We start from the raw sequence: 57671 nt of genomic DNA, 5'->3' as shown, positions 1-57671 counted from the left end.
GGCTTTAGGGTAGGAGCAGGGGATTTATATACGCTTAACGCTGCCTTAGAACCAAATTCTGGATTTATTACAGGGACAATTTTTGATATTCAATCTGGTACTACTTTAGCAGGGGCAGCAGTGCAAGTTTTCCCTTCACAAAGTTTGATTCCAATTGCAAGTGCAGTGACAGACCAAAGTGGTTCTTACAACGTACTTGGCTTGGAACCAGGAGAGTACACTGTCGTTGCTAATGCCCAAAATTACGCAAGAGCAGTCGTAGGTGCTACCGTATTTTCAAATGAAACAACAGTCGCAAATCTTCTTCTGCTGCCTAATCCGGCAACAGTAAGTGGAACTATTAGTACACCTGATGGAATTCCTATCCCTGGAGCTATAATTCGAATTGTTGATCAAAGTGAAAATCTACTTGGGACCGGTATTACTGATCAAAATGGCCTTTTCACAATTGGCAACATCCCTCCAGGATTCCAAAATGTTATTATCTCTGCTGATGGATTCAGCAATCAATTAATTGGCATTACTCTTGGTCCAGGTGAACTAATAACGGATTTCAGCTCGCAACTTACACCAAATCCAGGATCCCTTGATGGAATAGTTGTTAATGAACAGACAGGAGAAGCAATTGCGGGTGCCAATGTTATCATTCGTCGTGCAGGTGCTACCTCTATTATCGTTGCTAACACAACGACGGATTTGCAAGGAAACTATCGGTTAGATAACCTTTCACCCGGATCCTATCTAGTAACAGCTACTGAGCCAGGCTTTGGAACAAACACAGTGGGAGTAATAATTATTAGCGATACTGTAGCTACTGCAAATGTTTTATTAACTCCACTCACTGGTTCCGTTACCGGTACAGTGGTTGATCCACAAGGCAATCCAATTACGGGTAACAATATTCAAATTCAAGTATTTGATCAAAATGGAACACTTCTTAAATCTCTAACAGCGAATAATACCGGTTCGTTTACAATATTAGATCTGGCGCCAGGGTCGTATGGATTAACGGTTACTGCACCTAACTTTGCAACTAATACATTAAGTGCAAATATAGTGTCTGAACAAACTACAGATGTGACTGCTGTTTTACAACCAAATCCAGCTTCAATATTTGGGCAAATTATTAACCAAACTACAGGAGAGCCTGTCGGCGGAGCCATGGTAACAGTTACTTTGCCGAATGGAATTGTTGTTGGAGGCACAGTTACGGATCAAAATGGTTCATTTGTTGTGAATAATTTACCATCTCAAACGCTTGTTATTTCAATTACGGCTGATAATTATGGCAGCAGTTCTCAATCTATTATTCTTACTCCCGGTCAATCAACCGAAACAAATATTGGTTTATTACCTTCTGTAGGAGTACTAAGAGGAACTGTATTTAACGAACAGACAGAACAACCTATTGCCGGAGTAACCCTTGAAGTCTTTGATTTTACAAGAGGGATGATCGCTACAGTTGTGACTGATACGTTTGGATTCTATGAAGTTCCTAATCTTTTTCCAGGTTTATATCGTTTGATTGCAACAGCTAAGGGTTATGGTGCTATTGTTCAAGAGGTAACTATAAGTGTAAATCAAGAAACAGTTTTAAACTTCTTCTTGCCACCTGACCCAGGTACAATTCAAGGAACAATTACCAACCGTCAAACAGGAGAACCACTTTTAGGCGTCTCTATCATTATTCGCCAGTTTTCACCTACTGGACCAATTATTGCGTCCCTGTCAACAGATCAAAACGGGCAATTTGTTATAAATAACTTAGCACACGGATCATACGCGGTAGTTGCTCTCGATCCTGATTTTGGAAGTCAAGCTGCTTCCGTTTTTGTGGAGTCAGATGCTGTTTCAGCGGTTTCTGTTTCTTTAGTTCCCAATCCCGGTATTGTTCAAGGAATAATTAGCAATGAGCAAACGGGTGAGTCTTTAACTAATGCATTTGTACGGGTTTTAGATAATAACAGAGTGATTATACAGGAGGTTCAAACTGATACAACAGGAGCCTATAGAGTAGAAGGGTTATCACCGGGAGAATATTTATTAATTGCTGTCTCGCCTAATTTTCAAAGGGAAAGTGTAGGATTTATCATTGCGTCAGGAGATATTAATGAAGTTAATGTAGCCCTCCAACCAAATCCTGGTTTTATCAGTGGAAGAGTTACTGATAATCAAACAGCATTACCATTAGACGGAGCTACAGTTCAGGTTTTCCCTGCTCAAAGTCTTATTCCTATTGCCAATGCAGTTACCAATCAGATTGGTACGTATCAAATTCCTGGTCTTGCACCAGGCGAATATATCGTAGTTGCCACTGCACGTGACTATACGCGTGCTGCCACGGGAGCAATTGTGCCCGCTGATCAAACGACGAGGGCAGACCTTCAACTATCATTGAACCCTGCCACTATTAGTGGAACAATAACGGATTCACAGGGAAATCCCATTGAAAATGCCACTGTAAGAGTCATTGACCAAAATGAAACAGTATTAGGAACAGCCTTGACGGATCAAAATGGAAATTACGTAATTAGTAATTTACCACCTGGTTCTCAAACTATTATTGTCACTGCTCCCACCTTTTCAAGTCAAGTTAGTGGAGTCACTCTTGGCGCTGGTGGTTTAGAAAATGTAAGCCTTGGACTCACTGAAAATCCAGGAATTATAACAGGCCAAATTACTAACGGACAAACGGGAGATCCTATAGTAGGTTCGATTGTTCTCCTTCGTACTAGTGGAGGGATTGGCTTAATTGTCGGATTTGATATTACCGATGAAAATGGTACGTATTTTATTACCGGTGTAGCTCCTGGAATATATACCGTATTGGCAACTGCAAATGGATTTGGTATTTCAAACGTTGGAGCAATTGTCCAAAGTGATATCACAACTAATACCGATGTTGCTCTAGTACCAAATGTGGGGGCAATCACAGGTGTCATTACAGACTTACAGGGTAGTCCTATTCTCGGAACAGACACGCAAATTGAGGTATTTGATCAGGGAGGGACTTTATTAAAGACATTACTTGCCCAGTCGGATGGGACATTTGCAGTACTGGATTTACCTCCAGGCAGCTATAACTTATTAGTGACAGCCCCTAATTTTGCAGCTCAAACTACTAGTATAGTGATTGTTTCCGATCAAACAAATGAGTTAAATATTTTACTAACACCTAACCCAGCATCTATTAAGGGGCAAGTCCTTAATGTTGCGACAGGCTTGCCAATCAACGGTGCGATTTTAACAGTAACGGACTCTAATGGCATCGTTGTTGGATCTGGAACAAGTGGCTTAGATGGCAATTTTACAATTAATAATTTGCCTCCCAATACTTTAATTATTTCAGCAGTAGCCCAAACCTTTGGAAGTGATTCAAAAGCCGTCATCCTTACACCAGGAGGAGAAGGAACAACGACACTTACTTTAACGCCAAATCCCGGAATCCTTCAGGGAACAGTTATCAATCAAAGAACCGGGCAAGTAATACCTGGAACTACTTTACAAATTTTTGATTCAACAAGAGCTCTTGTTGTTACCGTACAAACAGATCAGAATGGATTTTATCAAATTCAGACTTTATCACCAGGTTCATATCGAGTGATTGCAACTATACAAAATTTTGGTTCAGTATCAGGAGACACTCAAGTAAATCCAGAGGCTGTAACGGAGTTAAATTTCACACTTCTTCCTAATCCTGGAACAATTACAGGGGTAATCTATAATGAGCAAACTGGTTCGCCTATTGCAGGGGCAAGTATTGCAGTACGCCAATTCTCTCCGGTAGGCCCTATTATAGCTACCACTACAACTGATTCTCGAGGCCAATTCACTGTTCTTAACCTCACGCCAGGGGCTTATACTATTGTTGTCTCTGAACCAAACTTTGGATCGCAGGCCTCCTCAACCTTAGTGCAGTCAGATCAGGTATCCACTGTCTTAGTAAATTTACCTCCAAATCCCGGAATCATTCAAGGTGTCATTACGAGTGAGCAAACGGGGCAACCTATAGTAAATACACTTATACGAGTAGTTGATGTTAATGGGATTACGATTGCTGTTACCCAGACGGACATTAGCGGAAATTTCCAAGCGCAAGGATTAGCGCCTGGAACATATAGCCTTATAGCTACAAATCCTGAATTTCAAGGCGAAACAGTTGGCTTCTCAATTGAACCGAATCAGACCATTACTCAAAATATTTCATTAGCCCCTAACCCTGGAATACTTACTGGAACAGTAAGTGATTTACAAACAGGTGTGGCTTTGTCTGGAGCAGTTGTACAACTATTCTCTACAGGAAATCTTATTCCTATTGAGAATGCAATTACCAATCAAAATGGAAGTTTCATTGTAAGAGGTCTAGAACCTGGAGAATATAACGTGTTAGCCAGAGCTACAAACTTTGGTTCTGTAGTCGTAGGAGCTACAATAACACCTGGAGATACTACAAATATTACAATATCATTAGCTCCTCTATCTGGGTCTATTTCTGGGCAAGTTACTGATTTTTCAGGAAATCCCCTCTCCAATGCTACATTACGCTTACTTGACAGAAACCAGAATGTTGTTGGAATTGGAGCAACGGATATCAGTGGTGCTTATACAATTAGTAATATTGCGCCTGGAACGTATATCCTTGTGGCATCAGCACCTGGATTTGGAACAAGTAACCAGGGAATTACCGTTGGACCGGAACAATTTTTAACAGGTGTAAATATTCCTCTTGAAGCAAACCCAGGTAACATTACGGGGCAAGTTGTCAGTGGCGCTACTGGTAATCCTGTTATTGGAGCCACTGTAACAGTTCGTAGTCTTCAAGCTGTTGGTGGAATAGCGGTGCAAGTCGCAAATACAGACCAACAAGGGAACTATGTGGTTTCAAATCTTAGTCCAGGATCTTACTCTGTCACAATTAACCAACTAGGATTTGGACTACAAACAAAAGTAGTTACAGTATTTAGTAACCAAACAACAAATGCAGATTTCACCCTTATTTTAGATACAGGAAATATTTCAGGTTTGGTAAGCGATACGAGTGGAAATCCGATTACAGGATCGAATATCTTTGTCCGTTTATTTGACGAGAATCAACTCCTGATACAATCAATAACAGCGTTACCTAACGGTACATTTACCATTTCAAATTTAGCACCAGGAGCTTATTTCGTCAGTGCAGAAGCTCCTAACTTTGGAGTGAACACTGTTTCTACCGTAGTTGTAGCTAATCAAACTGCCAATGTTACCATTCTATTAACACCAAATCCTGCTACAGTAACAGGGCAGGTATCAAACCAGCAAACAAGTACGTCACTTAAAGGTGTTTCAGTTACAGCAGTAGTAAATGGGCAGATCGCGGCAAATACTGTAACAGACCTTAATGGAAACTTTCAACTTACCAACCTACCATCAGGGGAAGTTACTATTATAATATCGACACCAAACTTCGCAACAGAGACACAAACGTTAACTCTTACACCAGGCGAAACAGTATCTACTGATGTGTCTCTTACTCCTCTTCCAGGCACAATTACAGGTATTATTACTAATGAGCAAACAGGTGCCCCAGTTCAAGGTGCCATCATTACAGTTCGCCAATTCTCACCAGCTGGACCTATAGTGACAAATACAACAACTAATACTCAAGGACAATTTTCAACAATTAATTTACCACCTGGAACCTATACAATAATTGCCGAAGCAACTAGTTTAGGCACTACATCAGCTACAACTGTTGTCGTTCCTAATACATCTTCAACAGTGAATATTGGGCTTGCACCTAACCCAGGAACTATTCAAGGTACAATAACGGCTGCGGGCACTGGATCGCCAATTCCAGAGTCCAGAGTACAAGTGATTCGAAAAGATGGAACAATTGTTAATGAGGTAATAACAAACGAAGCTGGTTCCTTTAATATCACAGGTCTCACACCGGGTTTTTATACGTTAGTAGTTACAAAGTCTATTTTTCAAGGAAAGACTGTAGGATTTCAAATTTTCTCTGATCAACTTACCACTGTTAACGTTATTCTTCAACCAAACCCTGGTACATTGACAGGAAGTGTTACCGACTCATTTACAGGTAGACCAATTTCCAATGCATCTATTCTTGTCTTTCCGTCCCAGAGCCTAACACCTATTGCGCAAGCAGTAACCGACCAAGCTGGTTTATATACAATCGCAGGGGTAGCTCCGGGCGAGTACGAAGTTGTAGCTGCAGCTACGAATTTTGCTAGACGCGGCACTGGGGCTTTAATTCTTTCAAATGAGTCAACAATCGCAAATATTCAATTGTTCCCAAATCCTGCTACAGTTTCAGGAACAGTCTCAACTCCCGAAGGTGCACCAATTTCTAATGTATCTATTCAAATTCTGGATCAAAATGAAACAGTCTTAGGAACCGGTATTACTGATCAGAATGGAAATTATGCTATTTCAAATCTACCTGAAGGTACACTAACAATCATTGCCTCATCCTCAGGTTTCGCAACTCAACTTACGGCAGCAACAGTAACAGCTGGACAGATATTATCAAATGTAAACATACAACTTAATCCTCTTTCTGGAAATCTTTCTGGAAAAATAATTAATAGTGTGACAGGGGAACCAATCATCGGAGCAATTGCTATAGTACGTACGATTGGTGGAACAAATATCGTAGTCTCAACTGATACTACTGACACAGATGGAAATTACTTTATTGCTGGCCTTTCTCCTGGAACCTATTCTGTGGTTGGATCAAGTACAGGTTTTGGAACAGTGACGATAGGAGCAATTGTTCAAGCAAATCAAACGGCTACTGCAAATCTAAGCCTTCCTCCTCTAACAGGAACAGTAAGTGGAACTATAACGGATTTAAGAGGCAACGCTATTACGGGTTCAAATACTCAGATTCAAGTATTTGATATAAGCGGTATTTTACTAAAAACACTTCTTGCGAATGCAGATGGGACTTTTAATGTTATTGATTTAATTCCTGGAACGTATTTAATTCAAGTAACAGCCCTAAATTTTGCCACAGCCATTGCCAGTGCCAGTGTAGCAGCTGAACAAACTACAAATATTATCGTGCCACTCACTCCCAATCCTGCAACCGTTACGGGGCAAATTATTAACAAACAAACTGGGGCATCTTTGTCTGGTGTAATTGTAACTATAACAGATCTTAACGGTCTTATTCTTGGTAATGCTGTAAGTGATATTAACGGCCAATTCATCATCCGGAACCTCCCTCCAAATACAGCAGTAATTACAGCTACCGCAACGCAGCCTGGTTTAGGCTCTGCTTCTACATCTGTCCAACTTGGCCCTGGTTCTACTAATAATGTGACACTTTTCTTAACTCCAGAAGTAGGCAGTTTAACAGGTACCATTCGGAACATCCAAACCAGCGAAACAATTGCAGGGGCTACTGTCCAAGTATTTGATTTCACAAGAGCTCTTGTAGCTACACTCGTAACAGATCAAAATGGCCAGTATCTTTTAGAAAATATTACGCCTGGAACTTACAGAGTTCTTGTATCTAATCAAGGTTTTGGAACACTTGCCCAAGAAGCAGTCGTTATCGTTAACCAAGAAATCATTTTAAACTTCAGTTTAACACCTAACCCTGGTACCATATTGGGAACAGTCCTCAATCAACAAAACGGCCAGCCACTCGGTGGAGTAGGTGTCGTTGTACGACAATTCTCTCCAGCAGGACCAGTGGTCGCTAATTCAGCAACAGATGGAAATGGAGTATTTACAATCCCTAACCTTGCTCCTGGCACTTATACTGTAATTGCAACACTTCCTAATTTTGGAACTAGCGCAGCATCAGTTGAGGTAATTACTAACTCTTCATCAACCGTTAAGCTTGCATTAACGCCTAATCCGGGTGCTGTTCAGGGAGTAGTAACAAATGCAGCATCAGGTGCGCCTTTACCAAATACGTTTGTTCGTGTAATTAATAACAATGGAGTTATTGTAGCGGTTATGCAGACCGATCCTAATGGCCAATATAGAGTACAAAATCTTGAGTCAGGAACTTATGCAATGATTGTTATTAACTCATCCTTTCAAAGACAAACAATAGGATTTATGGTAGCTGCGGGGCAAACAAATATAATTAATGTACCGTTAGAGCTAAATCCCGGATCAATAAATGGTACTATTACAAATGCACAAACAGGACTCCCTCTCGCTGGTGCTACTGTTCAATTATTCCTTTCTCAGAGTTTAATACCAGTAGCAAATACCGTAGCGGATGAAGACGGTGTGTATGGCTTTAATGGTCTTGAACCTGGTGACTATATTGTGACAGCTAACTCCACAAGTTTTGCGCGCGGCGTGCTTGGTGCAACAGTCTTGCCAAACGTTCAAACAACAGCAAATATCTCGTTACAGCCTAATCCGGCCTCAGTTTCAGGAACAGTTACGGATCAAAATGGTAATCCTCTATCGAACGCGACAATAAGAGTCGTAGATGAAAATGAAACAGTCTTAGGCACAGGTGTTTCGGGTTTAGATGGAGCTTATGCAGTAGGTGGATTGCCACCTGGAACGTATGGAATTATTGCTACAAAAACTGGATTTTCAACTACTACAAGCGGTTTAACGTTGATTGCAGGGGAGATTCAAACAGGAGTTAATTTTATTCTTTTAGCTAATTCAGGCACACTAACTGGAATTGTCACTGATTCGTCAACTGGAACCCCTCTACCTGGCGTAACAGTTACTATCCGAAATATTCTAGGATTAGTAGTAGCTACCGCCTTTACCAATGTAGACGGCCGTTATATGATTCAAAACCTTGCTCCAGGGGAGTATAACGTTTCCTTTTTTGAAAATGGATTTGGCAACTTTGTGTTAGGAGCACAAATCACTACTAATATAACAACAGTCCTAAATACTGCTCTTTCACCTCTAGTAGGAACCATCCAGGGTCAGATATTAAGTGAACAAGGAATACCAGTTACAGGAGAAAGCATTCAAGTAAAAATCTATAACGAAAATTTAGTATTGATCCGAACAATTCTTTCTAATTCTGATGGAACATTTAATGCCCTTGACTTATCACCGGGAACCTATTTAGTAAATGTAACGGCCCCTGGGTTTGCTTCTAATACTGTGTCTGCTATTGTCCGTGCCAATGAACAAACATTAACTACAATTAGATTGGGGGCTCTACCGGCAACATTAACAGGTAAAGTCGTTAATGCAGAAAATAGAGAAGGAATAGCTGGATCCCTGATTGTGATTACACGTTCAAATGGTGTGGTTATAGGAACTGCCATAAGCGGAGAAAATGGAAGCTTTTTAATTTCGAACCTACCAGCTGGCTCATTTATTGTCACAGCTCAAAATCAAAAATTTGGAACTTCCTCTATCGGAGTTACTTTAGTTGCTGGGGATACAACTACAACACTTTTATCATTGTCACCTAACCCTGGACGCCTATTAGGGCAAGTCACAAATGAATCAACTACAGTACCAATTCCAGGTGCTATTATTCAAATTTTTGATCAAAACCGTTCTTTTGTCACTTCCGTTGTAACAGATGCTCAAGGGGCTTTTACTGTGTCAAACCTTTCTCCTGGACAGTATACAGCTGTTATAAATGCTGTTGATTTTGGAAGTGAGTTTAGAGAATTTATGATTAATGCTGGAGAAGTTACAGTCATTTCAGCAAATCTTTCACCAAATCCTGGAATAATCCAAGGAACGGTAACTTCCGTAGAAAGCAGCCAACCAATTTCGGGTGTCAGTGTTGTGATACGCGCTTTAAGTCCTGCAGGTCCAATTGTTGCTACTACGGTAACTGATCAAAATGGGTTTTACCAGCTAACAGGTATCGCGCCTGGTTCATATACAGTTATTATTAGTGGACCTCCTACATTTGGTTCTGAAACCATTTCAATACTGCTTGATTCAGGAGAGGTTGAAACTGTGAACCTTACACTCAAGGCTCTTCCAGGGTCCGTTCGAGGTAAAATTACCGATGAAGCAGGTATTAGTCTTACTAACGCTCTAGTACAGTTATTCGATGAACAAGGTTCGCTAGTACGTCGAGTCCAAACAGATAATAACGGAAACTACTTTATTAGAGGCTTTACACCAGGAACTTATAAAATTACAGCAAGCCAACAAAACTTCCAAAATGCATTCACTAATTTTAACGTTGAGCCTGACGAGTTAGCTACTGTGAACCTTGTACTAGTATCAAAACCAGGCAACATTAACGGCACTATACGCAATGCTGTTACAAATCAATCCATTCCTGGTGCAATTGCTCAACTTTTTCCAAATCAAAGTTTAACCCCTATTGCAACCACAGTAGCTGATCAACAAGGAAACTATCAATTTGTTGGATTGCAGCCAGGGAACTATACAATCGTAAGCTCGGAATTTAATTTTGCAAGTGCTTCATCTGGAAGCACCGTTATTTCAGATCAAACAACTACTACAAATCTATTTTTACAACCAAATCCTTCCTCTATTTCAGGTATTGTTACAACCACTGAAGGCACACCAATTAATGATGCTTCTGTTCGCATCTTAGATCAAAATGAGACTATTATTGGGTTTGGTGTAACGGGTCCCGATGGACGGTATGCAATTAGCAATATTCCAGCAGGAACGTTTACAATTATTATTTCTGCTCAACTATTCCAATCACAGTTGTCCAGCATTACCTTAAATCAAGGGGAATCTCGACAAGATGTTAATTTCACTTTACTTTCAAACCCTGGATCAATAACAGGTACAGTCACAAATATAAATGGAAATCCTTTAGCTGGTGCCGTCATTACCGTCCGAATTTTAGAATCTACAGGTATTATTATAGGATCAACTGTAACTGATCAAGGAGGCCATTACCAGGTTAATAGCTTAGCTCCAGGCTCATACGCTGTAACAGTGAATTTGCCAGGACTTGAAACAAAAACGGCAGGAGCCCTGGTACAATCTAATACAACAACTATTACAGATTTTGTATTAACAGGCCTCACAGGTTCAATAAGTGGCGTTGTTTTAAATAATTTGTCACAACCTATTATTGGATCTAATGTTTCAGTTTCATTGCTTAATCAAAATGGTATTCTAATTTTCACAACAACTGCAAGTTCTGATGGAACTTTCTCCTTCTTAAATGTTGAACCTGGAGACTATATTATCGTTGCTTCTGCTTCCGGTTTCATTAATGGTACAGTTGGAATTAATGTAGAAGCTGATAGAAACGTGTTTACTACCCTTTTATTGCAATCAAGTCCAGCTAGAGTTACTGGTCGAGTAATTAACTCAGTTACAGGTGAAGGAATACAAGGAGCATCTGTTACTGCTACTTCCAATGATGGGGAAGTTATTGCTGTGACAACCACTAGCGAGGATGGCTTCTTTACTATTCAGAACCTTCCTCCGGGATCTATAGTTATTACAGCTAACTCAGTAGGCTTTGGCGCTGATTCTAAAGGAATTATTTTAGAATCAAATATTACGAGTACTACTACATTGTCCTTAAACCCATCGCCTGGTTCTCTAATAGGTTCCGCCATTGGTGAAAATGGGCAGCCCATTGTAAGAGCAACAGTTCAAGTATTTGACATCACAAACGGCCTTGTTAGTACAGTAATAACAAACAATTTTGGTCAATATGCTATCTCCGGACTTACTCCAGGAAATTATCGAGTCGTATTTAGTGCTCTTGGATTTGAACGTTTAGCTGCTGGTTCTACAATCATTGCAAATGAGACGACTATATTAGATGTTCAATTGGATTCATTATTTGCAACGATTTCAGGAACAGTTATAAATGCTCAAACTAGCACACCTATTGCTGGAGCCTCCGTAACGATTCGCTATCAAAGTGCTTCTGGTCCTTTAGTGGTGACCGCACTTACTAACTCATTAGGGCAATTTGTGATCCAAGGTATTACTGAAGGTGAAGTTTCTGCAGTGGCTACCGCATCGGGTTTTGGAGCACAAGGTCTAAGTGGAGTTGTAGTTGCTGGTCAAACACTCACATTTAACTTTCAGCTTCTACAGCAATCTGCAATAATTCAAGGAAATGTAACAAATAACACTACAGGGGAAGACTTAACTAATACTAGAATCCGCGTTATTAATAACTTAGGTGTAGTCATTGCCACAACACAAACGGATATTAACGGTAATTATTTCATTCCAGATCTTTCACCTGGATTCTATCAAGTGGTTGCACTCAACGTGAGTTTTGAAGCACAAACACAAGGTATCACTCTTGTACCAAATCAAGTAGGAATTGTAAATTTCTCATTATTAGGAAACCCAGCAACATTGAGTGGAAGAGTTATAGATGCCGAAACAGGGTCACCTATTGTCGGGGCACTTGTTGAAGTATTTGATGCTTTTGGAGTACCAATTGCATTTGGATTAACGAATCAAAACGGTCAATATATTATTGAAGGGTTACCTCAAGGCTTATTAACAGTTACTGCATCAGCACCTGGATATACTTCAATAACTGAACAGATTGAATTTGCGCCTAATCAAAAAGTCGAAAAAGATTTCTCCTTAACACGTCCTTCTCCAGTTTTAGGTACGATCGCAGGTCAAGTCGTAGACGCTTTAACAAATACACCTATTTCAAATGCCCGTATTGACATTGTAAATAGCCAAGGCCAACTTGTTACTTTCGTATTTACAAACGAAAATGGCCAGTATGTGGTTCAGGGGTTACCGTCAGACACTTATACAGTATTTGCTAGTGCTACTAATTATGTAGATCAGCAGCAAACAGCGCTCATTAGAGAGGGTGAATTTGTATTTGTTCCTATGAATTTCCAACTTGTTCGCGTTAATCAGTTTGGAACAATTACCGGCCAGGTAACCAACTCGGAGACTCAGCAACCAATACAAGGAGCCTTAGTGGAAGTTTTGAATACTCAAGGAAAAGTGATTGCCACCATCCGGACCGATAAAGATGGGAACTTTACCATTAGAGGGTTGTCACCAGGCAATTACGCACTCCGTGTATCTGCTGAAGGATTTGCTCCATCTATTAAGCAAGTAGTTGTAATGGCAGGAGATATAACTTCAGTCTCAGTTTTACTAACCCCTACTTCAAATGTTGGCAGTATTTTTGGGAGAGTAATTAATAAAGAAACCGAGCAATCAATACAAGGAGCTCTAGTCGAAGTTTTAAACGGTCAAGGAGATGTAGTTGCAACTGATCGTACAGACAGTTTTGGTAATTTTACTATTAGAGGATTGCTGCCAGGCACTTATCCACTCCGTATATCCTCTAAAGGCTTCATACCACAGACTCAACAAATAACTATAGTAGCAAATAAAACTACAGAAGTTAATGTATATTTAACTTCAAACCTAATTAGTATTATTGGAACTGTTCTGGATAAAAAACTTGGAATACCGCTAGCTAATATTCTTATTGAAGTGTTTAATGATCAAGGAAATCTTATTGCTAGTGCCCTAACTGATGCTAAAGGTAAATACACAATATTTAACTTACCAGCAGGTGTATTTACGGTGAAGGCTAGTTCTAATAATTACGTTTCAGAATCGAAGGTTGTCAACCTAACATCAGGAGAGACTGCAGTAGTCAATTTTACTCTTATCAGAAAACAAAGATTTCCTTGGCCAATACCCATTGATCCTCAACTAGAAAATCCGATTCAAAAAACACCTCAACAAAGAAATGTGGTTCAAGAAATATTAGATCAATTATTTGAGATAAGTACAAATATAACTTCAATCTGGATAAAAGATTCCTACAGAGTTAAAATTCAATTAACAGAGACGCAAACTGCTACTTCACTCCACCTAAGCTTGCAATTAGTAATTTCATTCGTGATCAACTCCATATTTGATGATATAAATGTTAATGACTATTCTAGAGAAAACAGCGACAGTAAAAGATCTAATATAGAGCAAATAACTAATAAAGAGATTACTATCGACAACTCTAAGGACGTTACAATACTAATTACAGACACAGAATTTATATTAAGTATTGAAATTTTGCTACAAATACTTTTAGTGTTGCTAGTACAACTTGATGTTATCTAATCTATAGGGAAATATTTTTAAAATTCCAGTTTTAAACACAAGTAAAAAAGCTAACGAATTTAGTTAGCTTTTTTACTTTTTTTTATTAGATAGGGACATTTAAGATAATCTTTAAACAACTAGTTGCTTTGCCCAGTTAGAACCAACCATTTTATCATTATGGAGATTTGATTCAAGAATTTGAACAAAAAAATTAAGTCTGAATTTACTTTTCTCATTTGACTCTTAATTTCTTGAGGGGGTTAACAGCCGAGATTACTATAATTTTCTTAAACTCATGATTGTATCTTTCACCCGCACATCTACGTTCCATTTCAGACAAATACCCTCAAAAAAATTATAAGGATTTAATTAAATAGCGTCTATGCAACTATAACAACTCCACAAAATAATGGCAATTATTATTTTATTACATATGAAGGTTAAATTTATTAATAATATCTTAACTTTTTCATAAATTATCTAGATGAAATATTTATTAATTGAATAGGAGTATTATTATGAACACTCAAATAGAAAAAAACAGAAGAGAATTTGAAAATTCAATGAATAGAATCCAAAAATCACCACAAGACTTGAATACCCAAATGTCAATTGCAAGGGAAGCAGCTACCAAAGCATGGCTTGCGCATCCAGGATTTTACTTTCACAATCAATTAGAAGAAGAGTTACTTTCCTTAGGACAAAAATTTAAATATGTACCTAATAAAAATGTAACTCTAAAAAAAAACACCACAAAGACTTGCTATTTACATGTATTAACTACAGCTTATCCAACAGGTGGACACACACGTTTAGTGGAACGTTGGATTAGAGCACGAGCTCATTACAATGAAGTTCACTCTATTATTATAACTGACCAAGGGCTCGGAATACCCTCTTGGCTTTCAGAAGCTGTTCAATTAACTGGTGGTAATTTAATTATTATTCCTTTAGGTTTAAGTGTAAGTGAACGATCCCAGTTTTTGAGAACTGTTGCATATCGTTGGGCAGATAGAATAATATTGCATATACATCCTAATGATTCAATTCCTCTTATAGCTTTTGGAAATACAGAAGGGCCCCCAGTTATATTTTTAAATCATGCCGATCATGTATTTTGGTTAGGTGTAGGTATTTCAGACCTAATAGCGGACCCCAGAGTTCCGGGCCAAGAAATTTCGCTATCTAGAAGACAAGTTAAACAATCAGAGATATTACCTTTACCATTGAACAGTAAACAATTACTTTCAACTAGCCAATACAAAAAAAAATTCGGAATTAACGAGGACACGGTTGTTTTGCTTACAATTGCCTCTGCATTTAAATTTATTCCATTTGGTATATTGAATTACATGAAGGTGATGACTAATATTATAAACCAATGTCCAGATGTAATTCTATATGTGATAGGAGCTGATAAGAATAATGAATTATGGCAACAAGCAATAAGTGCTACAAATGGAAGAATTATTGTTCAAGGAGTATTAGAGGATATTGAAGACTACTACGGAATAGCGGACATTTTTGTAGAAAGCTTTCCTATGAGTTCACCAACAGCTGCCTTAGATGCTGCGCTATATGGGGTGCCCGTTGTTAGATCTCCTAAACCTCTATCCAATATTCTTACTATAGAATATTATGATGGAATGAATCAAAATGCGTTAAGCCTTAATGAATATAGCGAATATCTAATAAATATTATTAATGATAAGAAATTAAGAGTAACCCAGACAGAAAGGCAAAGAACAGCTGTTTCAGCAAAACATATAGGGAAGGGGTGGAATGATTATTTAGATAACCTATTGACAAAGATTCCTTCCAACCATTCCATTGGTTTTTCAAACCAGATCCCATCTAATATAGATTACACATATGATGAAATAAGAGCACAAATGCAACTATTAAATGGGGGAGGTTAACACTCTTTATTTTTGAAAGTGAGGGATAAAAAATTCATAAAATTTTAGAATGGGATTCTAACTTTTTTGGATTTAAAGTTGCTATATATTCTCCTAGTGATACAGATAGAATTACTTTTCTTAGTGAAATAGAAAACATGAGAAAACAAGGAATTACCTTAGTTTATTGTATTGAGGAAAAAATAAGTCCGCTAATAGAGACATATGTAAAATCAGTTGGTGGATATTTAGTAGACAATAAATTAACTTATAGGAAAGAAATAAAGAAAAAAAATATACAACAAATTAATTACCCAAATGGGTATACAGTAGAACAATATAAAGAAGGCATTCCAACTGCAAAAATGAACAATCTAGCAATTGAAAGTGGTATACATTCTAGATTTAATAATGATCCTAAAATTAACTCTAATGTTTTTAAGAAACTATATAAAACTTGGATGTATAATTCCGTAAATAAAACTATCGCTAATGAAGTATTCATTGCTAAAGATAATAATAATATCGTAGGAATGATGACATTAAATAAAATAAAAAATGAAGGCCGTATTGGATTAATTGCTGTTGATTTTTTGAATAGAGGGCAAGGAATAGGAAGTTCCCTCATCCACCAGGGTGAATTATGGTGCATATCAGAAGGTCTTGAAAGTTTTCAAGTTATTACTCAGCAAAAAAATAAAGAAGCTTGTTACCTATACTCAAAAAACAAATTCATACTGAGGAAAAGTGAAACTGTATACCATATCTGGCTAAATAATTAGGGCTTTAATTTTAAGGAGGAAATAATGATTCCTTTTAATGTTCCTGCTGTAACTGGAAATGAAGAGAAATATATTCTTGAAGCCATTAAGAATGGAAAACTTTCTGGAGATGGAATTTTCACCTCAAAGTGTCATAAGTGGTTAGAAGATTACTTAGGATGTCCTAAGATTTTGTTGACAACTTCTTGTACTCACGCCTTGGAAATGGCAGCACTTTTGATAAACATTAAAGAGAATGATGAAGTCATTATGCCTTCTTATACATTTGTTTCCACAGCAAATGCTTTTGCATTAAGAGGTGCGAAAATTGTTTTTGTAGATATTCGAAAAGATACTATGAACATTAATGAAAAAATAATTGAGGAAGCAATCACCTCAAAAACGAAAGCAATTGTACCAGTTCACTATGCAGGTGTTTCATGTGATATGGATTCTATCTTAAAAATTGCCAAAAAATACAACTTATTTGTTATAGAAGACGCTGCTCAAGGAGTTATGAGTAAGTATAATAATAAAGCTCTCGGGTGTATTGGTCATATAGGTTGTTATAGTTTTCATGAGACAAAAAATTATACTTGTGGAGAAGGTGGAGCATTAGTTATTAATGATCCAGAACTAATTGCACGAGCAGAAATTATTCGAGAAAAAGGAACAGATCGATCTAGGTTTTTTCGAGGACAAGTAGATAAGTATACTTGGGTAGACATTGGTTCTTCATATTTACCCAGTGAACTCAATGCTGCATATTTATTTGCTCAATTAGAAAAATCTTTAGAAATTAATGCTGAGAGATTAAAGCATTGGGATATCTACTATAAAAACCTCCAACCTTTAGCCGAGAAGAGAGCTATTACCTTACCTTTCATTCCTAGTGAATGTACTCATAACGCTCATATGTTTTTTATCAAAGTGAAAGATTTAAAGGAACGAACCATGCTTATTAAATATTTAAAACAAAATAATATCATGAGTGTTTTCCACTATATCCCTTTACATTCATCAAAGGCAGGGAAACTAATGGGAAAATTTCATGGAACTGATAAATATACTACATCAGAAAGTGAAAAGCTTATTAGATTACCTATGTTTTTTAAATTAAAGGAAGAAGAAATACTTTATATTTGTCAATGTTTACATCAATTTTATAAATAGAGGTTTATTAAACCTTAACTAAATTTATAAGTTAATAAGCTATTTAATTAAATGTATTTCATTTAATTTTCCAATCAGTCTAACAGTAGAAGATTCTATATGTCATTTTGTCCTTTGTCTAACTTTATTGTTATATTTTTCTCAATGTATAGAAAAAAACCAATAAAGTTAAGGATTTTATAGACATCTATTTATTTCTTCTCTAAATAAAAGAATATTCTCTATTTATTCCTACATTGACTTTACTTTTAACAATGTAGATAAAGTAACTTAAAGGAGATTAAATAATGGAAAAAGAAAATAAATATTTAGTCACTTTTCTTCATTTACCTAAAACTGGAGGTACAACTCTCCGTAATATTCTAAGAACACAATATCTTCCAGAAGAGATATTAGACTTGCCTAGCACTAACGATTTCATAGACTGGAGGATCTTACAAAAAAATAAGAAAATAAAATGTATATGGGCCCATGTGCACCTAGGAATATATCTAGAAATACCATTTGAAAAAAAATTTTCACTATGTTAAGAGATCCTATAGATAGAATCATTTCTTTTTATTACTATTGGTTGAATTGTGGACTAACAAGCAAAAGTTTAGAAGAATTTGTTAATTCAAATGAACCACAACTTTTTAATCTTCAAACAACTTTCATTTCTGGTAAGCCCTTAGGAATAGAACCAGATTTAGAAGTTGCAAAAAAGAATTTAACTGAAAAGATTTCCACGTTTGGGATTATGGAAAATTTTAACGAATCTCTCTTTTTATTAAAAAAAGATTTTGGTTGGAGCAATTTAAATTATGAAATTGCTAATGTTACTCCTAACAGACCTAATAAAAAGCAGCTACCTTCAAAAATTATAGATGCTATAAAAGAAAAAAATGAATTAGATATTAAACTATATACGTATGCAAAGAAAACTTTTAAAGATAGACTTAATCTCTTGGATTCGCATACACAACAAGAATTAGGAGACTTTATAAAAAAATAGCTGAATGACCTAAGGGATATAATTTTTCCATTCGTTCAAACATGTAAAAATTCCAATTACATCACCTCATCTATCTTAGAATATTTTCAAAGGATAAGAGAATGCATATTGGATATTCTTAATTTCTCATGATATAAACACCTTTTAAATCTTAACCAATTTTTGAATTATGGAAAATCTTGAAGTTATTATAGTTTCATGGACACCATTTAATTAAGTACTTATAATTTTTTTGAGGGGATTTGTCCGAAATGGAACGTAGACGTGCAGGTGAAAGACTTTTCCCCTATTCGTTCAGAGAAAGAGGACCTGACACCAAAAGAGTTGTCCGAAACCCAGAAAAAACCCTTCACTTAAAACAGGAAGTAGAAATCCTAAAAAAGGCTGTGATCATATTCTTGAAAAAGTAATCAAAGCAGAGCTCAACGATTTTATCGAGGAACACAAAAATCAATACTCCGTCCCGAAAATGTGCAAAGTAGCAGCTACCATGACTTTCTTGAAAAAACAACGTCCAAGCGTGAACTGGAAAATAAGGCTTGCTATAGCGTCCGAAAATTCATAAAACCTCATTAAACAGAAGTTTAAAGCGTGTCCAGTGTTTAATGAGAGAAGTGGGCATCCGTTCGATTACCAGGAAAAAATACCGTCCGTCCCTCTCAAAAGAAAAGGTTGTGCAGCTGGATAATCTTTCAAAAAGAGACTTCTCTACCAGTACAGCACGACCAATGAAAAATGGGTGATGGATATTACGTATATTCCTACGGTAAGAGACTGGTACTATTGGGCCACTGTATTGGATCTCCATCTCAAAAAATCGTTACTTATTCTTTTTCTCCTTTCATGACATTACAATTGGTAATCGAAGCACTTCAAAACGCCTGTTTTTCTCAAAAATCCCAAAAGGGGTTAATTGTTCATACTGATTTTGCCTCACAATATACTCGCAGTGAATTTACTCAGCATGTCCCAAAACACGGAATTAGGCATTCTTTCAGCCAGAAAGACTGTCCTTATGACAATGCCTGTATAGAATCATTTCACGCCATTCTAAAGAAAGAAGAAGTTTATCGTACTCAGTATGCAAATTACCGTGCAGTGAAGCTTGCCGTGTTTCAGTTTATAGAGACCTGGTATAACTGAGACAGAATTCATAGTATCCTTTTTACTTTCACTGACACAAAAACCCAATCAATATAAAAATTAATTCATATACTATCATAGTACTTGTCCTTAAATAAAAGGAGATGAAATAATGTCTCATTGTAAGCTATTTACCAATATTAAATTAGGTCAAAATCTCTTTATAACATTAAAGAATGGTAGACAAATTTGCATTAAATTTTTAAATTTTGAGGAACTTAAAGGCTGTGTGAAGGGGATAACATCCGACGGAGTAATTGTTAGTTTTGACTGTAAATCAGTATTAAATTTTTGTACATCTTGTCCTCCTCTAACGTCTACAACCACTACTTCATCTACAACCACTACTTCATCTACAACCACTACTTCATCTACAACTACTGATGTTAGAAATTTAAATTTTATCAAGAAAACAAACTTTGGATATTTTAATTTTCAATAGATATTTCTTTTTATTGGAATATATTTCATGTTAATTAAATATAAGAAAGGGTTTTTTCATGTTTGTATATATAGCTAATACCAGGTCGAATAATATTTCAATTATTAATGCTAAGACAGATAATACAATAGCCACTGTACCAGTTGGGGAATTTCCCATAGCATTAGTCGCTAAGTCAAATCAAAATTTTGTGTATGTATCCAACTTCTTTAGTAATAGTGTTTCTGTCATTAATACAAATACAAATTCAGTAATTTCTACTATTGCAGTAGGGGCGAATCCTCGAAACCTAGTCATAACGCCAGATGAAGAACTAATTTATGTAGCTAATCAAGGCTCAAACAATGTTTCTGTTATTAACACTCTGACAAATACAGTAACTGCAGTAATTTCAGTTGGAGATGCTCCAAACTCTTTATCCGTCACACCAGATGGAGGAATGATTTACGTTACAAATTTATTCTCCAATACTGTCTCTGTTATTGATAGACATTCAAACTCGGTAATCTCTAATATTTCTGTTGGTCAAAATCCTTTTGATTTAGTGATAAGTCCTAATGGCCAACGTATTTATGTGACCAATCAATTCTCTAATACTGTCTCTCTCATTAATAGGCACACGAATACAGTAGAGGCAACTATTCCAGTAGGAAATGCTCCTCGATCCTTATCAATTACACCAGATGGAAATGAACTATATGTCACAAACTCCAACTCAAATGATATCTCAATTATCGATACTACTAGTAATACTGTTACTAACCTAATATTAGTGGAAAATTTTCCGTTAATTGTAAAAATTACACCTAATGGAGAATATGCTTATGTAACTAATACAGGTGATAATAACGTTTCAGTTATTAATGTATCTACTAAATGTATTATAGCTACTATTCCCGTTGGATTAAACCCTCAATCTATAGCCATCACACCTGATAATAAGAAAGTTTATATTCCTAATTCCTCTTCTAACACTGTCTCTGTTATTGATACGAAGTCTAACAATTTAAATAAAACCATTCAAGTTGGCTTAAGCCCTTTTGCAATTTATATTGCAAGAAATATATAATTTATCGAAAATGTTTCATTTTAGTTTATAGGGAATTCCTAATTATTAAATTAAAATAATAACGAAAGCAATAAGTAAATGCTAATAATTTTAGCTTTTGTAAGCTAAAATTATCAGCGTAGTTTCAATATTCTATGAGTCACGACATTTTATACTGATTGGGATCAAAAGATCCATTAACCATCCACAGTTTTATCTCATTATAGACTTGATTTGCATATCTTTTAATTGAACAAAAGACCTTTATAAAGCTGAATGCTTTTTGGTCTCTTGTTTGCTCTAGCGTCCATCTCGTATTCAATATTATTAAGTTAGATATGTTAATTTAAAAAAAGTTTTTTAGTAATAATTATTGTTTGATTAAGAAGGAATTATAACCCATAAGAATTAAAGCTAGCTCCACATTAAATTATTCGTTTGTAAATAGAAATAACACTTGCCATCATATCATTAAAATATCCACGTTTTTTGCAACGCATCTTACAGTTAGATTGTATATACATAGCAGTTAGACGCTTCTTCTACAATAAGATTAGCAAATCTATAGTTATCTAAAAGTATACATTTTATAAAAATACCTCTTTCTAAATACACCTTTCACTAAAAATTTCATACGATAACAAAGTGGAAAATTCCAAAAATATTAATTAAGAGCAGTTAAAGGCTATATTTAAACATAAACTAAGACAAAAATGGTTAAGCATAACAAAAATTCGAGGGCGTTATGAAACAATCTATCATAAGTTTTGAACGAACAATTCATAATATAATTGGATCAAACAAATAGGCAATAGGGATTTTTATTTGTACAGAAACATATGTTTAAATGTACTATCTAAAGTTTCTTTAGATTTTATTCGAATTAAAAACTGAATTTTCCGAAAGAAGGTGTGTTAATGAAAAGAGCTGTTGTAGTTTTTGTAGAGGATAATCCGCATTTATTACTTCAATTAGGTTGCTTATATACATCTATAAATTATATCCAATCAGAAGATACCGATTTAGTAGTGTTTGGAACAAAAGAAGCTTTAAATAAGATACCAAGTGACTGTATAAAAGTTCAAGTCGGAATAGCCGATAACCCTCCAGAATTTTTAAACTATCGTTTTATTAACTCAATTAGTTGTTTAGCAGGTGAAGAAGCTACATTTTTAGATGAATATGATTATATTTTAAGGACAGATGCAGATACTTTTTTAACCCCTGCTTGGAATTCTTATTATCCCACATCCTACACAGTAGGACGAGGTGGGTATGTTAATGATCAAAAAACCATTTCAAACCTTAAACAGTTAGCTTCCAAACATAATCTCCGCCACCAAGGTTTTCATAATTTAGGATCTACACACTATGGAAACCCTCAAACAGTTAGAGAAGTGTGTAAGATTGGAGTTTTTCTTTCTGAAAAACTTTTGACAGAAGAATTTAAAGAGGATGAAGGCAAATGGCCTAGTTGGTATAAAGGAGTTGCAACAATGTATGGTTGTGAAATTGCAGTTAACCATCTAGTAGATAATATAGAAGTTGATACACAAAACCTGGACTATGGAAGTGCATCTGAAGATTCCATTTATTCTCATTCACATATACATTGTTGGCACACAGATAACATGTTTTCCAAATTCCATTTTACAGCCGGTAATTATGATAAATTAAGTACAGAGAACTTAGATATTAATAAAATCAAAGACTATTGTCTATTTATAGCATTAAATTCCAAAAAGCTTTTTCCTCTTAAATAGCAATTAATAAAGCAACTAATCTAAATAGTGTTGTAAATTATTATTCGTTTCTTAACTCAATTAAAACATTAATAAATTTATACTATGTATTTTTGGGGTTAAGGGATAGAAAGGAGTTAATTAATTTGTCTTATTATAGTTTTGTGATTCCATGCTACAACAAATCCCAATTAACTGAACAAGCAATTACTACTTTAATAAAATCACTTAACAATACACACCTGGAAAAAGGTATCGAAATCATAGTGGTAAATGATGGATCTATAGACGATACAAAAAAAGAAGTCAATAAATTAAAAAAAATATATGATACAAATAAAATTAATATAATTCCCATTAATTTAGAAATAAATATGGGGTATCCAGTTGCTGTAAACATGGGCCTCGCAGAATGCAAGGGAAATATTATAAGTATATTAAATAATGATTTGATATTTCCTGATCATTGGTTTGATGGAATTGTAAATACATTAGAGAATGACGACTCTATAGGGATGGCTGTTCCTTACTTGTCCTATGCTTATGGCCCTCAAGGTCTTGGATTAAGTTTTAATTCACCTGAAGAAATGCAAGAGTATGCAGAAAAATTTATGAGAGAAAACAAAGATAAACTTATATACGCTCATAAAGTAATTGGAGCATGCATGTGTTTAAAAAAAGAGCTATTATCATTAATAGGTGGAAATGATTTTTGGTTTGGAATGGGTCTATATGATGATGATGATATATGTTTAAGGGCAGGGATTGCTGGCTATAAAATAGCAATTGCTGGTTCTTCTTTCGTCCAACATATTGGAACAGTTTCCTTGAACCAAGAACCTATAAAGTTAAATGCAGCTTTTGAATCTAATGTAAGTAAATTTTGTATAAAATGGAATAGAAATGGTTTTAGTCATGCTGATCGGAAAGGTATCATTGAAAACGTTGTATATAATAAAAATGAGCATTTTATTCCTTTTAAACTAGAACATTTCAAGCAAAACTACAACAAAGTTATCAAGCAGGATGATTATAAAAAGATACTATTCGTAGCAGATTGGACTAATAAAGACTCTCAATGGAAAACTAAATTATTAAATATTATAAATGATTCTATATTTACTGAAAAGAAGGGGCATTTACACTTCTGGATTCCAAAAACATATTTTCCAGAAAAAGAATTAGAAACTGCATTAAATACTGTACTAGGAGATAATTATCCATTTATAAAATATATCTTTGATGATATTTACCCTTCTAACATATTAGGTTTTTTAAAGGGTTACAATAATTTTATAGAAGTAGAGAATGATTATGTTAATCGCTACTTTTATTATCTTTTCAAAAATTCACAATGAGAATAACTTGCATGGTAGTAAATATACTGTAAAATAAAATATTTTTTATTGAGTTGTATAATTAAAAAACACAAACAGGAAGAGGACCAGTCTCATAAAATAATTAATAGTTACTGGTTCTTACAGAACTAAAGAGGTGATAATAATGTCTTTATGTAAAAAATTCAAAAAATTAGTACCTGGAGTACAAATTTTCGTAACGTTTAGAAGTGGAAAACAAATTTGTTTGAATTTTACTGATTTTTGTCCTATTACAGGACGTGTTACAGGTCTAACTGCTGAAGGAATTATAACATTTAATTGTGAATCCGTTCTAAGTATAAGTACAACATGCCCTCCTCCAACAACGACAACCACTACTTCTACAACAACGACAACCACTACTTCTACAACGACAACCACTACTTCTACAACAACGACAACCACTACTTCTACAACGACAACCACTACTTCTACAACGACAACCACTACTTCTACAACGACAACCACTACTTCTACAACGACAACCACGACAACCACTACTTCTACAACAACGACCACGACAACCACTACTGGAGCAATTATTTAGAAAGAACCTCTAGCATGAATAAATTTCTATCTATTCATGCTTTGAAAATATTCTCACTCCCCTAAAGAAAAGGACCACCTTAATTGGTGGCCTTTTTTATGATTTTAAAATCCTTGTTAGTTTTAAAACCTAAATGTCCCTAGGTAATATAACATATAAATTTACTATCGTAATTAGAAAAACTGCAACATAGGTTTTAATTGGTTATTCCATATCCATTGAGGACTATAACGTTGTCTTGCCAATATTTTTGCATGTATAACAGGATTTTCGCGCATTTTATTTATGATTATTTCTGCATGTTCTTGGAGATAGGCCTCTTCGGAAGGATTATACGTCTCTCGAGTATCATAACCGAAGTTTCTTGCGTCCCACCTCATGAAATAAGAATTCATGTTCTTTCCTAGCTCTTCCAAAGCAGGAACGGCCTGGTTCAACACAATAAAATTCCCCTTTGCTGCTGCCTCTAGCACTGTTAAACCGAACGATTCAGAGTAAGAGGGACATATAAAAAGATTAGATAGCGAAAATAGTTCTAAAACAGCTTTTCGAGGAAAACCTTTTTCAAAATCTTTAATATCTGAGGTAAAAAACATATCTCCCGAGTTTAAACCAAACGATCTGCCTTGGGTTCGGATAAATTCCTTATATTTTTTCGATGAAATGTCTGAGCTTGGAAAATCACAAAAAATTACCTGCACTGTTTTCTCGCATTGCTTTTTAATAGCACCACATAAAGCTGCAACTTTTTCGAACTTCTTTCCTGTTGTTAACCTTCCAGGATAAACTACAATTATTTCAGGGGTAACTAAATCTACTTCTTTCGATAATATTTTTATTTCATCACTTACATAGTTTAAAATATCTAGACTATTGTTAACTACCCTACAAAGACCTTCCGGCACATTATACTGTTTAGAAAGTGCTGAAATGCCTGACTGAGTAGGATAAACATATAATGTATTCGGCATCTGAGTATATCTTGAAGAAAATGGAAATTTAGGGTTAGGAGGTCGATTGGCTGGGGCAGAGTGCGTAAACGCAATAAACCTTAAATTTGGCAACTCTTGCTGGGCTTTTCTAACAGCAATATTATGAACTAAGTGCCACCCTTGATAATGGATATCGTGCATAATACAAACTTGTATATCAGATAATTTTTGAATCAAATCATCAGCAATAATATCCGCCTCTTCAAAAAAAGTATCATGCACCTTTCCGTTCGGTTGACTATAATCTCCCCAGTTAAATTGTTTACCATTAATTTGATTTACAACTTTCCTCCATTCAATCCTTTCATCAAGAAAAACTCCATACCGTTCATCTAAAGGACAATTTTCACTAATAAGCATTATGGGTTCTTGGTTATCATCTAGTAACATCCTAAGCTGTTCTGCTACCACATTTACCAGAGAATACGTACTATCTAAACCATTAAACATGGTGAGAATTGCAACTTTCATTTTATTAAATCCCCCTCTTTACATCTCAAGAAACCTATTTTTAAATTCATATGTTTCTTAAAGAAATTTATACCCTAGTATCTTGTATAATGATAGATAATAATAAAATAAGATGTGTATATATTTTACTTATATTCATAACCTGCGCCCTAAATAATATTCATCGACTCTTATTATAGTTAAAAAGCCCTTTACCAAATCTATTACTTAAATTTAGTATTCCAATCAAATCCTATTTCAGGATCATTCCAAGAAATTCTTTTTTCATCCGGATTAGTAGGATCATAAGATTTTGTAGTACAATAGATGACTGTCGCAGATTTTTCTCCAAGAACGCGATATCCATGAGCAACTCCTTTAGGAATTAATAATATAATGGGATTATCCTCTCCCATGTAATAAATCTCTGTTTGCCCCTTTGTAGAAGAATTTTCTCTAAGGTCATGCAGTACAACTTGAACGTTACCAGATGGAAAAAACCATATATCGTCCTGTTTTTGATGGTAGTGAAAAGCCTTGATAACACCAGGAAAAGAAGTTGACCATGAAATTTGCCCGAAATTAGATAATAAATCATCATCATCCCTTAGTACCTCAGCAAAGAAGCCTCGATCATCACAATGCTTAATAAGTTTTTTAGACTTTACTCCTTCAATCCTCATATTTATATATGCACTCCTTTTCTAAATATTCATACAACCCTTCCTTCCAGTTTCTAACATATATTCCTGTGCTATTAAGTTTCTTATTACTAAGAACAGAGTAGAGGGGCCTTGGAGTTTTTGAACCGTAATCTCGCGTAGAAATTGGAGTAATTACTGTATCCTTTTTTAAAAATTTAATGATTTCTCTTGCAAATTCATACCAACTACAACTTCCGGAATTTGTTACATGATAAATTCCGGAAGGCATTGTAATAAGTTCTTTTATTACATTTACTAAATCCTTTGTATAAGTTGGCGAACCAAATTGATCATCTACTACATCAATTTTATCTAATCTTTCACTTAAGGTTTTGATAGTGTTAACAAAATTATCCCCACCGTGTCCATATAACCAAGAAGTTCTAATAATTGTCACATCTCCGCCAAAAACTAATGCTAATTCTTCTCCTAATCTCTTGCTTTTCCCATAAATATTTTTAGGAACAGCCTGACTTTCTTCTTCGTACGGACTAAATTGATCTCCAGCAAATATATAATCTGTACTAATATGAAGAAATTTTATATTTTCTTCTTTTGACTCAGCTGCGAGGTAATAAGGACCAATCCCGTTAATAACATATGCTTTTTCTATCTCTTTTTCACAAAGATCAACCTTTGTAAAAGCGGCCGAATTAATAATCAGTTCAGGTTTTAATTTTTGAATGATTTCTCTTATTTGATTACGATTAGTTATATCTAACTGCTCTTTACTGTAAGTTAATACAACATGGCCTTCTTCTCTAAGGGTTTGGGATAAACATTTACCGAGTTGACCGTTAGCTCCTGTTATTAAAATTTTCATAAAGAAGACCCTTTAAATTTATTTATATGCCATGCAACAGTTTTTTCTAAGGATGTATTAAATGGGTCCATTTGCTTCCACCCTAACTCCTTTTGCAATTTACTTGAATTAATTGCATATCTCCGGTCATGTCCTTTCCTATCTTCAACATATTCTATTAAACTTTCGCTTTTGCCCATGACACTTAAAATATTCCTAACTACCTCTATATTGGTTTTTTCATTTCCCCCTCCAATATTATAAACCTCACCAGGTATTCCTCTTTCAAGTACTGAAGATATTGCTGTGCAATGATCTTCTACAAAAAGCCAATCTCTAATCTGCATGCCATCTCCATAAACAGGGATTTTTTTATTGTGGAGAGCACAATAAATAACAGTAGGGATAAATTTCTCTTTATTCTGAAACGGCCCAAAATTATTACTACATCTTGTAGTGATAAGAGGTAGACCAAAAGTTTCAAAGTAAGAACGAACCAATAGATCGGAACTAGCCTTTGTAGCTGAATAGGGATTATTAGGAGAAATAGGTGTTTTCTCTGTAAATGCTGATTCATTTTTATTTAAAGTACCATAAACTTCGTCTGTTGAAATATGAATCATTTTTTCAGCGTATCCATCTTGTAATAATTGTATCAAGCGATAAGTACCTACTATATTAGTTTGTATAAAATCCTCTGCGCTTTGAATACTTTTATCTACATGCGATTCAGCTGCAAAATGGATAATAGCTTTATAATTTTGATTCATTATTTTTTTTAGGTCCTCATTATTTATAATGTTTCCTTTAACAAATTTAATTCGTGAGTTAGGCTTCAATTGTAAAATTTCTGCAGGATTGCTTGCATAAGTAAGTGAGTCTATAATAGTTACATTGTATGGTGTATTTTTCAAGATATAATAAACAAAGTTTAAACCAATAAAACCTGCTCCTCCAGTAACCAGTATACTTTTATTCATTATTATCATTCCTTGTGTTGTTAAACTGTTCTTGTATTAGCTGATTTGCTTTAAATAAGGATGCATGCGTTCCAGCATCAATCCACCATCCCTGTAAAATTTCGTAAGACATTTCATTTTTAAGTATATATATATTATTCACATCAGTAATTTCAAGTTCTCCACGAGAAGAAGCAGTTAAGCTATCTATATAATTGAAAACTTTACTGTCATACATATAAATACCTGTTACGCAAAAATTTGATAAGGGTTGTTGAGGTTTTTCAACAATTGAAATAATTTTTCCCGTACTTTCATCTACCGTTGCAACTCCAAATCGTTTGGGATCATCTACTTCTTTGAGTAAAATCTTTGCACCTCCTGTTTGGTTTATAAAGTTTTTTACATATGGTACTAGAGAATCTTCAAAGATATTATCTCCAAGCATTAAAATAAATTTTTCATTCTTTATGAAATTTTTGGCATATAACAATCCATGTGATATTCCTCCAGCGTACGGTTGAACCTTATATTCAATATTCCCGCCTATATTTTCTCCATTTCCTAATATATTTTTAAAATCTTTTAAGTCCCCCCTGTTAGTAATAATGAGGATGTCTCTTATTCCACACTTAACCATCTTAGATATTGACCAATATATCATTGGATATTCCCCTACTGGAAGAAGATGTTTATTTACAATATTTGTAAAAGGTCTTAATCTAGTTCCAGTACCTCCAGCTAAAATAACTCCCTTCATTACCAATACCTCCTGTATTATAATCAAAAGAATTTAAATATAAAAAAATAAAAAGCTCCGTAATAACAAACGGAGCTTCTCCTTTCTCCCACTAAAGTGTTCCAAAACGAACAATAGCTTGTATATTTGCAATAGCTGTATTATTAGTTAAGGGATCAGTGAAAACAACTGAATCTAAACCAACTTCAGTTATAACAACATTGGTTAGATCAGGCCCATTACTTAATATTACAAGTGGGATAGGTTGGCCACTTTCTTGCGCGTTAACTAATTTCTGCCTAAAAGTGTGTCCTTCTTGAAGAATTGGTTTTCTTCTTGTAATGGATTCAAATAGTTCTTCAGTTCTAGCTAATGAATCCTTAATTAATTGGGCTCTTTCTAAAGAATTCGCCATAAAATTACCTCACTTTCTTAAAAGGTTATTACTATGTATTATATTGATTTACTCTTATTTATGATTGGATAATTGTCTATATTTCTAACTTTATCGTGACTAATAAATCTGCCTTTCTATGCAACAGCGGATTTATACAAAAGGTAACAATTTTTACTCGTTTTTCTATAACATTTGTCTATTCCAATAGGACATTCTTTGCATATTGTATTAGTAATTAAAATAAAAGGAGTGAAAATTATGACTCTTCAACTGCTTGATTCTCTTTTAGATGGTAATAAACATTGTAATAAACATTGTAATAAACATTGTAATAAACATATTAATACTTGTAGTGGAACCAGCTGTTTCGTGTTATCTCGATTAATTCCAGGAACTGTTGTAACCCTTGTAGGCGATTCTGGAACTTCCTATGGCCCTGCTACGTTTGTAAAATTTGAAGAATATGATTGTGCAGCAATTGTGAGAATTCCGGCTGCACCAGGTTCTCCAGTTACTGTTGTTGATTGTACAAAGGTTGAAAGTATTGTATTTAATTTCTAGTATATATTTATGAATATTACAAATATTTATTCAATTTATTGAGTAGTTACACAAAAGAAGCATAAAGAAAGTATTTTAATTTTTTTATGCTTCTTTTTATATTTTATATTGTAGTAGACGTTAAACTTTTCTCTTTAAAACGTAACTAATAATTATAATTTGCTTAAGCAAAAAACAATTACAATTTAAAAAGTTTATTAACACTCTGTTTGGATACTTATAAAAATAAAACAATTCTCCCAAAAAGCCTCTCCATTAAATGGAAAGGCTTCTGTTTATATTACCTTTACGAATAAATTTGGCTAAATGCATTTAAAGATCAAAATTTGGGTTTTTATCATTTTATCTAAATAGTATTATATTTCTTGGCCTTCCTCGATTTTACACTTAGAAGGTCATTCAAATATTAAAGAATGTCTAGCCTAGCTAATAAAGAAAGTAAGACTTGCAGTAAAACTTGAAGGTTTACTGCTAGATCTGTATCAGTAGTTTCAACTCTAATATTTGTAGAATTTTCAATAATTGTTTTCTGTGAATTTTTTTGTTTGATACTAGAGACTTGTTTTAATTCTTCAATAACACCATTTCCTTGTTCATTATCTCCAATTGAGATACGAACGACTACAGCAATAGCGATCTGTAAAGCGGCTTGAATAGTAGCTGCAACTTGAGTATCTGTAGTTTGTACTTTCACATTTTCTGAATCTTTAACAATAATTTTTTCAAAAGACTGTTGTTCAGTTTTAGCAATTTGATCTGCTTCTTGCCAAACATCTTTACCGGTAAAACGTTTATTTTCGCAATGATCTAATGCTCTCCATTTTCTTTCAGTCATATCTTTTCACCTCTTTTAGTTTTTTATTAAAGAACATCGATAAGCACAATAATAGCAACTAGTACTTGTAATAGTATCTGAACGTTAAGGGCAACATCTGTATCAGTTGTTGTAATTTCTACATCTTTAGAGTTTTCAATATAAATTTTTTGCTTATTTGTTTGCTCTATATCAGATAGTTGTAATAAGTCTTGAAGGATACCGTCGTTCTGTTCTGAATCAGCAATTGTAAGACGGAGAACTACTGCAATAGCTACTTGGATGGCTACTTGAATACCAATAGCTGCTTGAGTATCTGTCGTAGTGACCATAATGTCGCAAGAATCTTTAATCCAAATTAATTCATCAGATTCTTGATCAATTAAAGAAAGTTGATCCGCATCTTGAACTACTTCTGTATCAAAAACCCCAGGGCTTTCAAAACTCTCACGACTATTATAGTAATCGTACTCTGTAGACTCACTTTCATAGTGATCTACTTTACAGCCATCTTTACAATGCTTCTTTGAATCATCTTTTTTATGTCTGTTTTTACACTTTTTCTTTACATCGTAAGAATAATACTTTTTAGATGACATAACTAACACTCCTTTTTCATGGTATGTATTAATATATGAACATACCAATCAATAGGATTGGGCCAATAGACTAATGAGTTCCACCATTTTCAAAAACAACAAAAACGCCTATTTAATGGCGTTTGAAAGTGTTATAATTTATTTTTTATTATTATCCTTTGTTTGCTTAACAAATTCATCGACTCTTTTTGATAAATCTTCAACCATTTCTTTAAGCATTTGTTTTTTTTCTTCAGATAACCTTCCTTTAATTTGCTCTTTATCTATACCATGTTTAGAAAAAATATCATTTACCAATAAATCCATTAGCTTATTTGGTACAATTTCCGGATTTTTTTGTGAATCACTCATATATATCGCTCCTTTTTATAAGGGTTTATTTCATAACAACATATGCAACGCTGGCCTAAAAGGAAACATTTTCTTCACCTATTTTCAGGTGCTATTTGAGAATAAACGATATTTTTTAATAACATATACTTTATTTATATAAATAAAAAACATAGATCTATTTGATATTAGTCATAAAATAAATCCTTAGTTTTTAAAAATTTAAGATAATAAAATAAATTTAACATCATATATTTGTACATAAGGTAAGTACCTTATGTTTTCAACAATTTTCTTAACAGTATTTATGAAAAGAGTTGAGTAAAATGGGAAAAAAGGCGAAGGCTGTACATGTTGCGGTTGATTTTCCATCTTCACAAGGAAAATCATCTAATAACCAAATTTACATGACGAATGAGGATAATAATACGGTTTCTGTTGTTGATGGGGTCACAGATGAGTTAATTACGACTATAAGCGTAGGTCGTCAGCCGGTAAACGTAAATGGGAACTCATCTACTAATCGAATTTACGTGACTAATAAAGGGGATAATACAGTTTCTGTCATTGATGCTGTTACAAATACAGTTATTGGTATTATTCCAGTTGGAGGGCAACCATCGGGTGTAGGAATTAACCCCTATATGGATAGGGTTTATATAACTAACGCAGGCAGTGACACAGTTTCTGTCATCGATGGTTCAACAAATATTGTTGTTGCTACAATTCCTGTAGAAACTCATCCAATTAACCTAGATGTTCACCCTTATATCAATCGAATTTATGTCGCTAATAAGTTTAAAAATACAGTTTCCGTTATTGACGGATTAACGAATACAATAATGGCTACAGTCCCAGTAGGTGACCAACCTACTGACGTAGGGACTAACTTATCCAACAATAGAATTTACGTAGCGAATAAAAATAGTCATACCGTTTCCGTTATTGATGCTGGTACAAACGCTGTTATTGGGATAGTACCTGTCATGGAACAGCCATCTATGATTGATATTAACGGAAGTAATAATCAAATTCACGTCACGAATGAGGAAAATAGTATAGTATCGGTAATTGATGGGGCAACCAATATTGTTATTGCTACCCTCCCAGTCGGTGATCAGTCAACTTATACAATAACTGATACCTAATATAAGACATAACACTAATATTTATGTTCTATAAGAGGTGGCGTACCAATGCTTTCATTCTATAACATGTAGCAACAATAAGCATATGGACACACAATTATTGTTGCTACAATTAATGATGTTAACTACTGATTTAAAAAATTTACCTCTCATCAAATGTTCTCCATTTTTGATAAAGAGGTGGACAAATATCTTTAACATAGGCTAAAAATTCTTTTGCTAACTTTAATTCTTTCAATTCAGTTAGCAACTTAATCGGAATAGGTCGATTAGAACTAAACGCTCTTTTAAGATCAATTACTTTCAAATCTCCCTGTTCATTCATTAGGACATGCCGTAATTCTGTATCTTGTCTACTAAAGTTTAATTTTTTCAATTCATCAATGAGATTTATAAGTTGCATAACTAAAGACTTTGTTATATACCTATTTTTCTTTAGATGTTTTGCCAAGGAAATTCCGTCTACATACTCCATGACTATGTAATTTGATCCATAACCGTAGAGACGAGGAATAATAGAAGACGACTGCCCAACTTGTATGGCTTTTAACTCCTTTTTATATACTTCTTCCTTAAAAAATACTTTTACACATCGATCAGGAGTCAATTGATAAATAACTCCATCTTTCCCTTGCCCAACTACTGCATACCTTTTAAAATCCATAAATACTTTCTCTTTTTCTCTTATTGATACGTCCGAAGAATCCTCCAATACTTTTTCAATTAAAAAATGACTCTTTTTTATGGTATTAGATGAAATAAATTGAGAATTATTACTTGTTTCAAAATCAGGAAACAGACTCTTTTTTTGATTGTACCTTTTAAAGAAGGTTGTTTCCCATAATCTATAACCTTCGCTATCATCCCTACGATAATGAAAATAAGGTTTTCCCATGCTCTCCCCCCTTCCCCATTTATTATTCTATTCCTTTAAGATTAAGGTGCTTGTATAGTTATCTATTTACATATAATTTTCTGAAATTTTTTTGATAAAACCCAAGACAGGCACCCTCTCCTGTTACTAAGAGTTACATACTATAGTAAGAAAAAGAGGTGATATCAGTATGAAATATAAAGAAGATTGGGATTATGCAGAAGAAGCTCATAAAAACCCTTGCAAAAAGAAGGAAAAACATAATGAGCATAGTTCTTGCAAAGATACTTGTAAAAATCAAGAAAAACACGAAGAACACAGTCCTTGTAAAGATACTTGTAAGAAAATTAGAGTTATAAATTTATGGAAATCAAGTTCTAAGTATTGATGGTATAAATCTTAATGAATTAATAAGATCTGTTAACATCTAGTAACAGGTCTTATTTTTATAGAATAAATTCTCCTAATTCTAATTAATTTTTAACATTAACTATCCCTAAGACAAATGATTTAGAAGTAATCTTGAAAATTGGCATTATAGCATTAACGGAAGGGTTCTTCCCGTCCCTTCGTTCACTGCTTTACATAATAAGGTTATTAATTGTATAGGTCTTTTGTAAATAATCGGTATATAACTACTTAATTTTTAATTTTCCGCCAATGCCGGTTTCTAATATCTGAATAGCTCCATATATTGTTTATAGTACAAGTATAGTAGAAAAAGCTACGGGAGGAACAAATATGAGCAATTATATACTAGTAATTGGGGCTCATCCTGATGACGAGCTATTAGGAACCGCAGGAACATTAAAAAAACTTGTAGATGCAGGCTATAAAGTAATTTCAGTAATTACTGCTTTAGGGAGAAAGGAAGAAGCTCATCATATCCAGCAATTTGGACGGCTTGCTAACAAAGAAATTGGGATTGATGAGGTAATATTTCTTGAGCATGTCAATTTAGAGTTAGAAATGATTCCTCTTCATGAATTAACAAAAGAAATTGAGCAGCTCATTCAGAAATATAAGCCGGTTAAGATCTTTACACATCACTACGGTGATCTAAATAAAGATCACCAGGTCACTTTTCAAGCAGTACTAACTGCAGCTAGACCCCTTCCTAATACTCCCCCTATAGAGATAATTACCTTTGAAACGGTCTCGTCTAGTGAATGGAATACTTCCACACCTGATAAAATATTCAAACCAAATTATTTTGTAGATGTTACAGCACAGATGGATTATAAACTCAATGCTCTGAGACATTACGATATTGAAATGAGAGATTTCCCTCACCCTCGTTCTTATGAAGGCATTGAGTACTTAGGAAAACTACGAGGGATGAGTGTTGGCGTGCCTTATGCTGAAGCTTTCGAAATTATACGGAGGGTTTGGAAATGAACAATGAAATTACTTTTCCCTATCCTTATATAGTCGAAAGATTAGACCAACATTATGGACTTAAATCGCATTCTTCAAAAAAATTTGTTTCAACGGAACAACCCAAAAAAAGAAACCTTTCCAAAAAAGGTACAAAAAAGAAACTTTCTATTTTAATTGCTACATTTTGGAGCTTTCCTCATGTAGGAGGTCTTTCTAATTATATTATTAATCTAAGTACAGGTTTAAGGAGTCAAGGACATAAAGTAGACATTATTTCTCCTAATCAATTCTCAACTTCTGAAGTAAAAAAGCTTCGAGAAAGTGTTACTCCAAATCTAAGAGGTTTCTTCACAAAGCGCTATGGAATTTATAATGATCGAATTTTAAATCATAAAAGACTTATATATGTATACGAAAAAATGCTTGAAACCATAGATTTAGAAAAATATGATATTCTTCATGCTCAAGACTTATTTACAGCAAATATCCTAGGAAGATTTAATGAAATTTACCGAAAACCTTTATTTTATACACCTCACGGTATGTTCACATTTAACAGACTAAAATTTGACATAATCAAAGAAGGTTCTGTTGAAGAAGCATATTTTAAAGAACTTGAAAGTAAAGCGATAACATATGCAAGCCATATTATTGTTCTTAGTGATTCATTTCGTGAACCATTAATAAAATTAGGGGCAAAAAATCGAAATATAACTACAGTCATTACGGGAATTGATTATCCAATGAACCAAAGGCAAGAAAAAGCAACATCTTCACACAAGCTTACTATTACATGCGTAGCTAGACTTGGACCACGAAAAGGACATAACCATTTATTTGAAGCGCTGTCACGACTTAAAAAATATACTACAAATATTGAAGTGTTAATTGTTGGTGATGGACAAATGAGGAAAACCTTAGAAAAGCAGAAAAAAGATCTAGGCTTGTCAATGGTCAAATTCTTAGGATCTAGAGATGACGTACCCTTACTTTTAAGTAAAACCGACATCTTTGTACTTCCCACAATCAACGATAGCTTACCTCTCTCCATAATTGAAGCTATGCATAGTGGAACCGCCGTAATTTCCACAAATTGCGGAGGCATCCCTGAACTCATAACGAATAATAAAACAGGTATTATTGTAGAACCTGGAAATTCTGAACAATTGACTCATGCATTAAAATTTCTGATTACTAATAAAAAAGCTCGAAATAAAATGAGTACAAATGCTAAAATTTTCGCTAAAAAACACTTAACCATAGATAGTATGGTAGGAAAAATAAAACATTTGTACATCGATTTTTGGGAGATGAATTAAGGTATGAACCATGAACATTCTGCAGTTATCCTTGACCTGAGTGCTAACGGGGTTGGCATTATTAGAAGTTTAGCCAAAAAAGGGATAAAAGTGTACGCTTTTGACACGAAAAAACCATATAAAATAGGAAAATCACGCCTCGCTACTTGTGGTATATGTCCTAGTCCTTTAACGGAAGAAAAAAAGCTATTAGATTTCTTAATTGACCTGTCTAAGAAGATTGGTTCAAAGCCCGTCCTATATACAGGAGCAGATGACTATGTACAATTCATCTCGAAAAATCGAGATGAATTGCTAAAATATTTCTTATTTTTATTTCCCGATGATTCTTTAATTGAACAAGTACTGGATAAAAACAAAACTTATGAACTCGCCATCAAGCATAATATTCCATGTCCGAGAACATATGTAATAGATAATAAAGAAGAACTTGAAGATGCTATTTCAACTCTTGATTTTCCTTGTATTTTAAAACCTGTTCTTGGCCATGAATTTAGAAAAAAAATTAATAAAAAAGCAATTGTATTTGAAAATCCTGAGGAGTTAAGGAGTGAATATCCTTTTTATAGGGAATGCGGACAGTTAATTATTCAAGAATTAATTCCTGGAGATAACCAGTGTTTTTATAAAGTAGCCACTTTCTATGATGACAATATGAATTTACTTGGGTTATTTTCTCTACAAAAGAATCATCAATTTCCTGCGGAATTTGGAACAGGTGCTCATATTGTCAGTAAAAGAGTTCCTGAACTTATTGATGTATGTGTTCCATTTTTTGAAGAAATAAAGCTTAAAGGTATCGGGATGGCTGAATTCAAGAAAGATCCGAGAGATGGAACTTATAAATTCATTGAAATAAACCCTCGCTTTTGGCTCACTCATAGCCTCACAGGCCCTTCAGGCATTGATTTTGTCTACATGTATTATTTATATCTAACTAATCAAAATCCAGAACCTAGATTGAATCAAATAGACGGTATTAAATGGATTTATCTTGTAAGATATTATCTTACTTTTCTTCAAAAGAAAAGGAAATCAGAGATGACTTTTAAAGATTTTTACCAGGGGTTACAAGGTCAAAAAGAGTTTGCTTTATTTGCATGGAATGATCCAATGCCATTTTTCAGAAGCGCATGCTCTCATCTAATTAATGCCTGGAAACCCAAACGAAAGGAATGAATACTGTGTATGATTCTAAAACTCTACATCATCAGTTTAAAGATTTAAGATTAGCTGAAAAACTTTCTTATTCTATTGGTGAAAAAATCACAATTGTTCCTTCAGAAATCAAGTGTTTAAAATCAACAAAACGAAGTAGTATATATAAACTACTGATTCAAAAACAGAATGGTTATCACCCAATTATCTTTAAGGTTTACGATTCTAAAGCCTACAAAAACGAAGTGGAAATTAATATCTATAAAAAAGCTTATCCAATTTTAAAAGAGTTTTTGCCTGGTATTTACCTCATAGAAACGGTGAAAAATGAAACATGGGTATTCATGGAATTCGTGAACCAGATACGTGGACAATTAACCTTCTCTCCTTATCATTTTCAATATATTATTCCCAGCATAGCTAAACTTCATGGTCAGACTTTTGAAAGTAGATTCAAAAAGGATAAAACTATTTGGAAAGATTGGCTTCCTGTTTATACTTCTATGAAAAAGAATAGAATCAAATATATGAATCAAACAATTGACCTACTAGATGCTGCGATGAGAGACAATCGTATTAACCATATAATAAAACCTTATTACCCATCATTAATCAAGCTATATAATCAAGGACCCGATTTCTTTCCTGAACTAATTGAAAATGGATCATCTATTACTCATGGTGATCTTCATATGCAAAATATATGTAGCAAAAAGGTTACTCAAAATACACCGTGGAATATTCAATTGATTGATTGGGAGTCAGCCAAATACTCTCCAGTTTGGTTTGACATGGTTGTATTAGTAGAACTATTGCTTGGCTTCAGAAAGGATTGGCAGCCAAACGCAGAGAAAATACGCACTCAATGTGTACAGATATACGTGGATGAAATGAGGAAATACGGAATTACCTTTAAAACAAATCCAATGACTCTTTATAAAATGGCTTATCTCCAACGAACTTTAGAAAGAGGACTTCACACTCAACTAAGAAGGGTTGCTGATAACCGTGAAGGTGAGCTCTTAAGTTACCATCTTGAAAAAATTTCAACATGGGGTAAAGAGTTAGGAATATATAAATAAATTTATTTTCAAGCTATTTTTCTGCAACATGCGGGAGTTTAATGACCTATTCGTCTATAACTTCTTAATTTTATCCTTCATCTATTCCTAACTTTAAGCTCGTAAATTCTCTTTTGTTTACTAATTTCTACTCACTTCTTCCTCTATCATTTTTAACGATTACGTTAAAAATAGTTTAAAAGCCACTTTTTTCTGAATGTACAAGCAATTTTTCTTTTTAAAAATAGAATATATAGAAACACCAATTTTAAATAAAGGTAGGGAATTCATTTGACTAAATTTTATTATGATCAAAATGATGAAAGTAAACACTGTTTAAAAGCGATGTTTGACCTTCGCAAAAATAAAAGTAAACATGAAAAAGACCATGGCAAAGATAAATGCAAAGACAAACATGAGAAAGACCATGGCAAAGATAAATGCAAAGACAAACATGAAAAAGATTATGGCAAAGATAAATGCAAAGACAAACATGAAAAAGATTATGGTAAAGATAAATGCAAAGACAAACATGAAAAAGATTATGGCAAAGATAAATGCAAAGACAAACATGAAAAAGATTATGGCAAAGATAAATGCAAAGACAAACATGAAAAAGACCATGGCAAAGATAAAGTAGTCTTTTATGAAAAAGACTACAATAAGAATAAATGTAAATGCAGTAAAAGTTATAGCAATTAAGCCATTTGAATGTTAATATTCACAGTTTACAACTAGGTAACGGAAGAAAGGGTATTAACTTTCAAGTTAATACCCTTTTTTATGCCCCCTAACTTTTTATTGTATATATACTTTTGGTAATTACAAAATCCAGGACCCACTGCTAATAAAAAACCACATTGACCAAGAAAAACTTGTCCAATGTGGTTTTTTATTATGGCTGATATTTAGAAATAACAATTTTTGTTACGTTTTTTATTTTGATTATTACAACCAATGCAAAATGTTTTTTGAATAAAGACATTTAGCGTTCCAGCAGTAGTAGCAGAAGGGTTAGAGACAGTTAATCTTTCAAAATTTTCAACTTGAAAAGCTCGTGTAGAACCTGCAGGTATAGTAGCTGTAATAGGCATTCTAGAACCTCTTACAAAAATTGAAACCGTAAGACCAGTAGTTACAGCTGATAATTGGAGAAGCGTCTTGTTATGATTTTTAGTAAAATCTTCAAAAACATTTAGATCTATAGCGTTAGCAGCAACTGCGATAGTTAATGGGATGTTTCCTGTTAAATTAGTTCCAGAACCTTCAATTGTATGATTTTCAACAAAGAATTTTTCATTGTCATTTCTCTTGCTATATGAACCTCTATAGGGGTAAGAAGGGTCTACATAATATACTTCATCGTTTTTATTATAATGACGATAGCTTTTTATAATAATCACTCCTTTTTTATTTATACAATATTTTATTCATTTATCTATCAATTGTTTGTGTGCTTGTCCAATAATATTAAATTTCATAAAAAATTTATCATTTCCTGATCCAAGGTTAGATGAAAAATTGTTAGAGAAATCAAATCATGAGAAAATACTTTCATTTGAGAGATGATAAAATTCCAAATAGAAACCTTTTAGATACCGGCTATTTTTTTATGTATAAGTGTACTTGTCCAATCCTTCTTAATAGATTCCGAATATTATATTAGGAATTCATTAATTGGGAGGAATTTTAATGTTTTTTTGGCTTTCTGTGACCACATCTGTATTTATTATTATATTGTTATTTTATATAGTTAAATATATCGTTACGCTTTTCCGTTCAGAACCTCCAACAGCTTTTGAGTCAAATCAATTAATTATTAAGTTTAACGAAAATGTATGTGAGCATAGGGCATCAGAGATTCACCGTAAAAATAAATGTGAAATTTTAGAAAAAAATAACACCTTAGGATTTCACCTCGTATATACCACAAAGAACGTAAAAAAGCTTATTAATATCTATAATAAACTTGATGAAGTGGAGTATGTAGAACCCAATTATATTTTCAAAGCTTCTTATACACCCAATGATTCCTTTTATCCTTTTCAATATGGCCCTCAAAAAGTACAAGCTCCTTCTGCTTGGGATGTGACTAAGAGTAATAGTAGTATAAGAATTGCAATTGTAGATACAGGTGTCCAACTTAACCATCCTGATTTAACTTCAAAACTCTTGCCAGGTTATAACTTTGTAGATGGGAATACAAACCCAAGCGATGGAAATGGACATGGGACTCACGTAGCTGGTATTGCTGCAGCAGCAACCAATAATGTTTCAGGTATTGCTGGCATGGCCCCATTAGCTTCCATATTACCACTTCGTGCACTTGATAATACTGGTAATGGCACCCTAACTAATATTGCGAATGCTATTATATATGCAGCCGATCAAGGTGCGCAGGTGATTAATTTAAGTTTAGGGGGTTCCCAAGGCTCCCTTACATTAGAAAATGCGATCAATTACGCTTGGGATAAAGGTTCGGTTATCTTAGCAGCTGCTGGCAATGAAGGAGCTAATACCTTAACCTATCCAGCATATTACGAAAATGCGATCGCTGTAGCATCTACAGATTCAAATGACCAGAAGTCTAGTTTTTCAAATTATGGGACGTGGGTAGAAGTAGCAGCCCCTGGTTCTAACATTTTATCAACCTATATTGGCAGTAACTATGCGTATTTAAGCGGTACCTCCATGGCCTGCCCTCACGTAGCCGGATTAGCGGCCCTCTTAGCAGCTCAGGGGAAAAACAACGTGGAAATTAGAGAGGATATTCAATCTACAACTGACCCCATTCTTGGCACAGGTTCATATTGGACTTATGGTCGGATTAATGCAAACCGAGCAGTTCGCTAAAGTTAATAAAAAATACCTCCAATTCAATTAGTTTCCTCTTACTTGTTCATTAATAATCTCATTCGATTCACAGTCTCCCTTAACCATCTTTTCTTCTCACCTACACATTCTTTAACTTTCATAAAAATCACCTCTTGTTTCCCTTCTACTCAATTATTTTTAAAGAAACAAGAGGTTACATTTCATATTTACATATGTCCTTACGTAGTTAGTTTACGTTCATTAATCATTGTATTAACTACCTCTTCATTGCTTTCTAAAAGTTCTTTAGTAGTGGTATTATGATTTTTCGCATGACGAGAAAAATTGGCTTTGCTATACCAATGATGACATAAAGGACATGGCAATTCATTTTCAATCTCATAAGCAATTGACGTCCATCTTGTAGAAAATGAGGAAGGTTTGCCTGTATCATTTTTTGTATACGGGGTGCCCTCATGATGTATAGACTTTTGTATACGCTCTGTAGTCACAGCAACTTCATTTGTAGTCTCGTTGTATAGACTATCTTCTAATTCTTCTCTAATTAGTAAGAACCCAGCTTCTGACATAGATAGCCCTAACTCGTCACAAAGTTGGCGAAAATGCTCATATATACTTTCCGGCAACCTAATAGGCAACACCTTACTTGGTTCTTTTGTTTTTGATTGACGAGCGTACTTATCTAATTTACCCAACCCTATCACCTCGTATATACAATTTGTATACACATTCAATACAGAGGCTTTATCTTCCTGCTATCTTTCTAACTACATACTGTATACATTATGTAGTTGATGAGTTTTTATAGAGATATTAATTTAATCTAATTATTGATTACACGCTTTTTTAATAGTGCTCTTCAGTAACTCTATCCAAGAATTTGTTGTTATCATGCATCATCTTATTCCTATTATCTCTCTACATCTCCCATCAGTTCATATAAAATATTGTTCACCTTTCCCATTATTTTCGAACCTTGATTCATTAATTGAACGTTCTAACCGATTAAACCTTTTAGCTTTTTTTCTCGTGATGTTTGCTCTTCAAAAAATTAGAATAACTTAAATTATTCTTTCAAAAATCTTTGACGAGATACCCCATGTTCTTGCACTAGTTCATTAATTTCCACATAGGAACTGGATCAATGCTTCATAAAAATATATCCGTGACATTCGTTTCTTTTCTGTAAATTGTAGTTCTTCACTAAACAAGAGAGAAGAGCATAAGGGGTTTTTGCCCCCACCATAGGTGTGGGGCTAGGCAAAGCCTAGCAAAACTGTGGGTACAAAGAAAATCGCTAAATGTCCCCTTTACGTCCCCTTTTTTTGGTATACGTCCCTTTTACGTCCCCTTTTAAAATCCCAACGCCCCCTTTATGTCCCCCTATTTTGGAGCCATGTCCCCTTTGCGTCCCCCTGTGTTTTTTCACTTTATGGCTAAATCTTGTTGCTTTTCATTCAATTTTTGAAGCTTTTCTTTTAAACTTTTTTGTTCATCTTCATAGAGCTGAATGCTTGCATCACTCGATTGAATGGCATCCTTTTTCATCGCAATTTTTAATTTTAGATTGGCTACTTTATAGTTTTCCATTTTATTTTTCACAACATCTTTTTCTAACTCATGTGCATCAGCGTTTTTTAAAATGGTAATCGTTTATAGAATAGAAATCTATTTCTAAACGATAAAAAATACTAAGGAGAATTACCCACTATGAAGAGGTAGCGAAGGGTTTTTTATCACAAATGTTGGAATCATTGAAGTATATTTCACTCACCAAATAGCATTTATAATTTAAGATCTTTGCATTATAGATAATCTAAATTAAGTTATTATCGAGAAAATATGAATCCACATTAGGTGAAAGTTCTCATCTCATCTAGTAAAGTTGGAAGAGTTAAAACGAAGACACCATATATTAAATATATTTTAGTTTTAAAAAGGTGTTTAAGATCTGTATAGAAAAGCAAAAGTATTCAAGCCAAAACATTCTCAACCAGAGGTCACCATCCCACCCACCAGATGCTGTCTAGAGCACCATTTTATTTATGAAAATGATGATAGAACGCAAAAAGATATCTGTAGATATCTTAATAAGATTTATATTCCCTAAGAAAGTTTTTTAATGAGCTATTGGATGAGTAAATTAAATTATAGCTTGTCCTTTTTCCAATAAGAGTTTGACATAATTCTGTGATTTTATCTAACTTACTTTCCATTTAAATGAAGAACGATTGAAAAGTCTAGCTTTTTAATATAGCTAATAAAATTACTTACAATAGCATATCTCCTTCAATCAGGAGATATATTATAATGTGTGATTTCTGAGTGCGTGTTCGCAGAGTATACATCTAGATAGTCCTTTTAAAATAAAGAAGCAACCTCATTCTTTTCGTAGGAGAGAGGTTGCTTTTTTATTATGTTGAATTGTTGAATAGACATTTCTTTAGTCAAAATACAACATAAGGGATATGTAAATGCTATTTTATATATCCTGAACATATATATATAAGGTGCACTTTTTATACATTTTTTCATTAATCACCTTTCTGAAGAACGTAGACAAATCAAGAATGTATAAAAAGCTGCATACTCCGGAAAAAGAACCCTCGGCGGAATCGTGGGACTGACCCCTAATAGTGAGACAAATAAAAAACACCTTTAAGTTAAAAAACGGGTATATACTACCTAACAATCACTTGGAGGTGTTTTTTCTATGGGGACAAGAGTTAGTTATCCAGCAGAGATAAAGATAAAAGCTATTGAGATGAGATTAGCTGGTATACCTGTCAAAGAAGTGCTTTCCCAATTAAATATTCGCAGTTACACCCAATTAAAAAGGTGGATGAAATGGTATAAAAATGGAGAAATGCATCGATTTGAACAGCCTGTAGGCAAGCAGTATTCATACGGAAAGGGACCTGGCTTTAAAGACGAAATGTCCAAATTGAAAGCAGAAAACCGGTATTTAACACAACAGATTGAGGTCTTAAAAAAGTACAAGGAATTGGAGAGGAAGTGGTCCCAGAAATCGTAGTGAACGTAGTAGAAGAGTTAAAAGATAAGATGCCAGTCTATCAAATCTGTCAGCACCTTGATATCCCTCGATCGACTTATTATCGCTGGAGGAAACAGGAACAATCAGAACGGACAAAGAAAAAGAAATGGATGGAACAACAGATCGGTGATCAATGTCAAAAACATAAGTTTCGATATGGCTATCGAAAAATTACAGCATTACTCAATCGAACGATGAAAATTAACCATAAATTTGTACAACGTGTCATGCAGAAATACGGTTGGCAGTGTCGCGTAAAACGAAAAAAACGAAAGCAAACAGGGCAACCTTATCAGGTTGCAGAGAATGTATTAAATCGTGAGTTTCAAGCTGATGGCCCTCTTCAGAAATTAGTAACTGATATTACCTACTTGCCTTTTGGACCTAAGCAGTTGTATCTTTCAAGTATTCAAGATTGGTTTAATGGGGAAATCATTGCATATTCGATTGGTGATCACCAAAATGTAGAATTTGTCTTAGATACGTTAAGCCAACTTCCTTTTTTACCTAAGGGATGTACGTTGCATAGTGACCAAGGATCTGTGTACACCTCGCATCTCTATCAACAAAAAATTAAAGAAAGAGGCATTACTATGAGTATGTCCCGTAAAGGGACACCCGCAGATAATGCCTCCATTGAATCGTTTCATTCCTCGCTAAAGTCTGAAACGTTCTACCTCGACGAGTTAACATATACGACGACCACCATCGTCGAACAAATCGTCGAAAACTATATTACTTATTACAACAATGCCCGTATTCAAACGAAACTAAACAACCAGTCACCAGTACAATACCGGCAGCTGGCTGTTTAAAAGGTGCTTTGAGTCCTGTCTCACAAACAGGGTGCAGTCCCCGTTCTGCAACAAGGGTTCTTTTTTTGATGTGTACTGGAAGAGTCATTATGTTAAACATAGTTGTATGTCATATACAGCCTGCAAATAGAAAAAGCTACTAAAAATCAGTAGCTTTTCTATTTGTAGCGAGGATTTCGAGTGGATGCTTCATCGCATCTTGTGTAGTTTGCTCTAATTATTAGGTAGTTAGTATTCATACTAAGAAATTAATTAAAAAAATAAGTTCATAAACCAATTATTTATTGCTTGTCCTGTTCTTTTTCAATAATGATGGCTATTTTATTAATAGCTTCTGTTAAATGATCTATTTTCTTTTCAAAGCGTAGTAGAAGATAAAAAGTAACAACAATAGGAAAGCCAAAATTTCCGATAAGATTCAGCCATTGTTCTATCTTAATTACCTCCTTTTAGATACCGTTATTCTATATAATATGCAGCTAAATAAGAAGAGTTTGGACATGTTCTAATACGTATAAAATGGCTTAATTCATTGATTTCAACCGTTTTTATTCTTGAATAAGAAATTTAGGACAAGCATACAAACAATATTATTGATTTAGAATATTATATTTCATACTAATTAGGGATGGAATGAAACTTATGAAATCAAGGTCATCTAGAAGTAAAAAAACAGCAAATAGTGTAACAGAGTATCAATCAAAGAAATCTAGAATATCAAAAGTGAGTAATAGTGCAGACTTTTCGTTTCCACATCAAAGTTTTCAAGAACAAGTTGTGGCTTTAGTAAACATAGAAAGAAAGAGATCTGATATTGCGCCTCTTATGATTAATTTAAATTTGAGCAAAGTTGCAAATTTGAAGGCTGCTGACATGAGAGATAATAACTATTTTTCACATTATAGTCCTCAATATGGTACACCTTTTGAAATGTTAAAAAATTTTGGTGGTTCGTATCAATATGGTGCTGAAAATATTGCAGCTGGTTATATAACGCCTCAAGCAGCTTTTGAAGGTTGGAAAAATAGTCCTAGCCATTATGCTAGTATGTTAAATGCAAATTATAAGTACACTGGAATTGGTTATGTTCTTGGCCTAGAATCTAATCGATACAAAGCTTATTGGGTTCAATTGTTTAAAGGCTGATAAGATTTAGTATTTCTATAAGTTGAGTCTTTGTAATAATGACATTTAGACATGCCTTTCTATATAAAAAACCATTAAAGTTCTTAGTCTCTAATGACTTTTTTGTTCCAGTAACAGGTTGTATATTAACTAAGGCTGTATATTCATAGTCATCCAAAAAATGAAAAAAACTATATATTCCTAGTCAAAAGAGGCAGTTTTTTTCTGTAGCGGAATTTAATTTTGTGTGTCAAGTTTGTCAATATCTTGTGTAGTTTGCTCAAAAAACAAAATTTCATTTTCAATAGACAAGTTACCTAAAGGGAAATAAAGGAATATTATGCAGTTCAAATAAATTTCGTCTCACACTCAGAATCCTTTTAACTTTATTTTTCACCTTCATAATTTACAAAGTCAAAAAAAGAAAAAACAATCTGTATTGGAAGACAGATTGTTTTTTCTTTTAAATTAGAGATGGCTTTATCGAAGTGGCATTCCAAGAGCCTTCTCTAATAATATTCAAAACCTTTTTAAATAATGATTTCCAATAAAATCCATTATATTAATTAAACATACATATGATATATATTCTAAAAGACAAAAAAACTCTCGGGCATCAGGGAGTTTTTCTGTTTTTTAACAACTACAAATTCGTCAGGGAGGTGAACTAATCTGCTGAAATTAAAGGGTATGGTTCTTTCATTCTATGTAAACTAATCTAAAGGGTTTATATATATTTCTATAAAATTAAATTTGCTGATTACATATCGTTACTCCTGTTAGTTCAACGCTTGAGGAACACGGGGAGCATTTTGATTTTCTATACATATTCTAAAAGTATTAAGCATATGGGGGGGTGAATGTATGTTCTTTGGAGGTTATGGTGGCGGTTGCGGCTATGGTTACGGTGGAGGCGGCTGTGGTTTTGGCAGTGGTTTCGCTTTGATCATCGTATTGTTTATTTTATTAATCATTATCGGCGCTTCTTGTTTTGGCGGCTTTGCCGGTGGTTGCTAATAATTAAAGGTTATCTTGCTTTTAATTATTATTTACCTTTATTTCCTATTTAAAAAAGTTAGCTTTGTGCTAGCTTTTTTTATTTGTTAATTATGTATTCATAGTATTATAAACTCTTATATTTATAATACTAAAGAAACTAATGGTAAATAGCAGCAATTTTTTTAAATTGAATTCTAGGAGTAAACATGCTTATAAATATTTACAGATACATATAATGCATTAGTCCATGTAATTTGTATTCCTACTCCTTTACTTAAATTTTATAAAAAGTAGTGATAGTATTTCTAGTCATGGTGGATGTGGACTTGGTGGATGTTTTGCCATTCTAATTGTTTTATTTATTCTTCTTGTCATTATTGGATAGAGTTGTTTTAGGATGTATTCCTTACTAATTCGAAACACTCCTGATTGCCATCAAAATCAGGAGTGTTTTGCCGTTCATATCAAAGGGTTTGGAGGTTATTAATATAAATATTGTATAGTATGCGGAAGTGAAAAATTGGCATGGAAAAGTATAATCAATTTTCACATTGTCAAAATATTTTTTCACTGGTAAGCATTTTGCTTATACCAAATTTCATTCTCTTCATAGCATGTACTATAAGGTTATTTGGAGGTGAAGTTATGCCAGGACGTCGTAGTGGAGACCGTCGTACATCTCGTTCTAGATTAGATGGTTTTCGAAGAGGAGATGAAATTCAAGTCTTTTCTGCTGGAAGACAACTTGATGGAAACGGTACGTTTATTCGAGTAGAAAATGGTTTCTTAGTATGGGAAGATAATTCTGGAAATAGAAATGTTACTAGTTTAGAAAGTATCAGTGTTCGTCGAGTAAGAAGACATTATTACTAATATTTTGGACGGGCTATTACTTTGGAAAAGCGGAGTTAACTTAAGTTGGTTTAGTTAAAATAAATTAGTGCTATATTGGAAGATAAAACTACCCAGTAAGTTTTAAATAAGGTGGTTTTATCTTCTTTTTTATAATATATTTCTAAAAAAGAAGACAAGGAGGATTTTTATGAGTACTATTATTAATTTTAATGAGTTCCAAAGACAAAAAAAATGAAGAAGTTTCTTCGCTTTGTTTTAGTAATAGGAGCAATTAGTATCTTCTGTATATTTGCTTACGTACTAATCGTAACAGGAAGATATCCCCCGGCTGAGTATCCTCCCTATATTGAGGCTAAACCATAATAACTGATAATTACCCCCTTATTTAACTTCTCATAAAGGATTTCAATTCGGTTTATTTGTTTATTATTATAAATGATGAACTCCTATTTATACTCTTTTATTAAGATGCAGATTTAAGTTTATTCGTTAAACGTAAAAAAGCTTCTTTGTCCTTATTCCTTAAGGACTGATCAATTTCTTCAAGGATTTTACCTTTTTTGAAATCATTCATTACTTGACTTAGGAACAATTCGGCTAACATTTCATCAGATATACTTGTTTCAGCTTGACTCATTTCATTAGACATATTATTTTCCATAAACTATTAACCCCTTTATCATTTCTTTTTTAAAAACAGTATTTCCTTTTTTCATTGTTTTAATACGAGATTAATAGATAAAATAGCGCGTAGAATAATATGTAATGAAAAACAATCTAACAAAAAGAATAATGCTAACACTAGCTCTCCATGACGAAAATAAGTGAATTTTTCACCGAATAGATATTACGTAAATCTTTTCTATAAAATATAATATTTTTTCACTTAGGACTCCGATGCTAATATATACGTTGTTTTAACTATTTTCTTCTTATTTAAATAGTCTCCATATTTATCTTATTTTCGTATTGTTTTACTAATTTATAAAACGTTGTCTTTTTTACATTTGCTTCCTTCATTGCCTGTACAGCTGTAATCTCTTTTTGCTTCCATCGATTATAAGCCTCAATGAATTCTTCGCTGACTTGAGCTTTGGGGCGCCCAAAAGATATACCCTTAGTTAACGCAACATCAATTCCCTCACGTTGACGCTTACGAATACGATCTCGCTCTTCTTGAGCCATCCAAGACAGAATTTGCAGGACTAAATCCGCAATAAACGTTCCCAGACTGTCCTTATACTGAGTTGTATCTAACAACGGCATATCTAAAACTACAATGTCTGCCTCAATCTCTTTTGTGATGGCATTCCATTCCTGGAGAATTTCTTCTTTATTGCGACCGAAACGATCTAAAGAATGAATATAAAGGATATCCCCTTTACGAATCATTCGTTTTAATAATTGATATTGTTCTCGATTGAAGTTTTTTCCGCTTTGTTTATCAATGAAAATATCGCGAGGAGAAATCCCAACTTCCTGCATCAATTGAAGTTGACGACCTTCATTTTGATCTCGGCTGCTTACACGTATGTATCCAAATCTTCTATTTTCCATTTTTATACTCCTTTTGTGGTTCTCTTCATCTTATTTTACCAAAATCGTTCGTAAAAGTGTATAAATTACAGAGAACGTTCGTAATTTATTTTCAAACTTAAACGAACGATAAAAATAATAGATTTCTTATAAAAAAGAAAAGTTCGCAAACGTATACTTTTACGGACTGTGTATTTGACTTTATTTCAAAACATTAAAGGTGTAAACATTCTATTATTCATTATTTTTTTCTTTGTCAGGTATATTCTTAAAAATATTTTCTCCTGGATCAAATCCCTCTGGTCTCCAATAGTGTTCTTCGTACTTACCTTCTTCAAATATCTTTCTAAGATAACTGATAGCATCAAACCATGTACTAAATACTAAAAATGAATAAGGAAGGCTACCTTCATCATTCCATACAATCCACTTATCTTCTTTAGATTGTGTAACAAGGTAAGAAGCATCGGGAGGCATTTTGAATATCTCATATGTATTCTCAAGGACATCATCCCAAGAGTTAAAGCCTAATTCTTTAGCAAAAGTTTGATATTCCTTTAAAAATATATTTTTTACGAACTTGAAAATATGCCCCATCATCTAGTCCCCTTTCTTTTACTTAAATATCAAGTAGTCGGTCATTAATTTGTACTACTTTTGAGTCTTCTGGGAAAGTTGAGCACACTTCTTGTATAGATGAATATCTATCCTCATTTGAATACAAGAAAAACCCTGCTCCATCATGGAAAATAGTTATGAATGTAGTATTTCCTTCCGTTTTAAAAATAGGGATAGATACGTTTTTCCATCTGCCCCATTCCTTAACTCTCTTGAGCTCAAAATTTAAATTTTCAGAATAAGAAAGCGAATAAAATTCGTTCATATTAGCAAGGTAAAAGGTATGTTCTAATGCTAAGGATAATGTACGCGCGTCTTTAATTGGTAAAGTAAAACATCTAGGGTGATAGGTAACCCGTTTAAAAAATGTATAGTAAGCTTGTTTTTCCTCTAATAATTCATACCTATATTCTATACCTAATTCATTAAATTCCTTTTCAAACTCCTCTGCCATCATATCATCACAAAGGAATGTAAGATATAAAGGATACCTATCCTGCTTAATTAAGAAAGCGAGTAAAAAATCCCTTTGTTCATCCCTATCGTCAACGCTTTCCATTGTTTCAGATATAAAGTAAACAGAATCAATAGGTCCTTCCAATTGAACATAATGCCCCACCATTTCATCAAACTCCGCATTTAAATGTTCCTCTTGAATCCAAATCTCACTCATATAAAACCTCCTTCACATATAAGAGACCTGCATAAGCTAATAATTTTTCTTATTTGGCTTTAAAGATTTGTTGCATATTGTATAGAAAAATAGTTATGGTTCAGATTTGTTGTCTAAAACAGCCGTGCAAATAACATCTGGAGGAGTAGTAAAGTCCTTTATGTACAAGAGCAAAATAAAAAGCCACCCAGTATTTGCAGGACAGGTGGCTTTTCACTATTAAAATGCATGTGCAAAAATATAATAACACATTATTTCCATATAGACTATATTTTACCGTACAAGCATATGTATAAAAGGTGCATTTTTTATACATCTTTAGGTCATTCATACCTACTGTAAAACCCGTCATATCAAGGATGTATAAAAAGCTGCATATTGCAGAAATCGTAGCCTGACTAGAACCTTTGCCTACCAAGGGTTCTCTTTTTTATGTCTTCCGGAAAGAGTGATTATGTTAACTAACCTTATATACCATATACAGCCTGAAAACAGAAAAAACTACCTTATGTGAGTAAGATAGTTCTTCTGGTGAATGCTCTAAATAAACCTATTTAACACTTTGCAGTGTCGTGGGTAGTTTGCTTAAATGATAAAAAATTATTCATAATGGACAATTAACTTAAAGATGATTTGGTGAATAAAGTGTAAGTATTATTGATTAGCTTTTAACATCAAGACTTTATAGGGGCACCCGTCTTTCTAGGAAAATGATGTTTTTGCAGATTTATATAAATTTGCTCTATATATAGAATATAGGCTACTCATTAGACCATGTCTTTCTTTTACAAAAAGTAGGTGATCATGTGTTTTATTCATCCTTCTACACCCCCTTTCATTACACTTTCTATCCTTATTTTGTTCCTTCTTTCCAACGACCTACTGGCTTTGTACTCAATTCTAATGGGGAAATTAACAGTTGGTGGGGAAATTATCCATTGGGTAATCCAGCTAAAGCACCAAAGTATTATGGTGCAGGAGAAGCTCCTATTTCTGGACCTCTCGTGCCTTTTAGTTTAAGAGGTTATTATTAACTATAAGTGATTAAAAGGGATTATTTTAATACTATTATTTCATGTTTGTGCTACTAACATCTCTACGCATTTAATTTATATTTGCAGTATAGGGAGGAATACAAATGCCATCTGTCGTAGGCGCAGTTAATATTAATAGTTTATTCGGCACAGCACCAACCGTTGAGTTTGGTGATTGCTTTAAAATTTCACCTAAAGCTACTGATATGACAAAAGTCGGAGCTGGATCAGGTAATGTAGGCAACTTTTTAAATATTACAAATGAGAAAAACTCAACTAATAATAAGAATGGTAGTATATTCAGTCAAAATATAGCTGGTAATTTATAATAAAAATAGGTTGCCTACGATTGTATGTGTCAATGTTTGGCAAAATCTTGTGTAGTTTGCTCAAAAAATACAATTTTATTCTCAAGAGGCAAGTTACTTAAGGAAAAATAAAAGTATATGATGTATATCGAGTAATTTTCGTCTCACAGATAGAATACTTTTAACTTTATTTTTCACCTTCATAATTTACAGAGTCAAAAAAAGAAAAAACAATCTGCTTCTAATACAGATTGTTTTTTCTTTTAAAGCGAGATGGCTTATCGAAGTGGCATTCCTAGAGCCTTCTCTAATAATATTCAAACCCTTTCCAGATAATGAATTCCAATAAAATCCATTATATTAGCTGAACATATATATCTAAAAAACAGAGAAACTCCCAGGCGGCAGGGAGTTTCTCTGTTTTTTAACATCTGCAAATCCGTTAGGGAGGATAACTGATCTACTGGGATTCAGTGGGATGGTTCATTCATTCTATGTAAAGTAATCTAAAGGGTTTATATATATATCTACAAAAATCCTGCTATTTCTATCAGTGCAGAGTATGGGCGAGCATTTTCATTTTTTATACATATCTTAAAAGTATTAAGCATATAGGGGGTGGAAATATGGGCTTCTTTGGAGGTTACGGTGGCTGTGGTTATGGCGGCGGTTACGGCTATGGTGGAGGCGGCTGTGGTGGTGGCTTTGCCTTAATCATTGTACTTTTCATTTTATTAATCATTATTGGTGCTTCTTGCTTTGGCGGAGGTTTTGGTCGTTGCTAATGATTAAAAATCATTTTTATCCTAAAAAGTTAGCTTTGTGCTAGCTTTTTTTATTAGGCAATAATGAATCGATAGTAATGTAGAAATAAACATGCTCACAAGTATTGTCTGTTACATATAATGCGTTAGCCCATATAAATTGTTTCCCTACTCCTTTAGTTTTACTCAAACCTTATAAAAGGAGTGATAGTATGTCTAATTGTGGTGGATATGGATTTGGTGGAGGTTTTGCTCTTCTAATTGTCCTATTTATTCTTCTTGTCATTATTGGATGTAGTGGTTTTGGTGGCGGCTACGGAGGCTACTGCTAATACAACAAAAGCCTTTCACTTGAGAGGCTTTTACATAAACTAATTTATCTTCAAATCTTTTTAATAGGCAAGTTACTAAAAGATTATTGATGCATAGGATGTAGTCAATGCACTCCAATACTTCTGTGAGTACCCTTTGTTTTTGGATGCATCCCTTACTAATTTAAAACCTCCTGACTTTCGCCAAAATCAGGAGGTTTTTGCCGTTCATATCAACAAGATTTGGAGGCTATTAATATGCACATTGTATAATATGCCGACTTTCTAAAAATGCATGGACAAGTATAACTAGTCTTTTACTTTACAGAGATATTTTTTGTTTTTAATAAGCACTTTACTTATACCAAATTTCATTTCCTTCATAGCATGTACTATAAGGTTATTTGGAGGTGAGGTTATGCCAGGACGTCGTAGTGGAGACCGTCGTACATCTCGTTCTAGATTAGATGGTTTTCGAAGAGGGGATGAAATCCAAGTTTTTTCTGCTGGAAGACAACTTGATGGAAACGGTACGTTTATTCGAGTAGAAGGTGGCTTTTTAATATGGGAAGACAATTCTGGAGTTAGAAATGCTACTAGTTTAGAAGGTATCAGTGTTCGTCTAGTAAGAAGACGTTATTGCTAATATTTTGGACGGGCTCTAATTTTATATAAACAGAAAAGCTCCTTGATTTTTACAAAGGAGCTTTTTATAAGATTTTAACTATAAATAAAGAAGAGGAAGTATTTTATTTACATAGCTTATAATCAACTTAAGTTGATTAAACCTGCCTTAAGGCAAATAAGTTTTATTAAAATTAGGAAAAATCAATTCCATAATGCTCTAGCCTAATATTTATTTTATTTGTGTTAGGCAAGTTACCTAATGAAGAATGAAAGCATAAATTACAATAAGTGTTCAAAAGAGAAAGGAGTAGGTTTATGCCTTATTCTATTATTGTTGGTAATGTATTGACTAATGGGATTACTCAAAACGGAAATCTAGATTTTGGTCATACAGTACACAATAGTCATACAGCGAATTCAAAATGGGTAGGAGCTTGTATTTCTATGGGTAATTTCTCTCCTTCTACGTCTTGGATGGCTAACGGAAACTTTGATCCAGATATTAGTGACCAAGATCAAATTGCGAACCCTTCTATGCCAATATCGGGGCAACTTTAAGAATAAAGGAGCATACTTTTTATGCCATGTAATATTAATGTTCAAAACTTTAATGCTAATGGAGTTACAGAAAATGCAAATTTAGATATAGGTAACAACGTTCAAAATAGCCATACAGCTAATTCGAAATCAGTAGGAGCCTGTTTTTCTTTTGGTAATACATCGCCTTCAGTGTCTCACATGTTGAATAATAATTTTGATCCAGATGTAAGTGATCAAGGGCAAATAGATAATACTTCAAACACTTAAATTTTATTAAATAATGAGTATAAAAATATTCTTTTTGTTCACTTTCAATTTTAAAATTAATTACTAAAAAAGCTTCTAGATATTTAATTCAGAAGCTTTTTTTCATAGGTGACAATAGTACAAGCTAAATAAAATAGAAAACATAAAATATTGTATCCATGCTAAAGAGAGGGAAAATATATGTGTTGTTGGAATTTCTTTGGTTGTGGTTGTAGACGTCGTTGTAGATGTGGTTATTCGAACTATAACAACAATTATGGTGGTTGCTCTTGTGGTAGAAATAATCACCACCACCACAATAACGATCATAACTCTTATAATCAAGGTAATAACAATTGTAGTTGCAAGGATAGAAATAATCATCATCACCAAAATCATAAATGTAATTGTGGACATAATAGTCATTCGAATTATTAACTTTAGCTAATTTACAAGTAAAAGGCTTGCTCATACATTTGAACAAGCCTTTTTTATTTACACAATTTCTTGTTAACAGCTAAGGCCTGGTCCTTACTTGTTTGATCTGTTTATCGTTGTACTTCTTAATCTTGTTATTTGCTGTCTTTGTTGTGCATGTTCTTGACTATGGATAGCTTGTTGAATAGCATTAAAAACGGTATTTAGGGTTCTGGTGCGAAAATTAAAAAACATATGCAAGTAACCCCCCAAACTTGAACATACTGATACTAGGATTCTAAAAAAGGGGATGCGATTAGTATGAAAAAGCAAAATCTATTCAAATGGAAACATTATCAGCCTGATATTATTTTATTAACTGTGAGATGGTACCTACGGTACAACCTCAGTTTTCGTGATATAGTGGAAATGATTGAAGAACGCGGATTATCGATTTCTCATACAACGATTATGCGTTGGATTCATCAGTATGGTCTGAACTAGATGAACGGGTACCGTGTCGCCTTAAGCTAATCAATGATTCCTGGAGAGTAGATGAAACGTATATTAAGGTAAAAGGTTAATGGATGTACCTATATCGGGCCGTTAATTCAAAAGGAAATACGATTGATTTTTATTTAAGGAAAACAAGAGATCATAAGGCTGCAAAACCCTTTTTCAAGAAAGCTTTGCGGTCTTTCTTTTCATGTTTCAACGCCCCGTGTCATAACAGTCGATAAGAATCCAGCCTATCCCGTGGCTATCGAAGAGTTGAAGAAAGAGAAAAAGATGCCCGTAAGCATCTACATAAGGCGGATAAAATATCTAAATAACATCGTGGAACAAGATCACCGTTTTATTAAGAATCGTGTTCGTTCGATGTTAGGGTTGAAATCATTTCATACAGCCACTTACATACTGAGTGGCATAGAAGTCATGCATATGCTGAAAAAGAAGCAAGTTCACCAAGAGGTGAAGTCTGCCCAAAGTAGAAAAGAATTCATCCATCAACTGTTTGGGTTAGCTTCATAAGCTAGTAATTCAAGGGAACCTAACGTTTTATTTTTCTAGCGAATGTTTTTTACACCACAACCGTGGAACTTCCTAAATTCGGTACCGTTGATGGCGTGGCTATCATAGCTAAGCCTACGGCAGAAACTGCAACAGCTTGTTTCTCTTTTCACCATATAAAAACCCATCATTTATCTACCAAAAATAAAAGAGCAGTTTGCAAATGCAAACTGCTCTTTTGATGACCCGTACGGGATTCGAACCCGTGTTACCGCCGTGAAAGGGCGGTGTCTTAACCGCTTGACCAACGGGCCATATTTGAATTTAAAACGACTGGCGGAGAAGGAGGGATTTGAACCCTCGCGCCGCTTACACGACCTACACCCTTAGCAGGGGCGCCTCTTCAGCCACTTGAGTACTTCTCCATATGGCTCCACAGGTAGGACTCGAACCTACGACCGAT

Annotated in this window: 49 protein-coding genes, 2 tRNA genes and 1 pseudogene (1 of these 52 running past the window's edge); 31 read left to right on the top strand and 21 right to left on the bottom strand. The window is 34.0% G+C overall.

Annotation, left to right across the window (positions count from 1 at the left end):
* The 10 genes from ACFX4W_RS04980 to ACFX4W_RS04935 form a co-directional block, all read left to right on the top strand.
* A protein-coding gene (locus ACFX4W_RS04980; RefSeq protein WP_377559078.1) for a carboxypeptidase regulatory-like domain-containing protein crosses the window boundary here: on the top strand, window positions 1-14043 show its 3' portion. 7212 nt of this gene lie to the left of the window's left edge; 14043 of the gene's 21255 nt are visible here — the last part of the coding sequence; its start codon lies off the left edge, out of view; the stop codon is at window positions 14041-14043.
* A 500-nt stretch (window positions 14044-14543) separates the two neighbouring features.
* Window positions 14544-15944, top strand: a complete 1401-nt coding sequence (locus tag ACFX4W_RS04975) for a glycosyltransferase (protein WP_377559077.1) — start codon at window positions 14544-14546, stop codon at window positions 15942-15944.
* Between the two features lie 137 nt (window positions 15945-16081).
* Window positions 16082-16705, top strand: coding sequence for a GNAT family N-acetyltransferase (locus ACFX4W_RS04970; RefSeq protein WP_377559075.1), 624 nt, complete (start codon window positions 16082-16084; stop codon window positions 16703-16705).
* A gap of 24 nt (window positions 16706-16729) precedes the next feature.
* Window positions 16730-17857, top strand: a complete 1128-nt coding sequence (gene rffA, locus ACFX4W_RS04965; RefSeq protein WP_377559074.1) for a dTDP-4-amino-4,6-dideoxygalactose transaminase — start codon at window positions 16730-16732, stop codon at window positions 17855-17857.
* Window positions 17858-18144: 287 nt separating this feature from the next.
* On the top strand, window positions 18145-18387 hold the full coding sequence (locus ACFX4W_RS04960; RefSeq protein ID WP_377559073.1) for a hypothetical protein: 243 nt from the start codon (window positions 18145-18147) through the stop codon (window positions 18385-18387).
* On the top strand, window positions 18381-18851 hold the full coding sequence (locus tag ACFX4W_RS04955; RefSeq protein WP_377559071.1) for a hypothetical protein: 471 nt from the start codon (window positions 18381-18383) through the stop codon (window positions 18849-18851). Before ACFX4W_RS04960 ends, ACFX4W_RS04955 begins: the two co-directional genes overlap by 7 nt.
* Window positions 18852-19586: 735 nt before the next feature.
* The gene (locus ACFX4W_RS04950; RefSeq protein ID WP_377559069.1) at window positions 19587-19994 is read left to right on the top strand and encodes a DDE-type integrase/transposase/recombinase; all 408 of its coding nucleotides are present in this window, start codon (window positions 19587-19589) and stop codon (window positions 19992-19994) included.
* Window positions 19995-20494: 500 nt separating this feature from the next.
* Window positions 20495-21505 (top strand): beta-propeller fold lactonase family protein, encoded by a 1011-nt coding sequence (locus ACFX4W_RS04945; protein ID WP_377559067.1) that lies wholly within the window; start codon window positions 20495-20497, stop codon window positions 21503-21505.
* Between the two features lie 896 nt (window positions 21506-22401).
* Window positions 22402-23247, top strand: a complete 846-nt coding sequence (locus ACFX4W_RS04940; RefSeq protein WP_377559065.1) for a DUF7164 domain-containing protein — start codon at window positions 22402-22404, stop codon at window positions 23245-23247.
* A 125-nt stretch (window positions 23248-23372) separates the two neighbouring features.
* Entirely contained in the window at window positions 23373-24584 is a 1212-nt protein-coding gene (locus tag ACFX4W_RS04935; protein ID WP_377559063.1) for a glycosyltransferase family 2 protein, read from the top strand.
* 120 nt (window positions 24585-24704) lie between these two features.
* On the opposite strand, the gene ACFX4W_RS04930 is transcribed toward ACFX4W_RS04935, so the two are convergent.
* The 7 genes from ACFX4W_RS04930 to ACFX4W_RS04900 all read right to left on the bottom strand — a co-directional run bounded on the left by ACFX4W_RS04930 (window position 24705) and on the right by ACFX4W_RS04900 (window position 30213).
* Window positions 24705-25124, bottom strand: coding sequence for a hypothetical protein (locus ACFX4W_RS04930; RefSeq protein WP_377559278.1), 420 nt, complete (start codon window positions 25122-25124; stop codon window positions 24705-24707).
* A 201-nt stretch (window positions 25125-25325) separates the two neighbouring features.
* Window positions 25326-26615 carry a glycosyltransferase gene (locus ACFX4W_RS04925; protein WP_377558845.1) on the bottom strand — a complete coding sequence of 430 codons (1290 nt, stop codon included), beginning with the start codon at window positions 26613-26615 and terminating at the stop codon, window positions 25326-25328.
* 203 nt (window positions 26616-26818) lie between these two features.
* Window positions 26819-27277: a dTDP-4-dehydrorhamnose 3,5-epimerase family protein gene (locus ACFX4W_RS04920; protein WP_377558846.1), complete on the bottom strand. Its 459-nt coding sequence runs from the start codon at window positions 27275-27277 to the stop codon at window positions 26819-26821.
* On the bottom strand, window positions 27267-28121 hold the full coding sequence (gene rfbD / locus ACFX4W_RS04915) for a dTDP-4-dehydrorhamnose reductase (protein ID WP_377558847.1): 855 nt from the start codon (window positions 28119-28121) through the stop codon (window positions 27267-27269). Before rfbD ends, ACFX4W_RS04920 begins: the two co-directional genes overlap by 11 nt.
* Entirely contained in the window at window positions 28118-29080 is a 963-nt protein-coding gene (rfbB, locus tag ACFX4W_RS04910; protein ID WP_377558848.1) for a dTDP-glucose 4,6-dehydratase, read from the bottom strand. Before rfbB ends, rfbD begins: the two co-directional genes overlap by 4 nt.
* Window positions 29073-29819: a sugar phosphate nucleotidyltransferase gene (locus tag ACFX4W_RS04905; protein ID WP_377558849.1), complete on the bottom strand. Its 747-nt coding sequence runs from the start codon at window positions 29817-29819 to the stop codon at window positions 29073-29075. The genes rfbB and ACFX4W_RS04905 overlap by 8 nt, the downstream gene beginning before the upstream one ends.
* Before the next feature lie 91 nt (window positions 29820-29910).
* Window positions 29911-30213 (bottom strand): hypothetical protein, encoded by a 303-nt coding sequence (locus tag ACFX4W_RS04900; RefSeq protein ID WP_377558850.1) that lies wholly within the window; start codon window positions 30211-30213, stop codon window positions 29911-29913.
* Between the two features lie 351 nt (window positions 30214-30564).
* On the opposite strand from ACFX4W_RS04900, the gene ACFX4W_RS04895 reads away from it, so the two are divergent.
* Window positions 30565-30756 carry a hypothetical protein gene (locus ACFX4W_RS04895; RefSeq protein ID WP_377558851.1) on the top strand — a complete coding sequence of 64 codons (192 nt, stop codon included), beginning with the start codon at window positions 30565-30567 and terminating at the stop codon, window positions 30754-30756.
* Between the two features lie 406 nt (window positions 30757-31162).
* On the opposite strand, the gene ACFX4W_RS04890 is transcribed toward ACFX4W_RS04895, so the two are convergent.
* The 3 genes from ACFX4W_RS04890 to ACFX4W_RS04880 form a co-directional block, all read right to left on the bottom strand.
* A complete protein-coding gene (locus tag ACFX4W_RS04890; protein ID WP_377558852.1) occupies window positions 31163-31591 on the bottom strand; it encodes a spore coat protein in 429 nt (142 codons plus the stop codon).
* A 26-nt stretch (window positions 31592-31617) separates the two neighbouring features.
* Window positions 31618-32169: a spore coat protein gene (locus tag ACFX4W_RS04885; RefSeq protein WP_377558853.1), complete on the bottom strand. Its 552-nt coding sequence runs from the start codon at window positions 32167-32169 to the stop codon at window positions 31618-31620.
* A 138-nt stretch (window positions 32170-32307) separates the two neighbouring features.
* On the bottom strand, window positions 32308-32520 hold the full coding sequence (locus ACFX4W_RS04880) for a spore coat protein (protein WP_377558854.1): 213 nt from the start codon (window positions 32518-32520) through the stop codon (window positions 32308-32310).
* Between the two features lie 305 nt (window positions 32521-32825).
* On the opposite strand from ACFX4W_RS04880, the gene ACFX4W_RS04875 reads away from it, so the two are divergent.
* Window positions 32826-33647 carry a YncE family protein gene (locus ACFX4W_RS04875; protein WP_377558855.1) on the top strand — a complete coding sequence of 274 codons (822 nt, stop codon included), beginning with the start codon at window positions 32826-32828 and terminating at the stop codon, window positions 33645-33647.
* 142 nt (window positions 33648-33789) lie between these two features.
* Here ACFX4W_RS04875 and ACFX4W_RS04870 read toward each other — a convergent pair whose 3' ends face one another.
* Window positions 33790-34311: a kinase gene (locus ACFX4W_RS04870; RefSeq protein WP_377558860.1), complete on the bottom strand. Its 522-nt coding sequence runs from the start codon at window positions 34309-34311 to the stop codon at window positions 33790-33792.
* A 400-nt stretch (window positions 34312-34711) separates the two neighbouring features.
* Here ACFX4W_RS04870 and ACFX4W_RS04865 point away from each other — a divergent pair, with 400 nt between their 5' ends.
* The 6 genes from ACFX4W_RS04865 (at window position 34712) to ACFX4W_RS04840 (ending at window position 40141) form a co-directional block, all read left to right on the top strand.
* Complete coding sequence (locus ACFX4W_RS04865; protein WP_377558856.1) at window positions 34712-34909, top strand: hypothetical protein; 198 nt, start codon at window positions 34712-34714, stop codon at window positions 34907-34909.
* Between the two features lie 353 nt (window positions 34910-35262).
* Window positions 35263-35919 (top strand): PIG-L deacetylase family protein, encoded by a 657-nt coding sequence (locus ACFX4W_RS04860; protein WP_377558857.1) that lies wholly within the window; start codon window positions 35263-35265, stop codon window positions 35917-35919.
* Complete coding sequence (locus ACFX4W_RS04855) at window positions 35916-37220, top strand: glycosyltransferase family 4 protein (protein ID WP_377558858.1); 1305 nt, start codon at window positions 35916-35918, stop codon at window positions 37218-37220. The genes ACFX4W_RS04860 and ACFX4W_RS04855 overlap by 4 nt, the downstream gene beginning before the upstream one ends.
* A gap of 3 nt (window positions 37221-37223) precedes the next feature.
* Entirely contained in the window at window positions 37224-38399 is a 1176-nt protein-coding gene (locus tag ACFX4W_RS04850) for a carboxylate--amine ligase (RefSeq protein ID WP_280169456.1), read from the top strand.
* 5 nt (window positions 38400-38404) lie between these two features.
* Window positions 38405-39460, top strand: coding sequence for a phosphotransferase (locus ACFX4W_RS04845; RefSeq protein ID WP_377558859.1), 1056 nt, complete (start codon window positions 38405-38407; stop codon window positions 39458-39460).
* Window positions 39461-39730: 270 nt separating this feature from the next.
* The gene (locus ACFX4W_RS04840) at window positions 39731-40141 is read left to right on the top strand and encodes a hypothetical protein (RefSeq protein WP_377559277.1); all 411 of its coding nucleotides are present in this window, start codon (window positions 39731-39733) and stop codon (window positions 40139-40141) included.
* Between the two features lie 206 nt (window positions 40142-40347).
* Here ACFX4W_RS04840 and ACFX4W_RS04835 read toward each other — a convergent pair whose 3' ends face one another.
* Window positions 40348-40842 carry an exosporium protein D gene (locus ACFX4W_RS04835; RefSeq protein ID WP_280169459.1) on the bottom strand — a complete coding sequence of 165 codons (495 nt, stop codon included), beginning with the start codon at window positions 40840-40842 and terminating at the stop codon, window positions 40348-40350.
* 289 nt (window positions 40843-41131) lie between these two features.
* On the opposite strand from ACFX4W_RS04835, the gene ACFX4W_RS04830 reads away from it, so the two are divergent.
* Window positions 41132-42292 (top strand): S8 family peptidase, encoded by a 1161-nt coding sequence (locus tag ACFX4W_RS04830; protein WP_377558879.1) that lies wholly within the window; start codon window positions 41132-41134, stop codon window positions 42290-42292.
* Between the two features lie 200 nt (window positions 42293-42492).
* Here ACFX4W_RS04830 and ACFX4W_RS04825 read toward each other — a convergent pair whose 3' ends face one another.
* Window positions 42493-42969 carry a hypothetical protein gene (locus tag ACFX4W_RS04825; RefSeq protein ID WP_377558870.1) on the bottom strand — a complete coding sequence of 159 codons (477 nt, stop codon included), beginning with the start codon at window positions 42967-42969 and terminating at the stop codon, window positions 42493-42495.
* A gap of 730 nt (window positions 42970-43699) precedes the next feature.
* Window positions 43700-43876 carry a hypothetical protein gene (locus ACFX4W_RS04820; protein WP_377558872.1) on the bottom strand — a complete coding sequence of 59 codons (177 nt, stop codon included), beginning with the start codon at window positions 43874-43876 and terminating at the stop codon, window positions 43700-43702.
* A 1111-nt stretch (window positions 43877-44987) separates the two neighbouring features.
* Between ACFX4W_RS04820 and ACFX4W_RS04815 the strand changes: the two genes are divergently transcribed.
* A protein-coding gene (locus ACFX4W_RS04815) for an IS3 family transposase (protein WP_377558873.1) occupies window positions 44988-46144 on the top strand; the annotation gives its coding sequence in 2 pieces (ribosomal slippage) (window positions 44988-45258 and window positions 45258-46144; 1158 coding nt in all).
* A gap of 281 nt (window positions 46145-46425) precedes the next feature.
* On the opposite strand, the gene ACFX4W_RS04810 is transcribed toward ACFX4W_RS04815, so the two are convergent.
* Window positions 46426-46557 (bottom strand): YvrJ family protein, encoded by a 132-nt coding sequence (locus ACFX4W_RS04810; RefSeq protein ID WP_377559280.1) that lies wholly within the window; start codon window positions 46555-46557, stop codon window positions 46426-46428.
* A gap of 229 nt (window positions 46558-46786) precedes the next feature.
* Here ACFX4W_RS04810 and ACFX4W_RS04805 point away from each other — a divergent pair, with 229 nt between their 5' ends.
* The 4 genes from ACFX4W_RS04805 to ACFX4W_RS04790 all read left to right on the top strand — a co-directional run bounded on the left by ACFX4W_RS04805 (window position 46787) and on the right by ACFX4W_RS04790 (window position 49141).
* On the top strand, window positions 46787-47290 hold the full coding sequence (locus ACFX4W_RS04805; protein WP_377558875.1) for a CAP domain-containing protein: 504 nt from the start codon (window positions 46787-46789) through the stop codon (window positions 47288-47290).
* A gap of 843 nt (window positions 47291-48133) precedes the next feature.
* Window positions 48134-48286 (top strand): YjcZ family sporulation protein, encoded by a 153-nt coding sequence (locus ACFX4W_RS04800; protein ID WP_165574679.1) that lies wholly within the window; start codon window positions 48134-48136, stop codon window positions 48284-48286.
* Between the two features lie 283 nt (window positions 48287-48569).
* Window positions 48570-48653 (top strand): YjcZ family sporulation protein, encoded by an 84-nt coding sequence (locus ACFX4W_RS04795; RefSeq protein ID WP_263046321.1) that lies wholly within the window; start codon window positions 48570-48572, stop codon window positions 48651-48653.
* 260 nt (window positions 48654-48913) lie between these two features.
* Entirely contained in the window at window positions 48914-49141 is a 228-nt protein-coding gene (locus ACFX4W_RS04790; protein ID WP_221778289.1) for a hypothetical protein, read from the top strand.
* A 445-nt stretch (window positions 49142-49586) separates the two neighbouring features.
* Here the strand turns inward: ACFX4W_RS04790 and ACFX4W_RS04785 are convergent, their stop codons facing one another.
* The 4 genes from ACFX4W_RS04785 to ACFX4W_RS04770 all read right to left on the bottom strand — a co-directional run bounded on the left by ACFX4W_RS04785 (window position 49587) and on the right by ACFX4W_RS04770 (window position 51950).
* Complete coding sequence (locus tag ACFX4W_RS04785) at window positions 49587-49784, bottom strand: IDEAL domain-containing protein (RefSeq protein ID WP_377559153.1); 198 nt, start codon at window positions 49782-49784, stop codon at window positions 49587-49589.
* Between the two features lie 275 nt (window positions 49785-50059).
* Window positions 50060-50680: a recombinase family protein gene (locus ACFX4W_RS04780; RefSeq protein ID WP_221778286.1), complete on the bottom strand. Its 621-nt coding sequence runs from the start codon at window positions 50678-50680 to the stop codon at window positions 50060-50062.
* 213 nt (window positions 50681-50893) lie between these two features.
* Window positions 50894-51259 carry a hypothetical protein gene (locus ACFX4W_RS04775; RefSeq protein ID WP_241771348.1) on the bottom strand — a complete coding sequence of 122 codons (366 nt, stop codon included), beginning with the start codon at window positions 51257-51259 and terminating at the stop codon, window positions 50894-50896.
* Between the two features lie 19 nt (window positions 51260-51278).
* The gene (locus ACFX4W_RS04770) at window positions 51279-51950 is read right to left on the bottom strand and encodes a hypothetical protein (RefSeq protein ID WP_377559155.1); all 672 of its coding nucleotides are present in this window, start codon (window positions 51948-51950) and stop codon (window positions 51279-51281) included.
* Window positions 51951-53088: 1138 nt separating this feature from the next.
* Between ACFX4W_RS04770 and ACFX4W_RS04765 the strand changes: the two genes are divergently transcribed.
* The 7 genes and pseudogenes from ACFX4W_RS04765 (at window position 53089) to ACFX4W_RS04735 (ending at window position 57229) form a co-directional block, all read left to right on the top strand.
* The gene (locus ACFX4W_RS04765) at window positions 53089-53313 is read left to right on the top strand and encodes a spore germination protein (protein ID WP_377559157.1); all 225 of its coding nucleotides are present in this window, start codon (window positions 53089-53091) and stop codon (window positions 53311-53313) included.
* Window positions 53314-53918: 605 nt separating this feature from the next.
* A complete protein-coding gene (yjcZ, locus tag ACFX4W_RS04760) occupies window positions 53919-54077 on the top strand; it encodes a sporulation protein YjcZ (protein WP_165574641.1) in 159 nt (52 codons plus the stop codon).
* Between the two features lie 191 nt (window positions 54078-54268).
* Entirely contained in the window at window positions 54269-54388 is a 120-nt protein-coding gene (locus tag ACFX4W_RS04755; RefSeq protein ID WP_377559159.1) for a YjcZ family sporulation protein, read from the top strand.
* Window positions 54389-54785: 397 nt separating this feature from the next.
* The gene (locus tag ACFX4W_RS04750; protein ID WP_377559276.1) at window positions 54786-55013 is read left to right on the top strand and encodes a hypothetical protein; all 228 of its coding nucleotides are present in this window, start codon (window positions 54786-54788) and stop codon (window positions 55011-55013) included.
* Between the two features lie 296 nt (window positions 55014-55309).
* Window positions 55310-55552: a spore germination protein gene (locus tag ACFX4W_RS04745; protein WP_043977113.1), complete on the top strand. Its 243-nt coding sequence runs from the start codon at window positions 55310-55312 to the stop codon at window positions 55550-55552.
* A gap of 21 nt (window positions 55553-55573) precedes the next feature.
* Window positions 55574-55801, top strand: coding sequence for a spore germination protein (locus tag ACFX4W_RS04740; RefSeq protein ID WP_043977115.1), 228 nt, complete (start codon window positions 55574-55576; stop codon window positions 55799-55801).
* A 717-nt stretch (window positions 55802-56518) separates the two neighbouring features.
* Window positions 56519-57229: pseudogene (locus tag ACFX4W_RS04735) on the top strand (IS6 family transposase).
* 221 nt (window positions 57230-57450) lie between these two features.
* On the opposite strand, the gene ACFX4W_RS04730 reads toward ACFX4W_RS04735, so the two are convergent.
* Window positions 57451-57522 (bottom strand) — tRNA-Glu (locus ACFX4W_RS04730).
* A 20-nt stretch (window positions 57523-57542) separates the two neighbouring features.
* Window positions 57543-57633, bottom strand: a tRNA-Ser gene (locus ACFX4W_RS04725).
* Window positions 57634-57671 lie beyond the last annotated feature (38 nt).

It is taken from the genome of Priestia sp. YIM B13489, assembly GCF_042787645.1.
GTDB classification, from domain to species: Bacteria; Bacillota; Bacilli; order Bacillales; family Bacillaceae_H; genus Priestia; species Priestia megaterium.
Note: the sequence above shows the minus strand (reverse complement) of the source record. Positions and strands in the feature narration are given on the sequence as shown.

Bases quoted from the DNA above. Each gene is read 5' to 3' on its own strand.
- ACFX4W_RS04880 (WP_377558854.1), bottom strand. From the start codon at position 32,520: ATGAGTGATTCACAAAAAAATCCGGAAATTGTACCAAATAAGCTAATG.
- ACFX4W_RS04865 (WP_377558856.1), top strand. From the start codon at position 34,712: ATGAAATATAAAGAAGATTGGGATTATGCAGAAGAAGCTCATAAAAAC.
- ACFX4W_RS04745 (WP_043977113.1), top strand. From the start codon at position 55,310: ATGCCTTATTCTATTATTGTTGGTAATGTATTGACTAATGGGATTACT.
- ACFX4W_RS04750 (WP_377559276.1), top strand. From the start codon at position 54,786: ATGCCAGGACGTCGTAGTGGAGACCGTCGTACATCTCGTTCTAGATTA.
- ACFX4W_RS04920 (WP_377558846.1), bottom strand. From the start codon at position 27,277: ATGAGGATTGAAGGAGTAAAGTCTAAAAAACTTATTAAGCATTGTGAT.
- ACFX4W_RS04885 (WP_377558853.1), bottom strand. From the start codon at position 32,169: ATGTCATCTAAAAAGTATTATTCTTACGATGTAAAGAAAAAGTGTAAA.
- ACFX4W_RS04960 (WP_377559073.1), top strand. From the start codon at position 18,145: ATGGAAAAAGAAAATAAATATTTAGTCACTTTTCTTCATTTACCTAAA.
- ACFX4W_RS04955 (WP_377559071.1), top strand. From the start codon at position 18,381: ATGTTAAGAGATCCTATAGATAGAATCATTTCTTTTTATTACTATTGG.
- ACFX4W_RS04860 (WP_377558857.1), top strand. From the start codon at position 35,263: ATGAGCAATTATATACTAGTAATTGGGGCTCATCCTGATGACGAGCTA.
- rffA (WP_377559074.1), top strand. From the start codon at position 16,730: ATGATTCCTTTTAATGTTCCTGCTGTAACTGGAAATGAAGAGAAATAT.
- ACFX4W_RS04775 (WP_241771348.1), bottom strand. From the start codon at position 51,259: ATGATGGGGCATATTTTCAAGTTCGTAAAAAATATATTTTTAAAGGAA.
- ACFX4W_RS04785 (WP_377559153.1), bottom strand. From the start codon at position 49,784: ATGGAAAATAATATGTCTAATGAAATGAGTCAAGCTGAAACAAGTATA.
- ACFX4W_RS04925 (WP_377558845.1), bottom strand. From the start codon at position 26,615: ATGAAAGTTGCAATTCTCACCATGTTTAATGGTTTAGATAGTACGTAT.
- ACFX4W_RS04940 (WP_377559065.1), top strand. From the start codon at position 22,402: ATGAAAAGAGCTGTTGTAGTTTTTGTAGAGGATAATCCGCATTTATTA.
- ACFX4W_RS04975 (WP_377559077.1), top strand. From the start codon at position 14,544: ATGAACACTCAAATAGAAAAAAACAGAAGAGAATTTGAAAATTCAATG.
- ACFX4W_RS04765 (WP_377559157.1), top strand. From the start codon at position 53,089: ATGCCATCTGTCGTAGGCGCAGTTAATATTAATAGTTTATTCGGCACA.
- ACFX4W_RS04970 (WP_377559075.1), top strand. From the start codon at position 16,082: ATGAGAAAACAAGGAATTACCTTAGTTTATTGTATTGAGGAAAAAATA.
- ACFX4W_RS04770 (WP_377559155.1), bottom strand. From the start codon at position 51,950: ATGAGTGAGATTTGGATTCAAGAGGAACATTTAAATGCGGAGTTTGAT.
- yjcZ (WP_165574641.1), top strand. From the start codon at position 53,919: ATGGGCTTCTTTGGAGGTTACGGTGGCTGTGGTTATGGCGGCGGTTAC.
- ACFX4W_RS04780 (WP_221778286.1), bottom strand. From the start codon at position 50,680: ATGGAAAATAGAAGATTTGGATACATACGTGTAAGCAGCCGAGATCAA.
- ACFX4W_RS04855 (WP_377558858.1), top strand. From the start codon at position 35,916: ATGAACAATGAAATTACTTTTCCCTATCCTTATATAGTCGAAAGATTA.
- rfbB (WP_377558848.1), bottom strand. From the start codon at position 29,080: ATGAATAAAAGTATACTGGTTACTGGAGGAGCAGGTTTTATTGGTTTA.
- ACFX4W_RS04805 (WP_377558875.1), top strand. From the start codon at position 46,787: ATGAAATCAAGGTCATCTAGAAGTAAAAAAACAGCAAATAGTGTAACA.
- ACFX4W_RS04905 (WP_377558849.1), bottom strand. From the start codon at position 29,819: ATGAAGGGAGTTATTTTAGCTGGAGGTACTGGAACTAGATTAAGACCT.
- ACFX4W_RS04950 (WP_377559069.1), top strand. From the start codon at position 19,587: ATGGGTGATGGATATTACGTATATTCCTACGGTAAGAGACTGGTACTA.
- ACFX4W_RS04945 (WP_377559067.1), top strand. From the start codon at position 20,495: ATGTTTGTATATATAGCTAATACCAGGTCGAATAATATTTCAATTATT.
- ACFX4W_RS04800 (WP_165574679.1), top strand. From the start codon at position 48,134: ATGTTCTTTGGAGGTTATGGTGGCGGTTGCGGCTATGGTTACGGTGGA.
- rfbD (WP_377558847.1), bottom strand. From the start codon at position 28,121: ATGAAAATTTTAATAACAGGAGCTAACGGTCAACTCGGTAAATGTTTA.
- ACFX4W_RS04900 (WP_377558850.1), bottom strand. From the start codon at position 30,213: ATGGCGAATTCTTTAGAAAGAGCCCAATTAATTAAGGATTCATTAGCT.
- ACFX4W_RS04790 (WP_221778289.1), top strand. From the start codon at position 48,914: ATGCCAGGACGTCGTAGTGGAGACCGTCGTACATCTCGTTCTAGATTA.
- ACFX4W_RS04875 (WP_377558855.1), top strand. From the start codon at position 32,826: ATGGGAAAAAAGGCGAAGGCTGTACATGTTGCGGTTGATTTTCCATCT.
- ACFX4W_RS04850 (WP_280169456.1), top strand. From the start codon at position 37,224: ATGAACCATGAACATTCTGCAGTTATCCTTGACCTGAGTGCTAACGGG.
- ACFX4W_RS04740 (WP_043977115.1), top strand. From the start codon at position 55,574: ATGCCATGTAATATTAATGTTCAAAACTTTAATGCTAATGGAGTTACA.
- ACFX4W_RS04890 (WP_377558852.1), bottom strand. From the start codon at position 31,591: ATGACTGAAAGAAAATGGAGAGCATTAGATCATTGCGAAAATAAACGT.
- ACFX4W_RS04870 (WP_377558860.1), bottom strand. From the start codon at position 34,311: ATGGATTTTAAAAGGTATGCAGTAGTTGGGCAAGGGAAAGATGGAGTT.
- ACFX4W_RS04755 (WP_377559159.1), top strand. From the start codon at position 54,269: ATGTCTAATTGTGGTGGATATGGATTTGGTGGAGGTTTTGCTCTTCTA.
- ACFX4W_RS04830 (WP_377558879.1), top strand. From the start codon at position 41,132: ATGTTTTTTTGGCTTTCTGTGACCACATCTGTATTTATTATTATATTG.